This is a genomic window from Rhodococcus huquni (assembly GCF_055231055.1).
Map to the genome: position 1 here is coordinate 230,205 of NZ_JBUYWE010000005.1, position 57,152 is coordinate 287,356.

Below are 57,152 nucleotides of genomic sequence, written 5' to 3' on the forward strand. Positions count from 1 at the left end.
TGTCCTGGGCGACCACGCGGTTCGCGGATCGCGCGGCCCACCGGGTCGTGGCGGAACTCAAGGACCAGGTGCTCGTCACCGCGACTCGTCTGCCACCGCGCGAACTCGATCCGCGCCGTGACGAGGTCGCGACGGTGCTCACGCGTGGCATCGACGGACTGATCCCGTATCTCACCGGCTACCTGCCGGCCCTGATCCTGGTCGGGACGCTCACACCCGCGACGCTCGCCGTCATCTGGTGGCAGGACACGACCTCGGCGCTGATCGCGGTGGTCACGCTGCCCCTCATCCCGATCTTCATGATCCTCATCGGGCTGCTCACCAAGGGGAAATCGCGGCGCACTCTCGAAGCCATGACCGCCTTGTCGGCCCAGCTCCTGGACCTGGTGGCGGGACTGCCGACGTTGCGCGCTCTGGGTCGTGAGCAGGGCCCGGCCGCTCGAATCAGGCAATTGGGCGACGCGCATCGGCGCAGCACCATGTCCGCCCTGAAGGTCGCCTTCCTGTCCTCGATGGTGTTGGAGCTGCTGGCCACGCTGAGCGTTGCACTGATTGCGGTCAGCATCGGACTGCGTCTCGTGTTCGGGGAGATGGCGCTCGAGGCAGGCATCGTCGCGCTCGTGCTGGCGCCCGAGGTGTACCTGCCACTGCGCATGGTCGGCACCAGGTTTCACGCGGCCGAAGACGGATTGGAAGCAGCGGATCGGGCCTTCGCGGTGATCGAGGCCGGCGAGGAGCCCCGTATCGCGGGCAGCGGCACCGTGTCCGCTCCCGCGGCTCCGGGACGGATCGAGCTGACCGGTGTCGGCGTGCGCTCGCGCAGTGGGTGTGCCCCGCAAGGGTTGGACGCGATCTTCGAGGCGGGGTGCATCACCGCTCTGACCGGTCCGAACGGTTCGGGAAAGACCACGGCGCTGCACCTCGTTCTTGCGCTCTCGCGGCCCGACCGGGGGAGTGTGACGGTCGACGGCCTGCAACTGGAGAACATGAAGCGGGAGGAATGGTGGTCGCGAATCGCGTGGCTGCCGCAACACCCGGTCCTGCTGCCCGGAACGGTCGAAGAGAACCTGCATCTGACCGGCGAGGTCCACGACCTCGAGGAGGCCGCGGCCGCAACCGGTTTCGATACCGTGCTCGCCGAACTTCCCGAAGGAGTGCGAACCGTGGTCGGCGCCGGCGGGACCGGACTGTCTCTCGGCCAGCGACAACGTCTCGCGCTGACGCGTGTGCTCGCAACGCCCCGCCCGATCGTGCTGCTCGACGAACCCACGGCCCACCTGGACGATGCGACCGAAGAGACGGTGCTGAGTTCGATTCGCGCTCTTGCCGATCGGGGGCACGTGGTGGTGCTGGTGGCGCACCGGCCCAGCGTTCTCGCAGTCGCCGACACGGTGGTGGAGGTGCATGCACGTGAGGAATGACCCGCTGCTCAGGGCGATCCGCCTGCTCGAACTGCAACCGCGCCGGGTGCTGACGTCCGTGGCCGCCGGTGTTGCCACCCTCGGTAGTGCTCTTGCGCTCGCGGTGCTGTCCGCGTGGCTCATCACACGAGCCTGGCAGATGCCACCGGTCCTCGATCTGACGGTGGCCGTCGTCGCCGTTCGCGCACTGGGTATCTCACGGGGCGTGTTCCGATACCTCGAGCGGTTGTCCACGCACGACACGGCGCTGCGCGGCACCACGTCTGCGCGCACCCGTATCTACCGACTGCTCGCCGACGGGGACCCGGCAGTGTCCTCCGGCCTTCGGCGCGGAGACCTGCTGGCCCGCACCGGCGCAGACGTGGATGCACTGGGAGACGTCGTCGTTCGGGCGCTGATTCCGATGGCAGTAGCCGGAGTGCTGTCGGTCGCCGCGGTAGGAGTTCTCGCCGTGATCTCGCCGGCCGCGGCTCTCGTCCTCGCGGTCGCGCTCGTGGTGTCGGGTGTCGTCGCCCCGGTTCTGTCGGCTCGCGCCGCACGATTGGCGGAGCGCGAGAGTGCGCAGGCCCGTGCCCTTTTCAGCGAGGCTGCGGTCACCGCCCTCGACTGTGCAGCAGAACTTCGGGTGGCGGGCCGACTGGAGACGGCGACCGAACGGGCCCGCGCAGCCGAGGCTCGTGCGGTGGCCGCGTTGGATCGGGCAGCGCCGCGGCATGCCTTCGCATCCGCTGCCACTCCGTTGGCAATCGGTGCAAGTGTGATCGGATCACTCCTGATCGGCCTGGAGTTGTATGCGCCGGGAAGCATGAGCCCGATGGCGCTCGGGATTCTGGTGTTGATGCCGTTGTCGGCGTTCGAGGCGACCGGCGCATTGCCCGAAGCCGCAATCGCGCTGAGCAGGGCGCGAATTGCCGCTCGTCGTGTGCTGGCCGTCGTGGATGCTGCGGAGACGGGCACACCCGAGGGTGCCCAGAAGTGGGACGGTTCGGGAGTGGTGCGTGCGCACGACCTCCAATGCGGATGGCCCGGTGGCAAGGTGACGGAACCGCTCGACCTCGACTTGGCTCCCGGTCGGCGGGTGGTAGTCGTCGGCCCGAGCGGCGCGGGAAAGACGACGATGCTGATGACTCTCGCCGGACTGTTGCCGCCGATCGCAGGAAGTGTCGCCGCCGGCGGTACCGCCCTCGACGAGTGCCGTCCGGAGGACGTGCGTCGCGGTATCGGATTCTTTGCAGAGGACGCTCATCTCTTCGAGACATCGGTCCTCGAGAACCTGCGGGTGGTACGCGGCGACGTGACAGAAGACGAGGCGAAGGCGGCGCTGTCTGCAGTGGGGGCGGGGGAGTGGCTGCGTTCGCTGCCACACGGGGTCGACACGTTCCTCGAGGGTGGAGCGCGCGCGGTGTCCGGCGGGCAACGTCGGCGACTTCTGCTCGCTCGGGCCCTGTTGTCGACTGCTCCCGTGCTGTTGCTGGACGAACCGACGGAGCATCTCGACTCGGCGGCTGGTGAATCGATGCTGCACGGGCTCTTGGATCGCGCGAGCGGGTTGATCGCTGCGGACCGGACCGTTGTGGTCGTCACCCATCAACTTCCCGCAGATACGTATGCTGACCAGGTTATACGCCTGGATTTCGCCGAGAGAAATAATCCGTTGCCGACTTCCTGACTGCGGCGTACCTTTTGGGTACACGAGGAAGGAGGTGGTCTGAAGTTGAAGAACATACGGACACGTGAGGTGGCTGCCCGCTAGCCGCTACCGCTGACGGAATTCACTGACCGCGCGAGCGGCTGGCGAATCCCAGGCAGCTACCCGGCCCTCGAGTCCCCGGTCTTGTCCAGACCGGATCCGGTGTCACACCGGAGGACTCGGGGGCCGTTTGCGTGCCAGGTAGGTGGATTCAGCCGATGTAGCGGGAAAGCCGTGCGGACAGGCGCGGCTGGAGGTCACCGTCTGCCACGATGCGCTCCTCGACGTACGCGAGGTCGCCACCTTCGACGATGCCGTAGAGGCGCTTGGCGCCACCCATCAGTGCTCCGGAAGTGGAGCGAATGACGACGTCGGTCGCGAGTTCCCACGACGACTGGGTGAGCGCCTTTCCGTAGTACAGCTCGACCACACCGGAACTGTGTGTGAGAAGCAGTTCGACGACCTCTTCGTCGGTGCTGCCGGGGATGCCGTCGCCGCTCATCCGCCAGAAGCCGGACTCACGGAGATCGGGGCGAACGTACGCGCCATCCGCGTCGATGACCCAACTCTGTGATTCCCAGGTCAGGTACGCCCCGCCATTGTGAGACACCACAATCTGCTGACCGAAGCGGTAATCGTCGCCGGTCACGGGGTCGTGTCCTTCGCCTTCGCCGCGCCAGACGCCGACGAGAGGGAGGACCGCGAGAAGTTCTTGGTTCAGATCCGGGCCCAGGCGAAGATTCGCCGTGTCCTCGGGGAGGGGGATATCCGGTAGCAGGGGGATGTTGCGGCCCGCAGTCGACTTGGAACGCTCGACCGCGTCCGCCACAGCGGCATCGCCGCTGCCACGCCGGATTTCGGGCCGATCGTCTGTGCGATCAGGACCCTCGTCGGACGGGTTGCTCACGATTCGTCTGTGACCAGTCGGTACAGGACGTACACCGAGAACCACAGGATCAGCAGCGTTGCGAGACCTAGGAGAACCTCGAAGAAAATGACCACGAAGCCCATCATAAACCGTGGTCTTCACATAGACGAAACGGGTCCTTTTTCGTACCTTCGCTTGTACCGTTCTCATCTGTACTTTTCTTTGTATTGCCCCTATCTCTCTCCGGCGGAGGTTTCATGCAGTTCGCTCGTACCAACATTGCGCGAATGGCGAGGGGGGTGGTCGCAGTGGGGGCTGTGATCCTGACCCTCCCGGGGCTCGCCCACGCGCAAGCACCCGAAACCGGTTCCGCGTCGGGGTCGTCGGGCTCGGGTTCATCCGACTCGGGCTCGTCCTCGGGCTCCGATACGGACGCGCCGGATGCCAGCAAGGTTCATCCCGACAACTACGGTGCCGGATGCCCGGACATCATGGTCGTGGCAATCTCCGGCGCCACCGATTCCGAAGTCGACAATCCGCCGCTCGACGAATCGGACCGACAGGCCTGGTCGAATTGGGTTGGCAACGTGACTGTTCCGACGGGCGAGCGCCTTGCGGACGATCCCGGAACTGTCGGTTGGGCATACGTTCCGTACCCGTCCACGTACGGCGTCGGCTTTCTCGAAGAAGTGCCCACCTACCAGGACTCCGTCGCAGCGGGTGTGGTGGCGATGAACAAGATCCTGGACGAGAAGAAGGCCCAGTGTGGCGACGCCACCGACTTCGTTCTCGTCGGCTACAGCGTGGGTGGGGAGGTCACGGAGCGAGTGGTGCGAGACATCGGCCACCGTGACTCGACGGCGACCGTGACTGCGGACGACATCGCGGGTGTGGCATTGATCGGCGACCCGTATCGGCCCGCCGGAACTCCGTCCATGGGTGAACCCGGCCCCTCGGGCGGAGGATTCATGTCTTCCGGCCCCGCGGACTACGGGAAACTGGCCGACAAGATCACCTACGCCTGCAGGCCCTACGACATCGCATGTGACGCACCCAAGGAAATTGCCGTGCTCGAGTTGGCGCTCGGCGTCATGGGGCAGATGCACCTCACGCTCGTCGATCCGGGGCAGACGGTTCGCGACTTCCGAAACGTTGTGTCCGACATGGCCACCCGTGCCATCGTCCACATCGTGCGCCACGACGACTGGTTCGCATCGGACGAGTCGTTCCTGGACGTTCTCCGCAAGGTCGCCGACAAGACGTACGACCCGGACGGGCCGGATCTGGACACTCGCTACACGCGGGAGCAGAAGACCGCGATGCTCGATTGGGCGATGGGTCCAGGGTCGGACGTCGTGAAGAAGAAGCTGAGCGCCGAAGGTGCGGGATTCGTGGAAGACAACCGGGACTTCTTCGAGCTCCTCACGAAGCCGTACATCTTCCTCGGGTTCATTCAGCACATGGCGTACTGGAACAACAATCCGAACGATCCCTGGTATTGGGAGAGCGAGAAGATCGTCGACTGGATCGCCTCGCTGGCGGAGCAGGAAGGCGCCGTCCCGCCGGCTTCCTGACAGACACGAACCCGCCCCCTGTGCATGCACAGGGGGCGGGTTCGTGTTCGGGAGTGAGTTACTCCTGGCCGACGGTGACGTCGACGTTGTGCACGCCCGCGCCGGTCGGGTTCACCGTGGCGGTGCCGTTGCCGGAGCTCGACAGTGCGCGAATCTTCCAGTTGCCGGGAGCAGCGAAGAAGCGGAAGTCGCCGGTGCCGGACGCAACGACCTCGGCCGTGAACTCGTCCGAACCGTCGAGGAGACGAACGAACGCTCCACCGATGGGCTGGCCGTCAGCGGCGAGGACGCGGCCGGTGATGACCGTTTCCTTCTCGACGTCGACTCCTGCGGGCAGGGTCTGGGTCTGAACAGGTGCTCCACACATGGTCAGTTGACCTCCAGTTCGATCGGGGCGCCGACGAGTGAGCCGTACTCGACCCAGCTGCCGTCGTAGTTCTTGACGTTGGACTTGCCGAGGATCTCCTGCAGGACGAACCAGGTGTGGCTCGAACGCTCACCGATGCGGCAGTACGCGATGGTCTCCTTCGAGTCGTCGAAGCCCTTTTCTGCGTACAGCTTCTCGAGGTCGTCGTCCGCCTTGAAGGTGCCGTCCTCGTTGGCCGTCGTGCTCCACGGGATGTTGATGGCGCTGGGGACGTGGCCGCGCTGCTGTGCCTGCTCCTGCGGGAGGTGGGCCGGTGCGAGGATCTTGCCGGAGAACTCGTCGGGCGAACGGACGTCCACGAGGTTCTTGTTGCCGATGGCGTCGATGACCTCGTCGCGGAATGCGCGGATGGAGACGTCGGGGGCCTCGGCCTTGTACTGGGTGGTCTCGCGGGTCACGGTGTCCTTGGACAGCGGACGTCCGTCGAGCTCCCACTTCTTGCGGCCACCGTCGATCAGCTTGATGTCCTTGTGGCCGTAGAGCTTGAAGTACCAGTAGGCGTAGGCGGCGAACCAGTTGTTGTTGCCGCCGTAGAGGACGACGGTGTCGTCGTTGGCAACGCCCTTGGCGGAGAGGAGGTCGGAGAACTGCTGCTGGTTCAGGAAGTCACGACGGACTCCGTCCTGCAGGTCCTTGCGCCAGTCGAGGCGGATTGCACCCTCGATGTGACCACCGTCGTATGCGCTGGTGTCCTCGTCCACCTCGACGAAAACCGTCTTGGGGGTGTTGAGGTTCTGCTCAGCCCAGTCGGCGGAGACTAGGACGTCGGAGCGAGCCATGGTGTTCCTTTCGATGTTGCTTGCTGTGTGCGAGCGGAGATGTTGTACGAGCGGGGATTGACGGTGGATCGGTGATTACCCGGCCGCTTGTTCGGGGATCCTCCTGAACGTCGCGACGAGCGGGTAGACGCGGCAGCCGAGGCAGATACCGAATGCTGCGTTGAGTAGTGCTGCGAACAGGGCGAACCCCGTTGCGATTGCGCCGACGAGCCCGGCTCCCGAAAGGAAACCGATCGCGCCGATCGCTGCGAAAACGAAGCCGACGAGCTGGGCGAACGCGAGAGGTGCGGTCGGTTCCTTCTCGGTCGTGGGTCCGATTCGCGGTGCGACGAACGTGGCGAACAGGCTGCCGTACGGGCTGCGCCGCGGCCCCCGAACGGCACCGAGTGCGAACACCACTGCCTGCGCCGCTACCAGAATTCCGGCGACGACCAGGGAGAATGTGGAGATGGCAAGGGTGATCACGAGAACAGCGGTGGTCACCCAGGCCGCGAATCGTGGGCCGCGAACGTCGACCTGATTCGAGGGTTGTGGTGTGGACATTTCACGTGCTCCTGAAGGTGCGATAACTGACTGTCTGGACCTTCGACGAACGACGTCGTCGAACGGTGGTCGATCACATGAGCGCAGCGCCGGACTGGCGGCTCTGGATCAGCAGCAGATACAGCAACATGCCCCGAGGCGGCACAGGTCTACTGCGCGGCGACGGGTGAGCAGAAGCTCGTGGCTGGTGTGCACGGCGTCGAGTTTACCTGGTTCTTCAGGATTTGGAATCCGGCCCCCATGTCAGGGGCGCGAGCGCATCTTCGAGATCGGCGGCCTTGGGTACGCCCGACACTCGGAATCGCTCGGCGCGAGTGCGGTCGAGAACGAACGTGGTGGGCAACGACATCACGCCGAGTTCTCTGGCGAGAGCGGGGTACTCGTCGATGTCGAGTTCCACTTCGATCGGTGGGATCGGTGAATCGGACATCCGTGCAGTGACCTGACCGGCCACCCGCCGCACAGCCGCGCAGGGCCCGCACCAGTCCGCCGAGAAGTGCAGAAGGACGGGTTTGCCGGCGCCGATACCCGCCGCTTCCAGTAGTTCGATCCGTGCGCCGGTCGAGGATGCGGTGTCTTCGGTCGCCCGCACCTTGCCCTCGCGAGCACGAAGTGCGAGTCCGACGGCAACGGCCGCGCCGATCGCGACGAGCAGCGCCGCGATGGCGGTCATGACTTCCGTAGTTCTCGTAGGTCCACGACGACGTCCTCACCGACACCTTCGACGACGATCTGCGAGCCCTCGGCGTACACCTGAGTCGGCAGGATGCCGAACGGAATCTCGGTGGTGTCGATGGTGCGGGTGAAGAGCCCGAGGACCGTCGGCGCGAGGTCCGGGGGAATCGTGAAGTCGGCGTTGCCTTCGGGCCCGAAGTAGAAGTCGCTCGCGACGATCTGCACGCGGGAGCCGTCGAGCACCAGGTCGGCCTGCACGCTCACGGCCGTCTCGACGGGACCGATCGGAACGGTGCCCGTGAGGACGACCCCGCCGGAGGTCGGAGTGCCGGAGCCGCCCGAGCCGCCCGTGCCGTCCGACTTGTCCGCCGGTGGGGCGGACACCTGCAGGTCGGGGATACCCAGGAACTGACCGAGGACGGTGGCGTCGATCATCATGCGGCCCTCGAGGTGGTCGACGGGAACGGTCTGGACCGCGCCGTCGATGACGTCGGAGGCGGGTGCGTGTGCGCCCTGCAGATCGGCCTCGATGGTCACCTCACCGACGAGGTCGCTCTCCACCCCTTGCGCGCGGAACTCGATGTTGTCGTACTTGCCGGCCCAGGCCTGCGTCAGGAACGGGAATCCGTGGATGGTCACCGCCGGGTCCGCATCGAGTTGGCCACCCTCGCGCATCTCTCGCGAGAGGCGGTATTCCGCGTACGCGGCAGAGCCGAAGTCGACGACCACGGCCAGCCCGAGGACGAGGACGATTCCGATGATGAGTTTGCGCACGGGACCATTGTGACGGAAGTCCACGCGGCGTCGGCGATCGACCGTGTGGACTGTGATGCGCAGGTGACACGAGGTGGCGCGCTATTCTGTGGCAGACCAATGAGTGTTGGCGACCCAGATGGGAGGCAGTGTGGAGCTGCTGCTTCTGACGTCCGATCCGAACACGGAAGCGGTTCTGCCTGCGCTCTCGCTGTTGCCGCACACGGTCCGACCTGCACCGACCGAGGTTGCATCCCTTCTCGAAGCCAGTTCTGCGGACGTCGCTCTGGTGGACGCTCGCACCGATCTTGCTGCTGCGCGTGGCCTCTGCCGACTGTTGGGAAGTACCGGTTCTGCGGTTCCGGTTGTGGCGGTGCTCACAGAAGGCGGCCTTGTCGCCGTCAACGCGGACTGGGGTCTCGACGACATTCTTCTGCCGGGCACCGGTCCTGCCGAAGTCGACGCTCGGCTGCGGCTCCTGGTGGCGCGCAGCGGTGGCGCCGTGAGTGCCGAGGCCTCTGGAAAGATCACCCTCGGTGAACTCGTGATCGACGAGGGCACCTACACGGCGCGGCTACGTGGTCGGCCACTCGACCTCACGTACAAGGAATTCGAGCTGCTCAAGTACCTGGCGCAGCATGCCGGCCGGGTCTTCACCAGAGCGCAACTGCTCCAAGAGGTGTGGGGATACGACTTCTTCGGAGGCACCCGAACCGTCGATGTCCACGTCCGTCGTTTGCGGGCGAAGCTCGGTAGTGAGCACGAGTCGATGATCGGCACGGTCCGTAACGTCGGATACAAGGCGGTGCGGCCCCCTCGGAGCAAGTCCGGTGCGGCCGCCCCGCCCGGTGAGAGTCAGGACGAGATCGAGAGTTAGGGCGGTTCGACGTGGTGTGGACGGACAGGATCGACGAGGGCCGGATCGCTCGGGTACGTGAGGTGGTGGCCCGGGCCACCGAGGTGGACGGCACCGCCCCGGTCTCGGAAGACGCGATCAGAGGACTCACCGTCGTCTCGGAGATCGCGCACCGAGTCGAGCTCGACGACGCGGGCGACGTCGTCGGTTACGCGCAGAAGCGCCCTGGTCACGGTGATCACCCGGACATGGCAGAGGTGGTGGTGGCGCCCGAGAGTCGCGGTCGGGGCATGGGCACCGACCTGGTGGCGGACGCGCTCGCCCACGGCGGCGCAGGCACCCAGGTGTGGGCTCACGGTGATCTGCCCGCCGCGCAATCGGTGGCCCGCAGGTTGGGTCTCGTCGGTGCCCGTGAACTGCTGCAACTCCGCCGCCCGCTCGCGAGTCCGGAGCTCCCCGAAGTATCTGTCCCCGAGGGGATTTCGATCCGCACCTACGGCGGTCCCGGTGACGACGCGGAGATCCTTCGGGTCAACGCGGCGGCGTTCTCCTGGCACCCCGAGCAGGGCGCGATGTCCGCCGCCGACTTCGAGGAGAGTCGAGGCGAGGCGTGGTTCGATCCGGCCGGTCTGTTCCTCGCGTTCGCCGACGACGACCCGGCGACGCTGCTCGGATTCCACTGGACGAAGGTGCACGCAGCAGAAGCCGGTTCGGACGCGATCGGCGAGGTGTATGTGGTGGGAATCTCACCCGAGGCGCAGGGGCGTGGACTCGGGCGAGTGTTGACGCTCGCCGGCCTCCACCACCTACGAGATCTGCAGCTCAGGGCGGTGCTGCTGTATGTCGAGGGTGACAACGTGGCCGCCCTGCGTACCTACGAACGGCTCGAATTCGAGCGATTCCACGTGGACCTCGCCTACACGTACCCCGAAATCTGACATTTCGCCCAGGCTGTTCACTTTCCGTTCACCGAACATGGGGTAGCCGGACATGCGTCGCCCCTAGGTTTCTCCGTGGGCAGCGCCGCGCTGCCTGGTGCAGGGTTCAATGATCCGCGCCTCATGTCGCCTCCCGATCGAGGGCGTGGCGGTAGCGATTTCCGGAGGAAACCAGGTGAATCTCAAGCGCAGTGGAGCCTTGTTCGGCGCAGTGGCTCTCGGTGCCATGACGTTGGCGGCATGTGGAAGCGACAACAACACCGCGTCCAGCGGGGTCGACACGTCGTCCTCCAACGCAACGTGTGAGGGCAAGGAGAACCTCTCCGCGGCCGGCTCGTCTGCCCAGAAGAACGCCATGGACGAGTTCGTCTCCACCTACATCGCGGTCTGCCAGGAGAAGGGCAAGACGGTCAACGTCGCCTACAACCCCAGCGGCTCGGGCGACGGACGCACCCAGTTCATCGCCAACCAGATCGACTTCGCAGGCTCCGACTCCGCCATCAAGGAAGAGCAGGCCGAGCAGGCGAAGGCTCGTTGCGTCGGCGGCGAAGCCTGGAACCTGCCCCTCGTCTTCGGCCCGGTTGCGCTCGCCTACAACCTCGAGGGTGTCGACGACCTGGTTCTGAACGGTGAGGTCACGGCGAAGATCTTCAACGGCGGCATCAAGAAGTGGAACGACCCGGCCATCGCAGCCCTGAACGAGGGCGTCGAGCTTCCGGACCAGGACATCACCACGATCGTGCGTTCGGATTCTTCGGGAACCACCGACAACTTCCAGCAGTACCTCGAGGCTTCCTCGAACGGTGCATGGACTTCCGGTGCAGGCTCGGACTTCACCGGTGGCACCGGTGAGGGAGCCAAGGGTTCCGCCGGTGTCGCACAGGCCGTGGGCACCGCACCCGGCGCGATCACCTACGTCGAGTCCTCCTACGCGAAGCAGAACGAGCTTTCGATGGCGCAGATCGACACGGGAGCGGGACCGGTCGCACTGACCGACGAGACCGCGGCGAAGGCCATCGAGGGCGCAGCCTTCACCGGTGAGGGCGTCGGCGACCTGACACTCGATCTCGCCTCGATCTTCGGAACCAAGGACGCCGGCTCCTACCCGCTGGTGCTCGCCACCTACGAGGTCGTCTGCTCTAACGGCTACGACGCCGACACCTCGGCGGCTGTGAAGTCGTTCCTGACCAGTGCAGCGAACGAGGGTCAGACCAACCTGGCAGAGCAGGGCTACGTGCCGCTGCCCGAGTCCTTCAAGCAGAAGCTCACCGAGTCGATCAACGCGATCGCCTGATTGATTTTCCTTTGCTCGGACCGCCCGTGACTTTATATTCAGACGAGGAGATTGCGAACTCACATGAGTGACGCGCCGACCCAGTCATCACCTCGCGCCTCCGGCTCTGCTGACGACAACAGCAGGGCCGGGGTGGGCGGTCCGAGCAGTACTTCGGAGGCCACTTTGGGATCCAAGAAACTAGCCCCCGACGTCGACGGACCGAAATCGGGAAAGACGGTCACCAGGCCTGGCGACCGGATCTTCCGGTCGCTGTCCACCGGCTCCGCCGTGTTCATCTCGATCCTGATCGCGGCGATCGGATTCTTCCTCGTCTGGCGCGCCATTCCGGCTCTGAGCCGGAACGAGGTCAGCTTCCTCACGAGTCGTGAATGGATAACCCAGGACATCAACGCGATGGCGTTCGGTGTCCTGGACCTCTTGCAGGTCACCGTGCTGGTGTCGCTGTTCGCGCTCGTCCTTGCGATGCCGGTCTCATTGGGTATCGCGATCTTCCTCACCGAGTACTCGCCTTCGTGGCTCAAGCGGCCTCTCGCCTACGTGATCGACCTGCTCGCTGCGGTGCCGTCGATCGTCTACGGCTTGTGGGGTCTGCTGGTGTTCGCCCCCGCGATCAGGCCGTTCGCAGTGTGGCTCAACGAGAATCTCGGATGGTTCCCCCTCTTCGCGAGCGGCAGCGGATCGATTCTCGGCGGCGGCACGATCTTCACAGCGGGCATCGTCCTCGGCGTCATGATCCTGCCCGTGATCACCGCGGTCACCCGCGAGGTCTTCGTTCAGACCCCGACTGCACAGATCGAGGCTGCCCTCGCTCTCGGCGCCACCCGCTGGGAGGTCGTGCGGACCACGATCATTCCGTTCGGTAAGTCCGGCTACATCAGCGGTTCGATGCTGGGTCTGGGTCGCGCTCTGGGCGAGACGATGGCCCTGTACCTCATTCTGCGCACCACCAGTCAGGCCTTCGGGTGGTCGCTCTTCGACGGCGGCGCCACCATCGCATCGAAGATCGCGCTGGGATACGCCGAGTTCAACAACGACATCCAGGCCGGCGCCTACATCGCTGCGGGCCTCGTGCTCTTCGTGCTGACGTTCGTGGTCAACGCCGCGGCGCGGGCCGTGATCGCCGGAAAGAAGGACTGACATGACCGCGACCTTGGACAAGCCGGTCAAGGCACCCACATTCAAGGGTGTCGGTACGCGCCGGCGTATGACCGATCTGGCCGCCACGATTCTGGTGTCGGTCGCGGTGCTCATCGCCCTGATTCCGCTGGTGTGGGTGCTGGTCACTGCCATCGTGAAGGGCTTCCCCGCGCTGACCAGTTCCACCTGGTTCACGCATTCGCTCAGCGGACTGTCGGCCTCGACAGAAGGCGGCGGTATCTATCACGCGCTCATCGGCACCCTGATCCAGGGAATCGTATGCGCGGTCGTCTCGATTCCGCTCGGCATCTTCGTCGCCATCTACCTGGTGGAGTACGCCGACCGGAAGTCGCGGCTCGCGAAGACGACCACCTTCATGGTCGACATTCTCAGCGGTGTGCCCTCGATCGTGGCCGCACTGTTCATCTACGCGCTGTGGGTCGCCACTTTCGGCATGCCGAAGTCGGGATTCGCCGTAGCGCTTGCACTCGTGCTTCTGATGGTGCCGGTCGTGGTGCGCAGCACCGAAGAGATGCTCCGGATCGTTCCGCAGGATCTTCGGGAAGCGTCCTACGCGCTCGGCGTGCCCAAGTGGCTCACGATCGCACGGATCGTGCTGCCGACCGCAGCACCCGGCATCATCACCGGCATCATGCTTGCGCTCGCCCGAGTGATGGGTGAGACCGCTCCGCTGCTGATCCTGGTCGGCTACGCACCGTTCATCAACTTCAACCTGTTCGGCGGCGAGATGGGCACCCTCCCGGGCGTCATGGTCGCCGAGATGAACAACCCCACCGATGCCGGCACCAATCGGATCTGGGGAGCCGCGCTCACCTTGATCCTTCTCATCGCGATCCTCAACATCGCAGCCAAGGTCATCGGACACTTCTCGCAGGTGCGTAGCAAGTGATCCGCACACACGATTCATTCCGTACACAACCAGTAGGGAGCCGGTAATGGCCAAACGTCTGGATCTCAAGGACGTCAACATCTACTACGGCAAGTTCCACGCCGTCGCCGATGTCGGGCTGTCCGTTCCCCCGCGGAACGTCACCGCTTTCATCGGCCCATCGGGCTGCGGAAAGTCGACCGTCCTGCGCTCGCTCAACCGCATGCACGAGGTCACGCCGGGTGCCCGGGTCGAGGGTTCGATCATGTTGGACGGCGAGGACATCTACGATTCGGGCGTCGACCCGGTGGGTGTGCGCAAGACCATCGGCATGGTGTTCCAGCGGCCCAACCCGTTCCCGACCATGTCGATCAAGGACAACGTCGTCGCCGGCCTCAAGCTCCAGGGTGAGCGGAGCAAGAAGGCGCTCGACGAGGTCGCCGAGCGGTCTCTGCGCGGCGCCAACCTGTGGAACGAGGTCAAGGACCGTCTCGACAAGCCCGGCGGCGGGCTCTCCGGTGGCCAGCAGCAGCGTCTGTGCATCGCGCGTGCCATCGCGGTCTCCCCGGACGTGCTCCTGATGGACGAGCCCTGCTCGGCTCTCGACCCGATCTCGACTCTCGCGATCGAAGATCTGATCACCGAGCTGAAGAAGGAATTCACGATCGTCATCGTCACGCACAATATGCAGCAGGCTGCACGCGTGAGCGACCAGACGGCATTCTTCAACCTCGAGGCCACCGGCAAGCCCGGTCGACTCGTGGAGATCGACGACACCGAGAAGATCTTCTCCAACCCGGGTCAGAAGGCGACAGAGGACTACATCTCGGGCCGCTTCGGATAGGCCCGAAACAAAAGTGTGGCCCCGCCCGGTTTCTCGGGCGGGGCCACACTTTTCGGTCGGTGTGGACGCGTGCAGATCTACTCGGGGTAGACCGTGAGATTGTCGGCGCGCTGGGCAGTCACCGTGCCGTCCTCGTTGGGAAGTTCACCGGTGACGAGGAAGATGACCCGGCGGCCCACCTCCACGGCATGGTCGGCGAAGCGCTCGTAGAACCGGCCGAGAAGCGTGATGTCGACAGCGGCAGCAACTCCGTGCTTCCACTCCTTGTCCATCAGGACACTGAAGAGGTGACGGTGGAGGTCGTCCATCGCCTCGTCGTCCTCGCGCAGGCGGGCCGCCCGCTCGGGATCGCGAGTCTCGAGGACCTCCCTGGCTGCGCCGCCGATGGAGACGGCGATACGTCCCATCTCGGCGAAGTAGCCGTTCACCTCTTCGGGCAGCACGTGATTGGGATGTCGCCGACGGGCGATCTTCGCCACGTGGAGCGCGAGCGCGCCCATGCGGTCGATGTCGGCGACCATCTGGATACCGCTGACCACGGAACGCAGATCGCCTGCGACCGGTGCCTGGAGCGCGAGAAGTGCGAAGGCCTTCTCTTCGCACACCGCGCTCAGTTCGGTGATCTTGTCGTGCTCGCCGATCACCTGCTCGGCGAGGGGTAGGTCGGCTTGGAGCAGCGATTGGGTGGCTCGCTCCATGGCGACACCCGCCAGTCCTGCCATCTCACCGAGGATGTCTGCCAACTCGGTCATCTTGTCGTTGTAAGCCACGCGCATGAGGTCACAGCCTACTTTGGTCGGACGACCAAGTCACGATCATTGGGTGAACGCACGGTGAATGCGCCTGCCGCGCGACCGGCCGTTCTTCCTGCTCAGTCGCAGGAAGCGTCACCGGCATTCACCACGGCGAGGTCCTCCGGGATCTCGGCGACCTCGGCCTTGCCCACCCGGTCCGGGGTCGCGTCCAGTTCGGTCCCGGGATCTGCCGGGTACGACACGGTGCCGCTGAAGTCCGCGCCGAGCACGACCTCGACGGTTCCGCCGAGTCCCTGGGCCGATTCGAGGATCGCACCGGGGATCGACGAGGCCACGGTCGCAGCTTCGGCCTCCGAACCCGGCGAGAAGCGGACGACGGAGGACGCGCTCGTCTCCGTGTAGTTGCCGACGCTGACGATCTGGTAGCCGTTCAGGCCCAGACTGTCGGCCGTGTTGGCGGCTACTCCCGACACCCCCGAAGCATTCGACACCTGAACGGACACGGTCGAGGGGTCGACGGCTGCGACGGTCTTCGGCTCCGGAGGCTTCTTTTCTGCGGGTTTGTCGTCACCGGTCGGTGTCACGGGTGCGGAACGTTCTTCACCGGGCAATGGTTCGTCGTCGATGACGGCCTGGAAGAGCGCCTTGATGTCCTCCGAGCGGGGAATCTCGTTGCCCCATTCGGTGGTCCCCGCCGTGGGCACGGTCAGGAACGTGACAGCGCCGGCATCCACGTTCTGCAGGGACCGGCCCAGCGTGAGGAGTGACTTCGTGTCGATGTTCTCCACGAACGTGTCGCGGGTGAACGCATTGATGAAGCCGTTGAGCTTGCTCGGATTGAGGAGCACCTTGTTGGACAACGCGCCTCTGAGCAGAGCGGAGAGAAAGCGCTGCTGGCGATTGATGCGACCGTAGTCGCCATTGCCCTCCGACTCGACGTGTCGGGCACGGACGTAGTTGAGGGCAGTGCGGCCGTCCAAGCGCTGGGGGCCGGTGTTCGGGAGGATCGGTCCGAGAACATAGTCCTCGAGTGGCTGGGTGTTGCAGACGTTCACGCCGCCGATCTCGTCGACCATCGCTTCGAATCCGGCGAAGTCCATGCCGACGAAGTGGCCGATCTTCAGGCCCGACACCTTCTGAATTGTCTTCACCAGGCATTTCGGCCCACCGAGTGCATAGGTCGCGTTCAGCTTGTCGCCGTCCGCCGCCGGATACGTCTCGTCGGTGTACGCGCCGGCCGCGTTGTCCCAGGCCTGGCAGACCGGCCGCTCCACATCGAGATCGCGGGGAAAGGACACCGCTACGACACGGCTGCGGTCGGCGGGAATGTTGACGAGCATGACGGTGTCGGCACGTGAACCCTCCGCATCCTCGACGGTGCCGGCGCCCAGGTCGCCACTCGCACCGGCACGGGTGTCGGTGCCCACGATGAGATAGGTCTCGTCGCCGAGCTGGCCACCCGCATCGACGATGTCGGACGACTCGGTGTCGAGCGCCGCGATCTGCTCGAACTTTCCCTCGGTGGTGCGCAGATATCCCCACACGACACCGGTTCCCAGCAGGGCCAGCACTGCGACGAACGCAACGGTGCTTCGGCCGGCGATGCGAAGACGGTGGCGGCGACGCTTTCGGTTGATGGCCAGACGAGTGAGTCCCGGGCTTCCGACCACCTGCGGAATGGCCACGGTCTCGGAGTTGTCGGCCGCCCAATCCAACTCGGCTGCCCTGTCCGACTCGGCGGGGGAGTCTGCCGGGGCTTCGGGCGCGGATGAATCGCTCGGTGGTTCGGAGTGCGGCGCAGGCTGCTGCTCGTCGACTGCAGGAATGACTTCGGTGCGGTCCTCGTCGTCCACCTTCTTGACGAGATCTGCGACGGACAGGGACTCGGTGGGGCCCTGGGGAGCGCGGCGCCCCTGTCGGCCACTGTCGCTTCTCGCAGGGCCACTGTCGCGTCTGACGGGACCACTGTCGCGATTCGCGGCGGGCTGTTCTGGAGGTTCCGGCTTCTTGGGCGGTTGCACTCGCCGTCGTCTGCCCGTGGTCTGGGCTTCGCGGTAGTTGCTGTCGGCCAAAGGGCGTTCCCACGGTGCGCGACTTTCAGGCACATTCATACCTGAATCGTGATCGTCACCCACCTGTTCAACCCGACCTCTCCGCCGACTCCGGAATCCTCCGCCACCTGACGGATTTCAGTCATAGTACTGATGGAACCTGAGTGTTCCGCACCTGATCGGGGGCGCGTCGGGTCTTTCCAGGTCAGCCGCCGGAGTGCATCAGATCTGCGCCGGCCGGGACGAGGACGTCTTCGGGGTCGTCGAGCCAGCCCTCGGGCAGGGCGACGGTTCCCGGCGATCCCTGTCGGCCGCGGGGTCCTTCCGCATCCTTCGGGAAGGGCACGGTCGGGTCGAGTTGGGCAAGGAGATCGTCCAATTCGGTGAGTTTTCCCACGAGAGCCATTGCGACCCGAATCTCCGAACCTGCGGGGAATCCGCGCAGGTACCAGGACACGTGCTTGCGGAGTTCGCGCAAGCCTTTGTCCTCGCCGTGGTGCGCAGCCAGGAGCTCGGCGTGCCTGCGGATGATGGCCGCCACTTCACCCAAGGTGGGCGGAACCGGCTGTTCCGTGCCGTTCAGGGCAGCACTGAGCTCGGCGAACAACCACGGACGCCCGAGACAACCACGACCGACGACGACGCCGTCGCAGCCCGTCTCCTTCATCATGCGAGCCGCGTCCTCGGCGGCGAAGATGTCACCGTTACCGAGGACCGGCACGTCCGTGACGTGTTCCTTCAGACGCGCGATCTCGTTCCAGTCCGCGGTACCCGAATACCGCTGTGCGGCGGTACGTGCGTGCAGCGCGACAGCGGCGGCGCCTTCTGCGGCAGCGATGCGCCCGGCATCGAGATGGGTGTGGTGCTCGGCGTCGATCCCCACCCGGAACTTGACGGTGACCGGGATGTCGGTGCCCTCCGTGGCCGCCACGGCCGCGGCGACGATCCGGCCGAAAAGGTTGCGCTTGTAAGGCAGGGCAGCGCCCCCGCCCTTGCGGGTGACCTTCGGGACCGGGCAGCCGAAGTTCATGTCGATGTGGTCGGCCATGTTCTCGTCGACGATCATCTTCGCCGCGGCATACGTCGTGTCCGGATCGACGGTGTACAGCTGCAGTGAACGGGGCGTCTCGGTCGGTCCGAACGTCGTCATGTGCAGCGTCGCGGGCTGCCGCTCGACCAGTGCCCGAGCCGTCACCATCTCGCACACGTACAGGCCGGACGTGCTGCCTGCACGTTCGATCTCCAGCTCACGGCACAACGTGCGGAAGGCGACGTTGGTGATGCCGGCCATCGGCGCGAGGACCACGGGGCTCTGCAGCTCGAGCGAGCCGATACGAAGGGGTGACATGACTACCTCTGAACAAACGATCTCGGGAACGACATCGGGGGTTTCGCGACCAGCACTCTGGTGACTATCGGAAACGCAACTGTGCCCGGCACCGAATTCGGCACCGGGCACAGGATAGCTGTTTCGGCAGGATGCCTGCCGTCCGTCAGGACGCCAGCTGCTCGCGCTTCTTGGCCTCGCGGGCCAGCATGCGGTCGCGCTGCTCCTCGAACTTGGTGGCCTGGCGCTCGAGGTCGTCGAGGAATGCGGCCAGCTTCTCGCGGGTGTTCTCGCCACGAGCGGTGAAGTCGTCACGCTCGAAGATGCGCCACTTGCGGAGCACCGGCTGGACGACCTCTTCGAGGTGCTGACGCAGGTCGTAGATGCCGTGCTTGGCCATGAGCACACCGTTGCGGCGGAAGTTCGGCATTCCGGCGCCCGGCATCTGGAAGTTGGTGACGATATCGGTCACGGCCTCGATGGTCTGGTCCGGCGCCAGGTCGATCGCAGCTCCGCACAGGTTGCGGTAGAACATCATGTGCAGGTTCTCGTCCGCGGCGATGCGCTGCAGCATCTTGTCGGCGATCGGTTCCGCGCAGGCCTTGCCGGTGTTGCGGTGGCTCACACGGGTGGCAAGTTCCTGGAAGGTCACGTAGGCGACCGAATGCAGGAGCCCGGTCTCGGCGCCGGCGGGGGAGGCGAAGCCGTTGGTCATGTGTTCCATACGGAACTGCTCGAGCTGGACGGGATCGACCGCGCGGGTGACGACCAGGTAGTCGCGCATGACGATGCCGTGACGGTTCTCTTCGGCGGTCCAACGACCGACCCAGGTGCCCCAAGCGCCGTCACGCGAGAAGTTCTCGGCGATCTCACGGTGGTACGAGGGGAGGTTGTCCTCCGTGAGGAGGTTGGTGATCATGGCAGCCTTGGCGACCTCGCCCAGCTGAGACTGCTCGGGATCCCAGTCGACGCCGCCCATGGCTGCGAAGTTCCGGCCGTCGTCCCACGGCACGTAGTCGTGGGGGTGCCATTCCTTGGCCATCTTCAGGTGGCGGTTGACGTTCTCCTCGGCAACCGGCTGCAGTTCCTGCAGCAGCTCGAGTTGGGTCAGATCCCTCGCCATGTGTTGCCTCCAAGTAGAGCGAATTCGACTTCGGCCTGCCTACGGTACCGTAGGTTCGATGATAATCGCCTGCGGCGAGCATCCCGGAGCCCTCGGGCTACCGGCGCGTAGATGGGCCTCCGGTGTCTTTCGTCGCGGTGCGACGGACCGTTACAAATTGTACCCGTGAGCCGTTCGTTCGCAGTGATGCAGCACCCCACCTTCGCTCGAAGATGATCTCGGTCACAAGTCCTGTCGATCGGCTGGGCACGAAAGTCCTGCGCAACCGCCATGTTTCGACGGCTGCGGCGATTCGTCGCAGTATCCGAGTCCTTCGGATTCGTCCGCCGACGTGGGACGGTTGTTAGCGGAGGAAAGAAATGGCCGATGGGATCGTGAGAGTTCAGTCGGAACGCTCCGGATTGTCGGATGTGCGTCCGACTCCGCATGCTCGTGGCAGCAGGGGATACCGGACGATCACCCTTGCGCTGTTCGCTGCGGGCCTCGCGACCTTCATCTCGATGTACTCCGCGCAGGCACTTCTGCCCGCCCTCTCCGAAGACTTGAACGTCTCACCCGCGACCTCGGCCCTGACGGTCTCGGTCACCACCGGACTTCTCGCCCTTGCGATCGTTCCGGCGAGCGTGCTCTCCGAACGTTACGGACGCACGCGAGTAATGGTGATCTCGGCGCTCGTCGCCTGCATCATCGGCGTACTGCTGCCGCTGAGCACCGATATCGGAGTCCTGCTCGTCGGCCGGGCGATCCAGGGTTTGGCGCTCGCCGGAGTCCCGGCAGTCGCCATGGCATACCTCGCCGAGGAAGTGCGCCGCGAAGATCTGGGCGCGGCGATGGGCCGGTACGTGGCGGGAACGACGATCGGTGGGCTCGTCGGCCGCATCGTGCCTTCGGCGGTTCTCGACGTCAGCACGTGGCGATGGGCGATGGAAGTCGCGGCGGTGGTCGCCTTGCTTTTCGCCGTGGCGATGGTGCGCACACTGCCGACGTCTCAGTTCTTCGAGCCGCAGCGCGTCCACCCGCGGGTGGTGGCAGGAAATCTGGCGCAGCATCTCCGCGAGCCCCGACTGCGTTCGCTGTTCGCCCTCGGCTTCATCCTGATGGGCGGGTTCGTCTCGGTCTACAACTTCATGGGATTCCGCCTGATCGACGATCCCTTCGACCTCCCCGAGAGCCTTGCCGGTCTGATCTTCCTGCTCTATCTGGCGGGCACGTACTCGTCGGCAGCGGCGGGCGCGTTCGCCGACAGGGTCGGCCGCCGCGCGGTTCTTCTCGGTTCGGTCCTGATCACTATCCTCGGACTCGCCTTGACCCTGCCCGACTGGTTGCCGACGGTGCTCGTGGGAATGGCGCTGTTCACCGGCGGGTTCTTCGCGGCGCATTCGGTGGCCAGCGGTTGGGTGGGCAAGGTCGCGACCGACCACCGCGCCGAAGCGTCGTCCCTCTACCTGCTCGCGTACTACCTGGGTTCGTCCTTCGCCGGAGCCGCCGCGGGCGTCGCGTACGGAATCGGAGCCTGGCCGGCGACGGTCGGTTTCGTCGGAGTGCTGATGACGGTTGCACTGTTTCTCTCCGTGCGTATGTTCCGGCGGGGAGCCGAGTAGCGAAACTCCGAGTTGGCCGAGAATGCGCACGAAGGCGTCGATTCCGAAGAACAATGGAGTCGGCCGCGTGGCCGGACCGAGGCGTCCTGCACGTGGGCACTGCGCAATCGCCGACGGACGGAGACGAGTCATGACCACCGGGAACACTGCTGGTTCCGCGACCGGGAAGACCGGAATGCCATCGTGGGCGAAGAAGGCAATCGGCATCACGATTCTCGTGGTCGTGCTGGTCATCGCCTATTTCATTCTCGCCGCCTATCTGCCGCGAGCCTGGGCCCAGAACATCGGTTCGCTTGCAGGCGGAAGCTTCGGGAAGGGCATTCTCTGGGGACTCGTGCTCGGCGTCCTGTGCTCGTTCGTGCCGCTCCTACTGTTCCAAGGTGCCTGGATGACCTTCCGGCGCCGCCGGTTCAAGCCCGTCCAGATCGGACTGGTCGTTCTCGGTGTGATCGTGATGATCCCGAATCTGCTGACCCTGAGCGTCGTCATGGGCGGCAACAACGCAGCACACGCCGGTGAAAGAATCCTCGACGTCGATGCACCCGGATTCAGAGGCGCGACGTTGACCGGTGTCGTCATCGGGGTGCTGTTGTTCTTCGTGGTCGCGGCGGTCGGGTTCAAGTACAGCCGCCGCAGCGCTGAGGTAGCGAAGATGAAGGGGGAGCTGGCCGAGCAGGAGGCGGCCGTGCACCCCGAAAAGTAGTACCTCACATTCCTCCCGGGACGAGCGTCTACAGGGTGATGAAGACGAAACCACCGTTCGACGTGATCGTCGAGAAGCACGGATCCACGGTTCTGCGTGTGTGCCGCGCGGTGCTCGGTGGTGTGGCGGACGCAGAGGACGCCTGGTCGGAGACCTTCCTGGCCGCCCTTCGCGCTTACCCCGAACTCGCAGACGACGCGAATGTGGAGGCGTGGCTCGTGACGATCGCGCACCGCAAGGCGATCGATGTCGTCCGCAGTGCGAACCGTCGGGCGGTACCCGTCGAGAGTGTCCCGGACCGGGATCCGGCGGTTCGGGGCGTCGATGCAGACGACGCCCACGAGGTGTGGAGTGCTGTGGCCGGCCTGCCGAACAAACAGCGACTGGCCGTGGCCTACCACTACTTCGGCGGAATGCCGTACCGAGAGATAGCGGACGTCGTCGGGGGCACGGCGGCCGCCGCGCGCAGAGCAGCTGCCGACGGCATCGCGTCGCTACGCATCACATTGGCCGATCCGTTGCCGGAAGGAGTGAACATATGAACGACGACGCCGAACAGATCCTCGCGAGTCGGCTGATCGAGAAGACCAGCACATCACCGGACGTTCTCGCGCAATTGCGACGCACGCTCGCTGCCGAGGCGTCGGCGGCCGGTCTCCTCGATGTCGGCTACACCACCATCGACACTCCGGTGGGCCCGTTGTTGTTGGCCTCGACGCAGCGAGGACTCGTCCGGGTCGCCTTCGCTAGAGAAGGCCACGACCACATACTGGAAGTGTTGTCGGAGAGGATAGGTTCGCGAATCCTCTGGGCGCCCGCCCGTCTCGACGCGGCAGCCCGCGAGATCGACCAGTACTTCGCGGGAAATCGAACAGAGTTCGATATGCCCCTGGACTTCTCGTTGTCGACCGGGTTCAGGCGACTCGTGCAAGAGCATCTGCCCAACATCGGATTCGGCAGCACCGAGAGCTATTCGGAGGTCGCACGCGAGGTGGGCAATCCGAAGGCGGTGCGCGCAGTCGGAACTGCCTGCGCCACGAACCCGTTGCCTGTCGTGGTGCCGTGCCACCGGGTGCTCCGGGCCGACGGCAGTCTCGGCGGCTACGCCGGTGGGCAGGAGGCGAAGGCCACCCTTCTCGCGTTGGAACGCGCGGCGTGAGCGCTCTCTTCACGGGCGAGTCGATCCCGAGACCGCGGAGAGAGCTGGCACCGGGCGCTGTGCACCTGCCCGGGCACGTGGATTCGTACCGGCAACGGTGGCTCGTCGATCGATTTCACGAGTGGCGTCAGGGCCCGGTCCCTTTGCATTCCGCGAAGGTGCGTGGACACGAGATGTCCGTGCGAACGGTGTGCCTCGGCTGGCATTGGCGGCCGTACGAGTATTCGCGGACGGCGCTCGACGTGAACGGTCGACGGGTGCTCGACTTCCCGGCGTGGATGGTGCGGCTGGGGCGCAGTGCCCTCGCTGCCGCAGCCAGTGAATACCTACCTGGCCCGGACGAGTACGAACCGGATACCGCGCTGATCAACTACTACGACGCAGACGCACGGATGGGGATGCATCAGGACCGCGACGAGCGCTCGCTTGCTCCGGTGGTATCCGTGTCCATAGGTGACACGTGCCGGTTCCGATTCGGCAACACGGAGAACCGGAATCGGCCGTACGAGGACATCGAGTTGATGTCCGGCGACGTTTTCGTGTTCGGCGGCCCGTCGCGTCTCGCCTACCACGGGGTTCCGAAAGTACTGTCGGACACGGCACCGGAAGAGTGCGGGCTCGCGACCGGAAGGATCAACATCACCATGCGCGTCACCGGATTCGAGAAGGAGACGACGAATGTCGGACCTCGTCGTCGGTGACGACGGGCTGGCAAGACCCGCATGGGCTGCCGTCGACCCGCTGTTGCGGGAGTACTACGACACCGAGTGGGGAATGCCGGTCTCCGACGAACAGGGGCTGTACGAGCGCATCTGTCTCGAGGGATTCCAAGCCGGCCTGTCGTGGGCGACCATCCTGCGCAAGCGGCCTGCCTTCCGTGCAGCTTTCGCGGATTTCGAGCCCGATGTGGTGGCGCAGTACACGGACGAGGATGTCGATCGGCTGATGACGGACGCCGCAATAGTGCGGAACGGCATGAAGATTCGGGCGACGATTGCCAACGCGGCCGCGACGGTCCGTATGCGCGACGAAGGCGGTCTCGTGGACTTCGTGTGGTCTTTTCGGCCGCAGCGGACTCCGGAACCGAAACTGATGTCGGAGGTACCGACGACATCGGCGGAGTCGGTGGCGTTGTCGAAAGCCCTCCGCAAGAAGGGGTTCGCATTCGTCGGTCCCACGACGATGTTCGCCCTGATGGAAGCCGTGGGGATCGTCGACACACATCTGCTGAGCAGCCACCGTCGTGGTAGTTCCGGTGTATGGAAGTGAGTGACCGGTCGTATTACACGAGAAAGGCGGTTGATCTCGTACGAGATCAACCGCCTTTACGGTGCCCCCAGCAGGGCTCGAACCTGCGACCTGCGGATTAAAAGTCCGTAGCTCTACCAACTGAGCTATAGGGGCGCGGTGCCAGAGTCTAGCGGTGCCGAAGTCTAATGGTGGCGATGGCCGCTGCGACACACGACCCCGACCGCCGTTGCCGCCCCGGATACGAGTTCGCTCGGGTGCGCACCCCCTGCAGCGCACCCGAGCACCCGAACTATACCACTCGGTGTGTTTTGGTTACCGTCCGGTAGCTGGGGTGATACGTCGCACAGCGCCATTGCAGCGCGGTCGTCCCGCTAAGGTTGTGTCGAGGTCCACTCTCGGCCTGTCGGGGCACAGGAGCGGTAACTTTTCGGAGAGGTGTTCAACTCGAATGGCACGTCAACAGGAGCGTGCGCGGCGCACACGTGCTGCGCTCGTCGAGTCTGCGGCGCTGGAGTTCGCGCGCCGTGGTTATTCGGCGGCATCCGTCAACACGATCCTGGAAGGCTCGCACACCACGAAGGGTGCGATGTACTTCCACTTCCAATCCAAGGAAGAGCTGGCCCGTGCGGTGTTGCAGGCCGGCGTCGATCAGTTCACGGAGCTGACGGCTCGATGGTCCGACCGCGTGGACCTGGACCCTTTTGCGGTTCTCCATGCGCTGCTGCGCGACCTGGCGCGGATGTTCGACGAGAGCGTGATCGCTCAGGCCGAGTTCCGTCTCATCATCGAGCCGGAGTTCTATTCCGAGGTGCAGTCGGGAGGGTCTCAGGTGTGGGGCCGGACCGCGTACGACTTGGCGTTGCGCGCGGCCGACTCGGGGTTGCTGAGGGAAGGCGCGGACCCGGGGCGATTCACCCGAGTCTTGGCGGCGGCGCTGGCGGGCCAGCGCTACATGACCGATCTGACCGCCCTCGACGGTGGTCTCGAGGAGCGGTTCCTCGAGGCTTTGGGCGTGGTGCTGGATGCGATGGCTGCACCCGAGTGGCTGGCGAAGTTGGAAGCGGAGGGGTGGCCCGAGGTTGTGCCGAATCCACCCCGCGAATCGGAAGAAACGTAGCGCGAACAGCGGATTTGGGATTTTCACGATCCGTGTCCTAAGCTATCCAAGCTCCCAACGGAACGCCGTTGAGGTACTGGTTCGGAGAAATCCGACGGGCCCCCTTCGTCTAGCGGCCTAGGACGCCGCCCTTTCAAGGCGGTAGCGCGGGTTCGAATCCCGTAGGGGGTACGTTTGACCGACATCAAACGTGCAGTATGGTTGCAGAGGTATCTGTAACTAGGAGTAACAGATAGTCTTGCAGAACAAGCAAGGCCCTGTGGCGCAGTTGGTTAGCGCGCCGCCCTGTCACGGCGGAGGTCGCGGGTTCGAGTCCCGTCAGGGTCGCAAGTAGCATCGGATCGGCAATGATGTCGGTCCGAAGCGCTTCGATAGGCATTCGGTTCGGGTGCCGTCCGGCCAGGTAGCTCAGTTGGTACGAGCGTCCGCCTGAAAAGCGGAAGGTCGCCGGTTCGATCCCGGCCCTGGCCACAATCTTTCAAAAGTTCCGCCCCGAGCGATCGAAATCGCTCGGGGCGGAACTTTTTCTGTTCGGCCCACCGAGTCGTGTCACCCGCCGAGGTTGCGGAAGACCAAGCTCACAGTCAGACCGAGATGGCTGATGACGTCTTCGGTGCTCTGTCGGCCGGCCACCCACGACACCAGACTCGACATCCACACATCGCCCACCACGTGGGCGGCGTTGAGCTGATCCTCGGAGGCGTTCTCCACGCCGATCGCTTTCGCGAACATGGCGTTGATCACGTCCACGAAGGCATCGAGTTCGGCTGCCGCGGAGGCGTCGGCGAACATGAAGGCTCGCACCAATGCCTCGTACCGTTTCGGATCACGTTCGAGAACTGCCGTGTTCTTGCGAAGCACGAACATGATGCGTTCGGAAGGCGTGTCGCCCGGAATGGTGGCGTGTGCGAACCGGTGCTGCATGTCGTCGAACACGACCAGCATCGCGACGACGAGGATGTGGTTCTTGGACGGGAAGTAGCGGTACACCGTGCCGAGGGCGACCTCCGCACGCTCGGCGACCGTCCGCATCTGGACGGCCTCGTAACCACCCTCCGACGCCAACTCCATCGACGCGTCGATGATCCGTTGGTACCGCTCGCGCTGTGTTGCCCGGCGTCCGCCGCTGGTGTCGCGGAGGACGGCGAGGGCGCTGCTCCGCGGTGTCGTGCGTTCGGCGGCCATCGTGTGTAGAACACCCCTTGTTCGAAAAGTAACCAGTCGTTCCTGCCGGACAGCTTAGCGTCAGCGCTTTCCCCACAGCTGTTCCATGTCCGGGCCTTCCTCGGCGTCGGTGGACCCGCGGAACCGAAAGGCGAACACGATCCAGCCGATGATCGCGACGAAGATGAAGCTCACCAACCGGTACACGACCACGGCGGAGAGGGCTTGAGCACCTGTCAGGCCGCTGGCGGTGAGCGCGGGAACCAGGACGGCGTCCATCACGCCCAGACCTGCAGGCAGCAGCGGAATAGCCGAACCGGCCGCGTTACCAGCCGCGTAGGCCACGGCGAGCCCGGCAAAGCCCGGGTGGCCACCGATCGCGTAGCAGGCGAATGCGAGACACGATGCGTCGGCGATCCAGTTGAGCAGGGACCAGCCGAAGGCGCGGCCCGTGTCCCTCCGGTCCATCCGGACCGCACCGATCTGCGCGACGATGTGTTTCCAACGGCGGACACCGGTGAGCCCGGGCTTCTTGCGGACACGATTGACCACATGAAGCGCCGTGATCCCGATGCCCTCCAACCAGTCCGGTCTGGATGCGGAATATTGCGCCAGGACGAGGAACACGAAGAGTCCACCGACGGTGAACACCAGGGAGAAGGGGTTGGTGCGCGCTCCGACCATGAGCGCCCCTGCGAGGCCCACGAGCGCCAGTCCGATCCCTTGGAGGGCGCCCGCCATCACGAGTTGCCACGTGGCAACCACCGGGCTCGCGCCCCAGATGCGGGTCTGCCGATAGGTGAACGTGGTCGCCAGAACGGGCCCGCCGGGGAGCGTGACACTCATCGAGTTGGCGGCGTAGGCGACCGAGAGTGATTGCCGCTGGCGGACATGGACGCCTGCCACACCGAGGAGACAGCGCTGCACCCGAGCGAAGCTCGACATCGAGGCCAGCGTGGCGAGGACTGCGGCCGCAACCCACAGCCATCGGATGTCGCCGAGGCTGCGGACACTCTGCGACAGATCCGGCCAGATCAGAACGACCTCGACTGTGAGGACCACGACGAGCACGCCGCCGAGCACCCACCGAAGGTAGCGGCGCTTCGGTGGCGCTGCGGGCTCGTCGCGTTCCGATTCGCTCATGTCACACCGTGAAACCACCGTCGACGTTCAACTTCTGACCGGTGACGAAGGCAGCTCGTTCACCGGCAAGGAAGCACACGGCCTCGGCGACATCCGCTGCCGTTCCGAATCGGCCGAGCGGAATGTTGCTCATGGCCGCGTCGAGTGCGCGCTGATCGAGCTCAGCTGACGAGATGAGCCGTTGCGCCATGCCGTCGGTGAGCATTCCCGGCCCCACGGCGTTGAATCGCACCCCGAATCGGCCCTCTTCTGCGGCGAATCCCCGGACCAGTTGGTCTATCGCGCCCTTGGTGCCGGGTGACAGACCGTCACGCACCGGGAAACGGTCGGTGGCGGCAGTCGTCACCGCGACAACGGATCCTGAGGCCTCGCGCAGCGCCGCCAGCGATGCCTGGACGACCGTGAAGAACGCCACCGCCTCCTGTTCGAGGTGCCGTGCGTAGTCCGCCGGGCTGATGCGAGACAGATGCTTCATAGGTACGTGCGGGCCCGCCGCGTGTACGAGTGTGGTCAGGGCGCTGAACTGTTCGATCGTCTGTCGCACCACGTTTCGAACGCGCGCCTCGTCCACGAGGTCGGTGGAGAACGAAGTGGCACGTACCCCGAGAAGTTCGAGTTCGCCGACCAGGTCCGCGGCGACGTCGGCATTGGTGCGATAGGTGATCGCGACGTCGTATCCGAGGTGTGCCAGTTGTCGTGCGATCGCCGACCCGATGCCGCCCGTTCCGCCGGTGACGAGGGCTGCGTGGTGGGTATCGGGCGCCGCGGCGTGTGACATCACAACTCCAAGCGTGTCGGGTCAGCCCTAACCTAACAACTGCTTGGTGTTCTTGCCCGGCGTTCGCGGCCACCAATTGGCAGGGCCCATGAGCTTCACCAGCGCCGGCACGAGCAACATCCGCACCAGCGTGGCATCGATCAGAAGTGCTGTGATCATCCCGATCCCGATGAATCGCATGGGGGTCAGCTCCGACAGCGTGAAGGCCCCGGTCACCAGGATCAGCAATGTCGCTGCGGCCGTGACGACCCGACCGGTGCGGGTGGCGCCGGTCATGACGGCTTCCGCGGTATCGGCCCCCTCGGCTCTGGCTTCGACCATTCGCGAGAGCAGGAACACCTCGTAGTCGGTCGAGAGCCCGAACACGACCGAGATCACCAGCACGACCATCCCGGCTGCCAAGGGCCCGGGCGTGATCCCGAGCTGCTGTGCCAGGAAACCGTTGTGGAAGATCAGGGTCAGCACGCCGAAGGTGGCGGCGAGGCTGAGAAACGCCATGACGACGGCCTTGATCGGCAGCACGAGAGATCCGAACGCCACGAACATGAGAATCAAGGTGGCGGCGGCCATCACGGCGAGCATCAGTGGCATCGACCGGACGATCGTGTCGACTCCGTCGGAGGTCGACGCGGTGGTGCCGCCCAGTTGCCACTCGGTCCCGGGGTGGTCGATGGCGCGGATGTCGTCGACCACCCGCATCGCGTCCTGTGACCGATCCGGGGCGGACATCTGAACTCGCAGCCCGACGAACTCGTCCGTTGCCGCGCCGAGCGGAGCGACGCCGGTGACGTCCTCGACTGCTTTCAGCTCGCGCACAGCATCGTTCACCGCTGCATTGCCGGGAGCTCCGCCGGCGGCGTCCTTCACGACCACCAGGACACCACTGTTCGCGGCGGGAAACTCGTCGGCCAGACGCTCCGCAGTTGCGCGAGCCTTGCTGTCCGCAGGCAGGGCGGTGTGGTCGATGTCCCCGAGCTTGATGGCCGTCAACGGCGCCGCAAGCAGCAGGAGAAGTGCTCCGATCACGACCGCGACCATCCCGGGTCGGCGCAGTACCGCTGCGGTCGTCGCGCCCCAGAAGCGTCGTGCCCGCGCCTCTCCGCGCTCGAATGCATCGGCCCGCCAGGTCCACTTGCCGATACGAGTACCCAGGAGGGCGAGGGCAGCAGGTAGCACGGTCAACGACATGAGGGCGGCCATCGCGACCGCCGACATCGCACCGAAGCCGAGCGACTTCAGCATGGGCTGGGGGAACACCAGAGTGCCGGCGAACGCACACACCAGCAGCAGCGCGGAGAAACCGATGGTGCGGCCTGCAGTGGCCATCGTGCGAATCAGCGCGTCCTCAGCGGTCCGCCCGCCGGTGATCTCCTCGCGGAACCGGCTGACGACGAAGAGCCCGTAGTCGATCGCGAGGCCCAGCGCCAGGAGTGATGCCACATTGACCGCGAACACGTTGACCTCGAACCACTCCGAGATCACCCGCAGTGAAGCCAGCGAGCCGAGCACTGCCAGCACGCCCACGGCGACCGGCAGCGAAGCGGCAACGATGCCACCGAACACCAGGACAAGCACGATGAGGGTGATGGGAAGTGACAGCGATTCGGCGAAGATCAGATCCTTCTCCGACTGCGAATTGATGTCGTCGGCCAGAGCACTGAACCCGGTCAGTTCGGTGTCGACACCGGCGACCTTCAAGTCTTCGCCGACCTTCTCGAATCCGCGCAGACGCTGATTCTCGTCACCGTCGAGGTACACGAGTGCCAGAGCTTGCCTTCCGTCCGCGGTGGCGAGCTGACTCTTGGCTGTCGGCGAGTTCCAGTAACTGACCACCGGTTCGGCCAGCAGGTCGGAATCGAGGCCATCGAGCCGATTCTGGACGTCGGGACCGATATCTTCGAGGGTTTTGCCTTCGGGCGCCGTATAGAGCGCGACCACGTCCGGCGTCTGTCGCCCGTAGTGCTCCTCGATCAGCTTCTCGGTGGCCACAGCTTCGCTGCCGGGGTCGGCGTACCCACCCGCGCTGAGTCGGTCCATGACGGTGGCGCCGAAGGCGCCGGACAGCAGCACGATCACGACGGCAGTCAACAGAACGGCCAGCCGGTGTCGGAGAACGAAACGGCCCCACGTCGTCACGATCGCACCTGCTGCTCGTCCGTCGCGGCGGGCTCGGCCAGGCCGGCGATCTCCGGATAGACGGGAGAGAACACCCCGAGAGCGGTCGCACGCTCGAAGTTCGGATTCTCGCGGTGTGTTTCGAGGGTCCGGACGCGATCGAGTCCGTAGTACCCGGAGGCACCTTCCGTCCTCGTCGGCAACTGCAGATTCCCCGCGACGACAGCATCGAGGTTGCGCTCGAACAGGGTGTGGCACGACTTGATTCCGGACATCATCACTTCCTGGAATCGGTCGGCGGGGTCGACCTCGAAACGCTCCACGTCCACTACTCGCCCCGTGTCGATACCGGCGTCGACCTCGTGCAGGGTTGCGCCATAGAATGTTTCGCCTGCGAGAAGCGCGTAGATGATCGCGATCTCCGGCCGTCCACGAAACGCCGGGAGCAGCCCGTTGTGAATGTTGTAGATCCGGAGGTCGGAATCGACGAGTGGCGGCTTCAGGATCGTCGAATTGTTGACGGACCACACGACGTTGTCGGTGCAGGCCGCGCGGATCGTGTCGTACTCGCCGTTGACGTCGTCGGAGGCAAGTACCCGAAAGGGGTGGGGGCCGCCCGGAATCTGCTCACCGGCGGGAACGCAGACCAGATCGACGGTGTGCTCGCGTTGCAGCGCCACCCGTACGGCACGCCACAGCAGAGAACCGCTGCCGACGAATATCATTCGCGTGCACCGGTTTGCGCACTCACGGCAGCATCGTGAACTCGTGCCAACGTCATATGGTGAATCAACCCTTCCAGCTGGGCCACGAATCGTGCCTCACCTTCGCGGCCGACGATCTCGCGGGACACTCGAGCCAGCATCTCCACGGAGGCGAGCGAGTCGCCACCGAGCGCGAAGAAGTCCGACGCCGGCTCGAGCGAGGACGCGTCGACGGGCAGTGCCTTCGACCAGATCTGCGCAACGGCCTCGAACGTCGGCGAGTTCGCTTCTCGTGCAGGCGCAGGGGAGGGCTCTGCGGTGTGAGCATCTTCGAGCGACGAGACGTCGAGTTTGCCGTTCGACGTGAGCGGAAGGACGTCGACGAACGACAGCGTCGCCGGAATCATGTAGGCGGGTAGACGGGCCGCGAGATGGCCGCGAACCGTCTCTTCGGGTCGTTCGCCGAGGGGGCCGTCGGCGACGACGTACGCCGCGAGAACGTTTCCGCCCTCGGGCCGACGCACGGCGGCGACCGCAGCGTGCTCCACACCGGCCAACTCCTCGATGGCTGCCCGTACCTCACCTGGCTCGACTCGGTTGCCGCGAATCTTCACCTGGTGGTCGACGCGACCGACGAATTCGAGCTCACCGTCGGGGAGTCGACGCGCCAGATCACCGGTTCGATAGAACCGTTCTCCGACGGCAGGCGCCACGAAGCGTTCTGCGGTCAAGTCCGGTCGGTTCAGGTAGCCCCGAGCAACCTGAGGCCCGCCGAAGAGAAGCTCGCCGACCTGACCATCGGCGACGGGTTGCCCGGACTGGTCGTGAATTCTCACGGGGGTGCCGATGGCCGGGTGGCCGATCGGTACCGACATCGCTTCGCTGTCCACTTCTTCGCCGATGACATGGGTGGTGCAGACGATGCTGACCTCGGTGGGCCCGTAGCTGTTGAGCAGTCTCGTCGTGGGGCCGAAGAAGCTGCGCGCGCGTGCGGCCAGGTCGGGAACGAGCAGTTCGCCGCCGATGATCACGGTCCGGGGCGCGGGCACGTCGATGTCGAGTCGCACGATCACTTCGAGGAGACTCGGGGTGAGCAGGAACGTGTTGGCACCCGAATCGCACAGCATCTCGCGCAGTGACACATGCGAGACGTCACCGGGAACGAGGACGATCGTGCCGCCGCTGAGCAGCGGACTCAGGAACGCCGCGCACGCCATGTCGGCGGCAGGCGTGTGATAGTGCGCGAACCGGGTCTCGGGGCCGAGGCCGAACCAGTCGGCCGCGGAGACGACGTAGTTCACCACGCCGGCGTGGGTGACGACGACGCCCTTGGGACGTCCGGTCGAACCCGATGTGTAGGTGACGAATGCGGCGTCGGACGGCGCTACTTCGTACTCGCCGCTGGGCGCAGCGGGGGCGATGTCGTCGAGGTCGAGGGAGAGGATGTTGGGCACGTCAGCGTAGGCGGTCTCGACCAACGCGAGCGCAGCGCCGGAGTCCTGCAACGTCTCTCGAAGACGTGCACGCGGGTGTTTCGGATCGAGAGGTAGGAAGGCGGCACCGACACGCATCACTCCGAGCTGACCGGCGATACCTGCGAACGTGCGGCCGGCGATCACGGCCACGATCGAGCCGCCGCCGATGCCCCGTGCGGTCAGCTGCGCGGCCACGCCCGCGGCGCGTGAGTCGAGTTCGGCATACGTGAAGTTGCCCTCGGGAGAACTCACGGCGAGAGCATCCGGGTCCTCGGCGAGCCTCGCGGCGAAGAGGCCGACGGCTGTGCCGTCGCCCCGATCGATCGCCTCGCGCGAAAGCTCGGGTTCGGTCGACTCGGTCTCGAGGGCCGCAACGACCTGATCGAGGAGTCCATCGAGTCGCGACTCGATGCCGAGCCCTGTCCGGCAGGACACGGTGACCTCTGTTCGGCCACCGGCCTCCAGGACGACGAACGACAGCGGAACCATTCCGGTGTGGACCGGAAGGGCGCGGACGTTCTCCGGAGTGAATCCAGGAGCGGCGAAGTCGTCGAGATCGATCGTGCCGGCGTGCGAGACGATGGCCGACACGAGGTTCAGATCACGCCGGGCGCCGAGCGAATGGACGCCGCGCAGCACTCCCCGGGTGACTGCCGGTGGGAATTTCCCGAGTCCGCCGTTGTCCATCTCGTTCAGTTCACGCTTCTCCACGAGTCCCATCAGGATCTGGGCGTTGACCTGGGACCAGTCCTGCCCGGGGCGCACCGTCGGAAAGAGTGGCAGAGCGAGGTTCGCGGTAGAACGGACCTCCGGGTCGTGGCGGCGCAGGTCCACTGGCACCATCAGTCGTACCGGGGCTCCGGCTGCGTCCGCGAGGACCGCTCCGATTCTGGCAACGGCCGCTCCCGGGATCGCCTGCACGGTGCGGTGCCGCCACCCGAACTTCGCCTCGCCCCGGATCGGCGCTCCGCCGCCGATCGGGGAGGGGAAGGTCGGCATGAGTCGCGTGGGTTTGCCCGGTCGCCCGAGACGCTCGACGAGATCGTGATCCGTGGTCGGGTCGGGTGCGCCCACCGGCTCTTCACCGCGCAGGGCGCGGAAGACGTCGGAGGCCCACATGGTCAGACCCTTGGCATCCATCACGCCGTGGAATGCGCGAAACACCACGGCGCCACGCTTGCCGCGGACCAGAACCACCTCGGTGGTGGCGTCGGCTCGCGCTCCGAGCGGACGACCGAAGAGGTCGTTCGAATCGAGGTCGTCCAGATCGAGATCGGCGCCGTTGGTCACCTCGATGTGTGGGACGCGCCCGGTGTCGATCCAGTTGTTGCCGGAGCGGACGAGCCGCGCGCCGGGACAGGCAGCAGAAGCCCGCGTGAGGGCCGCGGTGAGTGCCTCGAGCCCGACGCAGCCGGCACCTTCGACGATCAACTGGATCGCGAACGGAGCCGCCAATTGCCGACCCGACAGGTACAGACGCTCGGTCGGAGAGATCGGTCTGCGGAATCCGGATGTGGTGGATGTCGTCATGGTTACCTCGGGGGAAGGGATTGTTGCACTGCCGTCGCGGAGCTACTTCAAATCTCGGGTCAGCTCGGCCACTCCGCCCTGGGCCTGCACCCAGGTCTTGAATTCGGCGAGCCCCGCGCTGCGTTCGACGACGGGTTCGTATCCGAAATCCCGTCTTGCCGCGCTGGTGTCGAAGGTGGAGGAACGAGTGAGAAGGGCGAGAACATAGCGGGAGAGCGGAGGTGAGCGGCGCTTCGCCAGGAACGGAATCTTCCAGAGCGCCTCGATGACCGTCACCGCGGCGGAGACCACTCGCGGATTCGGTGTTCGTGTGGGTGGCTCGATCCCGAATTCTCGGGCCGTCTCCGCCATGAACGGCCAGACGTCGGTCACCTCGTCGTCAGCGATGAAATAGGCTTTGCCGCCCACGTTTTCGGATTGCGCAGCTTTGACGGCGGCATCGACGATGTTGTCGACATGGCACAACGACGCCAGTACCGGGCGCCCGCCGGAGAGATTCGGAAGAGCGCCGCTGTGGGCGCGACCGAGGAGCGTGACGATCGGTCCCGAACGGTCGCCGGGACCCCAGATGGCGCGAGGTCGCAACGCGCAGGTCACGAACCCTGGCGCATCGGCCCGCAGCACCATCCGTTCTGCCATCGCCTTCGTTTCCGAATACAGGTTCAGATAGCGCTTCGGATACGGCACGGACTCGTCGATGTCGATCTGGTCGCCGCCGTCGTATTCCATCAGCGCGCTCGGACTCGACACGAACACGAATCGGCCGACGCCGTTCGCTCGCGCGGACGTGAGCAAATGCTCGGTGGCCTCGACGTTCTCGGTGACGAACTGCGCACGTACTCCGCGTTCTTCGACCCGCGCAGCACTGTGGAACACCACGTCGATGCCCTGCGTGGCTGCCTCGAGTGAGTCCTTGTCGGCGAGATCTCCATAGACGAGGTGCAGCCGTGACAGGTCGCCCAGGTCCTGCAAGTTGCTGCTACGCCGCACGAGAGCCGAGACCTCGTTCGCGTCGTCTTCGGCAAGCCGGCGCGCAAGCCTTCCGCCCAGGAATCCGGAAGCGCCGGTGACCAGAACCTTCATCGGGTCTCCTCGTGTAGGTCGGGTTGTGTCTTCCACCAGGTGAGGCCGAACACCAACGTCAGCAGAGCAGTGCGGATTCGTGAATGGCCGAGTCGATCACCCTGACGGACGGCCGCCGGGATCTGCACGGTGTGCACGACGACACTCAGAAACGCGTCGATCCACCACAGGGCCCGGAGTACCGGATTGCGCAGCGGACGGTGACGCGCGGCGCGGAAGGCGCCGTACAGGAGGAAGGCCCATCCGAGTATCGGGATGCTACGAAGTACCACCGTGTTCGTCACCGCGAGTCCCCGGATCGTTTCGCGGCCCAGGCGGCCAACTTCTCACGCCCGATCTTCGCGTTGTGGCGGATGTCGACGGGGAACGACGGGTGAAACAGAAACGTCTCGATGGGTGCCGTGAGTGCGAACTGCGAGGCTCGCTCCCGAAGAGCGGCCGCCACAGCGGGCTGATCTGCGCCCGACCGGACTTCGATACAGAGCACAGGTCGCTGTGCACCCCGTTCCCCGATCCCGACAAGGGCCGTGCGAGCGACGCCGTCCACAGCGTTGAAGATCTGCTCGACCTGCACAGAGAACATCGGGCCCGAGGCGGTTTCCAGTCGCTGACTCTTACGCCCGCAGAACCAGATTCGTCCGTCTTCGTCGATCCATCCGAGGTCGCCGGTACGGTGCCAGACCCGGCCCCCGTCCTGAATCTTGCCGGTGCGGTTCGCCTCTTCCGGCCAGTAGTAGCGGGTGCTGACGTTCGGTCCGGTGACCACGATCTCGCCGACATTGTCGATCCCGGCGCCGAGCTCTTCGACATCGGCCCACGTCGGGATGGGTTCGTCGGTGATGGTGATGACCCGGGCGTCGACCCCCGGCGCCGGCCGTCCGATGCACGTCCCGGATCCCGAGCGCGACTTGTCCGTGAGTCCACCGAAGAGTTCCCGGGATTCGATCGAGGACATCGGAATCGCCTCGGTGGAGCCGTACCCGGCGTGTACTTCCGCGGTGTCCGACAGCACCTCACGCAGACCGCCGATCACGTGATCGGGAACAGGTGCTCCGCCCGAGAAGACGGCCTGGACGGACGGCATCACCACGTTGTTTGCGCGGGCGTAGGTGAGAAGCGGCCCGAGTACGGCGGGGGAGCCGAACATGGTGTGCACGCCGAATCGATTGATGGCATCGACCACGTGCGCGGGGTCGGTGGAGCCGACCTTGCTCGGGATCAACGGCGGCAGGACCACGCGCGAGCCGAGGAACAGATCGAGCACGCCGAACATGGGCAAGGTGACCAGCGAGGCCTCGGGTGTGAGACGGGCGCTGAGCGCTTCCACCTGGTCGATCATTGCGGCCAGGTTCCCGTGCGACATCTCCACGGCCTTCGCCGGCCCCGTCGACCCGGTGGTGAAGGCGATCATGAGGAGGTCGCCGTCGTCGGCTGTCACATCCGGTAGTGGACTTCCGTCCGGAGTTCGGCTCAAGGCCGAGAGTTTGTGCCCTCCCCAGAACCAGCGACGGCCCACCGTGACTTTGGTGCCCACACCGCGGAAGGTCCGACGGAACAAGGCTCGAACCGCGTGCGCCTGCGGAACGCCGATGAAGGCGCCAGGCGAGGTGGCGGCCAGGCACCGCAGCATCGGGCGCAGACCCATGCCGGGGTCGATGATGACGGGTACCGCACCGAGCTTGAACAGCCCGAAGAGGATTGCGTAGAGCTCGGGCCCAGGAGTGACGAGCACGATCGTACGGGTGCCTGTGGTGACGCCGTCCGCCGAGAGCTGTTGTGCGAGAGCGTCGGACCAGCGGTCGAGCTCGGCGAACGTCACGTCCGAATAGACGGGGACGTCTTCGGGGTCGCTTGCCGTGGCGTGGGTGACTGCTGCTCGATCGGGATTCTGTGCTGCGAATCGGCGGAATCGATCCATCGAGCCGCAGTAGGTCGGCGCACTCATGTGTTCGCTTCGGGGATGCGGTAGACGACGGCAGCAGCGCTCGGTCCCGCACCCGCTGTGACGAACAGGATGTTTCGGTACCCGCTCAGGAGCCCCTTCTCGTTCGCCTCGTGATAGGCCAGGGTTGTTGTGGCGGTGTGGGGGTCACGATCGAACTCGCCGAGGAGGTCCGTCTCGGCGACCGCGATGCCGAGTTCGGCAGCCAGTTTGTCCGGGAAGTCGGCGGTCGGCGTCGATGCGATCAAAAGCGTTGCAGCGGGATCGACGTTCGTTTCGGCGAGCGCGGTTCGTGCCGTCGACGCGGCGATCTCGAGCAGGCGGACATCGAAGCCGTCCTCGCGCTCGACCGTCACGAGGTTCCGCCCATTCGACCCGATCGCGTCTCCGTCGACGTATCCGCGGATCGCGACATCGCCGTCGCCGAGTTCGGTGTGTACGCGGCCGAATCCGTCCTCGGTGTCCGTGAAGGTGAGCAGCAGCGCTGCGCCGGTGGTGCCGTACGGGAAGTCAGCGGGCGCATCGGCGCCCGTCATCGACGGATGGGTGTCGCCCGCCACGATCATGACGTGTGCGGTGCTGCCCGTCGAAAGCAGCGAGGACGCGACATGTACGGCGTCGAGAACGCCGCACGCCCCGTTCATGAGGTCGAACGAGAAGGACAGTGGATCTTCTGCCGCGTACTCCAGTCCGATCTCGGCTTCTTTCTGGATCAGAGCGGCGAGCGCCGGCTCCATGGTGTTCGAGTCCCGGTAGACACACGTGTTGATCAGCACGCCGACCTGCGACGTGGTGATGCCCGCCGAAGCAATCGCGGACTGCGCAGCGCGAGCGGCGTGCGTGACGATGCTGGCGGTGTCCGTGTCGCTACTGGCACCGGTGGATGTGATGACGACGCCCATGTCAGGCCTCCAGAGACGAGATCGTGGCGGACAGGTACCCGGTGACGATTCCGGAGGCCGCGGGAACCATCAGGATCTTCGACCCCGCCGGAATGTTCTTCTGCTTCAGCTGATCGTGGAGCACGACGAAATGCGAGGTGCTCGAAGTGTTTCCGTACTTCTCCACGACGTTGAGGGCCTCGGGCATGGGTGTCCCGAACTCACGCTCGGCGAGATTGTTCATGTAGGTGACGGCGGATGCGCCGAACTGGTGATGAATGATGTAGTCGAAGTCCTCGTCCGCGAACGTGCGGCCGTGCGAGTCGAGGAATCGACCCTGGCTGTTCGTCCACAGTTTGAAGCGGTTCTCGTTGTGCATCCGACGGTTGTCGGTGTACAGCGCGATTCCCTGGGTACGGTCACTCGGCATTCCGAGGCAGGCATCGGCGTACTCCGAAGCCGTGAGCAGATCGATGTACTCGATGCAGTCGTTCTCGTCCTCCGCGCGGTCGAGAATCACCGCGGCCCCCGAGTCGCCCACCGACAAGGACGCGAACTGCAGGTCGTACTTCTCCGAGATCTCCTCGACGGCGGTGTCGGCGATGGGTGTGATCGCTTCGCCGCTGACGACCATGCCGTTGCGGACTGCTCCGGACCGAATCATGCGGTCGAGAATGTATGTCCCGGTGAGCATCCCGGCGCAGGCGTTGGATATGTCGAAATGTATCGCGTGCTTGGCGCCGATGTTCTTGGCGATCATGGCGGCGAACGACGGTTCGAAGTAGCACTTCATTCCACCCTTGAACCGGGTGATCGACGTGGAGATGACCACGTCGAGTTCGCTCGCGTCGTAGCGGGAGTGCGAAAGACAATCCTGGACCGAATTGAGTGCGAGAAGGAAGGAGTCCTCGTAATTGTCGGGACTCGTGTCGTGCACTCGGCGCTCGGTGACGCCGGTGATGGCCTCCAGGTCGAAGGTCGGCGGCGTGGCCAGGCGGGCGATCAATTCCTCGGTCGTGACCACCTTCGAAGGCAGATAGGCGCCGATGGATTCGAATCTGGATCGAGACAACGTCGCTCCTTGTTTCAAGTGAACAGGTCGAGTCGAGTGACGTGAATCGAACCCCCGAGACACGGCAATCTACGACGAGCCGTGGCTAGTCGTGGTGCGGATCACCATGTACGAAGTCGCGTGAAAAGTACAGACGAAAAGGCTGTGCGCTGCGCTTATGTGGGATTACTCACAAGTAAGTTCGCGTAGATCACGGGCGGCAGATGATGACCGGGCAGGGTGCATGGTGCAGCAGATTCTGACTCGTCGATCCCATCAGTGCGCCGACGATCGGACCGCGGCCGTGGCTGCCCACGACTATCGCCTGGGCCCCCTTGGCCTGCCGTATCAGAACCTCTGCAGCGCTGCCCTGTTCGGTCACGTGTGAGACCGACACGTCCGGGAACCGGTCGGACATGCCGGCCAATCCCTCGGACAGCAACGCCGACTCCTCCTGCTCGACTGCTTTCCAGTCGACCAGGATGCCGGTACCTCCCGCGCCGAGCGCAGACGATCCGCGCCACGCGTGCACGGCAATCAGCGGGGCGCCGGTCAGATCCGCGAGTTCGAAAGCCTGGACGACGGCGTTGTCACTGACGGAACTACCGTCCACGCCCACCACGACCGGCCGCTCGTCGGGCAGGGCGGACTCGGTGGCTCCGCGCCAGACGGCCACCGGGCACGTCGCCCGATTCGCGACATGGAGAGCTGTCGAGCCGACGAACAACGACCGCACCGCGCCCGCGCCGGTGGCGCCCAGGACCAACATGCGTGCGTCGTCGCCCTCCTCGAGCAGGTGTGTCCCTGCGGATTCCGGGCCGATGCTGTATTCGATGTCGAGGTCGGGAAACTCGGACCGGAGGAGCGCGGTCGCCCTGTCGATGATCGCCTCGCCGTCTTCGCGGAGTTGGCTCAGGAACTGCGATTGCATCAACACCGCGGCGGGACTGAGCAGTGCACCACTCTGTGGCAGGGCATGGGCGAGCAGCAGTGTGGCCTTCATACGATGCGCGATCGACGCCGCCCAACGTGCTGCGTCCAGGGAAGTGTCGGATCCATCGACTCCTGCGACGACCACGTTCGGGTCGGGTGGCGTTGTCATGGTGGCAGGTCCTTTCGGTCGACTGCGGAGCTCTCGTCCCACTCTCCGCTATTCGGTGAGTTCTCGCGTGGCCTTCCGTGCTTTCTTCCAGGCGCGAAGGATGTCTTGATTCCCGGCATCGCTGGCAGCGATTTCGTAGGAGTACATCAAGCCCAGCCCGAATCCGGTGCTCGCAGACTGATCGGTCTCCGCCGCCATCGCCAGCAGATGGCCGCGCGCGACCATGGAGTCCTGGTGGTCGCCGAGTAGGTCCTGCAACTCCTTGTACCGCTGCAACGCGCGGGTCGTGCGCCGTGTCCGTACGGGTTCGAGTACCTCGACGGCGTAGCGCAGTCGCTTCACGCCCTTGCGGGTGTGGTGCAGAAGCTCCCCCCGGCGCGCGGGGTCGTCTTCCTTCGAGGCCGCTCGGAGCCGATGCCCTACCTTTTTCCCAAGATGATGCAGGGCCGCGAATGCGTGCTCACGTGCCGCCTTGCGTCCCGTTCCGGGGACTTCGGCAGCCACGCGTCCGAGCGCGGCGAGCTTGTCGAACAGGTCGAGGTAGCGAGCGGAGGACATCGTTTCGGTAGCCGCCTGCCGAGCCTCGCTTGCCAGCTCGTCGAAATATCGCTTCGCCAGATCGGCCACCGCTGCGCGGTCGGGAACATCGCGTGTCGACTCGGCCAGGTCGGCGATCCGTTCGCGTTGGACTTCGACGTCCCGGGTTTCGCCGAGTCGGGTTCCGACCCAACGCAGATCCTCGATCGTCGTGGCGACGAGGTCGGCGTCGTCGATCGTGTCCCCGTGGACCTGTAGCGCGCTGCGCAGGCGCCTCGCGGCAACTCGCAGATCGTGTACTGCATCGGGCAGATGCCGGCGCAGCGCGATGTCCGTCGATTGCAGTGCTCGGGTGTGCGTGGCGAGATACACGGACAGGGCCGCTCGAGGATCTTTCGACAGATGCGTCGTCGTCGGGCCGGAGTCGGATGACTCACCGACCGCGCGTCGTAGCTTCGACGGATATGTCGATCGGGTCATCCCGGCGGCGAGGAGCCTCGACTCCACTGCGTCCATCAACGCCCGGTCGCCGGAAATCTGCTCGACTTCGATCTCTCGCCACACGTGGTCGTCCCGGTCGCTCTCCGGGACGGCAGCGACGACCAGATCTGCCACCACCTCCACGAGTACTCGACCTGCGGCGTCGTGAAGACGGTGTCGCTCGCGGTCCGTGCTGATGAGCGCGAGGGGAGAGAGTGCGGCTCTGCCGGTGACAGCGGTGAGGAGTTCGGTGAGTGCCGCCGGGATCTGTTCCGGGCCCTCGGATTCCGGTAGATGCAGCTCCGTACGAGTGTCGGTGCCTGCCGGAAGCTTCAGGTGCCACCCCGCGTCGTCTCCGCCTTCTCTGCGGCGCAGGGTGATCGAGGCATCGAGGAGGCGATGGTCATCGGTGTCGTAGTAGAGCGCCGAGAGTGAGAACGAGTCGACTGCCGGTTCTCCGGTGACTCCGGGCAGACCGGACAGTGACGGGAAACGGCATTGCGCGGTGGTGTCGTACTTGCGCTCGACTTCTCGGAAGGCTTGCGGGCGGCCCGTCCTCTGACTCGTCCGGCTCATGCCGTCATTGTCCCGATTCCGAACGGAAAGCGAAAGGGCCACAATGTGCTGCCGTGGGATGCGCTCGGATCAGACCGGCCAGGAGAGGGCTCGTTCGCTCGTGAAGGTTCTCGGGCGACCGGTGATCGGATCCTGGAACTCGAGGGACCGCGCCAGTAGAAGGAGCGGGTGCGAGTAGTCGTCGACCGGAACGTCGTAGAAGTCGGGGTAGAAATTGTCGCCCGTTATCGGAATACCGAGGGAACTCAGGTGGACTCGCAGTTGGTGTGTCTTACCCGTGGTGGGAGTCAGTCGATAGCGGGCATGGTCACCGCGTCGTTCGACGATCTCCACCCGTGTCTCGCTGTTGGGCTCGCCTTCGGTCTCGTAGGCCTGCAACCGTCCTCGTTCTTTCACGATCCGGCTGCGCGCTGTGACGGGCAAGTCCAGTTCCTGTCGGTACGGGGCGATCGCCTCGTAGGTCTTCGTCACGCGCCGTTCTGCGAAAAGCGTTTGATACGCGCTGCGCACCTCCGGGCGAAGTGTGAAGACCAGGACGCCGGCGGTGAGTCGGTCCAGACGGTGCGCGGGGGAGATGTGCGACGAGCCCAGGTCGCGCCGTAAGCGCACCAAGGCAGATTCGACCACGTGGGCTCCCCGCGGTGTGGTGGCGAGGAAGTGCGGCTTGTCGACGACGAGTAGGTCGTCGTCGCGGTGCAGCACGCGCAACTCGAAAGGGACCCGAGTCTCCTGCGGCAGATCGCGGTACAGGTACACGAAGGTGTGCCGAACGAACGGTGTGGTCTCGGTTATCGGGGTTCCGGACTCGTCGACCACCTCCTGCGCGGAGACCTTCTCTCGAATTCTCTTCGCGTCGTGCGGGAACCTGTCGACCAGGTAGGAGAGAACCGTTGCCCAGTCGGTCGAGTTGGGCAACCGCAGGCGCGTGGGATCGAGCCCGTCGCGGAGGGGAAGCGGTGCCGAAGCCACGTCGATACGGTAGTCCACCAGTCGGGGGTGGCGGATCGACCGGGATTTTCGGTCACGGAACCGATACGGTTTTCAGTTGCAGGTCGGCGACCGATTGCAGACCATAGGGACGAGACGGACGGCTCGACGCCGGCAACACACACGATCGTGCGTCGAACGGAACCGCCACGCTGCGCACCGAGCGCACCCGCTTCTCGTCCATGCACGCGGTGGACGCACCGAGGTCCGACAACGGTGAGTGGATCGACACCCGTTACGCACCGACCGCGGCCGCGCATCGGTCTATTCTTCCTGGTCAGTTCGCTGTATCGGTCCTGAACACGGCACCGGACGATGCCGCGGCGGCCCCGCGTCCGCTTCGGAAAGTTGCCTGCGCTCCGCAGCGAGGCGCGCCACCTGCCGTTCTGCCCGATGCGTACCGCCGGTGGATTGCGGCCTGTGCGCCTCGACTGCGCATCCTGGCGGGCGAGTTTCGTCGATCGCCCGTCGACGGGGACGAATTCGTGGTCAGCTGGAATATCGACCGAACTGGAGTTGCATAACGATTCGGCGGACTGGACAGGAGTTTGTTGCATCCAAGTAATACTGTGCAGCAGTAACGATGTTCGTCGGGGTGGAAGCGGAGGCAGAAATGGGCAAGGTCCTAGGTATGTCGGTGCGACGCCGCCTACGAATAATCGCGCACGTGATGATCGCCGTCGTGGTGCTACCGCTGGCGTTCGTTCTCGTGGGTGGTGGCACCGCATCGGCTCACCCCTACGACCGCCTTCGTGAGCACTGGGTTGCCGCGCCTGGTGGCGTCGGACAGATCAAGGTGCGGATCTGGCTCGCCAACAACGGCAGCAACAAGGCCGTCTACCTGCTCGACGGCCTGCGTGCGACCGACGACGTCAGCGGCTGGGAGCACGAGACCAACGCCGCATGGCTGTCGGATCACGGCGTCAACGTCGTGGAGCCCGTCGGTGGCCAGTCCAGCTTCTACGCCGATTGGTATGCGCCCAACAACTTCACCAATCAGCCCTACACGTACAAGTGGGAGTCGTTCCTCACTCAGAACCTCCCCGACTTCCTGGCGAACGTCTACGGGATCAGTCGGAACCAGAACGCCGTGGTGGGTCTGTCGATGGGCGGCAATGCCGCGCTGACCCTCGCCGCATATCACCGTGACCAGTTCGCGTTCGCAGGAGCGATGTCCGGCTACCTGAACCTGTCCGCCCCGGGAATGCGTGAGGCGATCCGGGTGGCGATGCTCGATGCCGGCCGCTTCAACTCCGACGCCATGTGGGGACCGCCCTGGGATCCGGCGTGGCTGCGTCACGATCCCTTCGTGTTGGCACCCAATCTGCGCGGGCTACCGATGTGGATCTCGGCCGGAAGCGGTCTTCCCGGTCCGCACGACAACCCACAGAGCGCGATCGACGTGTTCAACACCGGTACCGGCATGGGACTCGAAGCGCTGGCGCTCGCACAGAATCGCGCATTCGAAGTGCGGTTGGCGACCCTCGGCATCCCTGCTCACTTCGACTTCCCGGCAGTCGGTACCCACAAGTGGGCCTACTGGCAGGACCAGCTGTGGGCGATGCTCCCGATGATGAAGGGCTCGATCGGCGCCTGATCCTTCCCACATAGGTGCCGACGTCCGTAGGCTTTCGGCATGACCAAGTGGACTGCACGGGACATCGAGGACCAGCAGGGGCGAACCTTCGTCGTGACGGGGGCCAACAGCGGCCTCGGCGAGGTCGAGGCACGCGCCTTGGGAGCTTCCGGAGCACACGTCGTGCTCGCCTGCCGCAATGTGGACAAAGGTCGGGTGGTGGCATCTGCGATCGGACCGAACGCAGAGGTCCGTGAACTGGATCTCGCGAATCTGGCTTCGGTGCGGGAGTTCGCCGCAGGCATCGATTCGGTGGATGTGCTCGTCAACAATGCCGGCGTCATGGCGCTTCCGTTTCGCCGTACCGTCGACGGATTCGAGATGCAGTTCGGTACCAACCACCTCGGACACTTCGCCCTGACCGGGCTGCTGCTGGGCAAGGTCACCGATCGGGTGGCGACGATGTCGAGTGCGCTCCATCAAATGGGGGCGATCGATCCGAAGGATCCGAACTACGAACACCGCAAGTACCACCGGTGGCCGGCCTACGGGCAGTCGAAACTCGCCAATCTCTTGTTCACCTACGAGTTGCAGCGGCGATTGGCGGCTGCTCGATCGAGTCTTCGGGCAGTGGCGGCGCACCCCGGTTACGCATCCACGAACCTGCAAGGGCGCACCGAGTCGATTCAGGATCAGCTCATGAAGCTCGGTGGTGGACTTCTCGCGCAGTCGGCCGAAATGGGCGCGTTGCCGATGCTGTACGCCGCGACGCACCCGAAGGCGGTCGGCGGCGCCTACTACGGGCCGGACGGTCTCTTCGAGCAGCGGGGCTACCCCAAGCAGGTGAGCTCCAACGCCAAGTCCCGAGACGAGTCGATGGCTTCGACCCTGTGGGACCTGTCGGAGGAGCTCACCGGAGTTACCTACCAGTTCGCTTGAGCGAGAAAGTGGCTCAGTCGTCGGTGACTTCGAGGTCGACGTCGATGTTGCCCCGCGTCGCGTTGGAGTACGGGCACACCTGGTGAGCCTTCTCCGTGAGTGCGACGGCCTCGTCGTGGGACAGATGCGGAAGTGACACCTCGAGGGTGACGGTCAGTCCGAAGCCGCCACCGCTGATGGAACCGATACCGACGCGGGCACCCACCGAAGAATCGCTGACGTCCGTCTTGTCCTGGCGAGCGACCGCCTGCAGGGCGGAATGGAAGCACGCGGCGTAGCCGGCGGCAAATAATTGCTCGGGGTTGGCACCCTCGCCGCTACCGCCCATCTCGGTGGGCATCGCAAGATCGAGGTCGATCCTGCCGTCGCTGGTGCGGGTGTGGCCGTTACGGCCTTCTCCGGTCGAGAGGGCTTCGGCGGTGTAGAGAACGTGCATGGTGGTTGTCTCTTTCCGTTGGGGCGGTGGCGATCAGTGGGTGGTACATCAGTGCGGGGCGCGCAGCGATGTGGTGAGGCGATTCAATACGTCACGCAGAGCAGACAATTCGATCGTGGTCAGCCCGGTGGCGTCGGCAATTGCGGCCGGAATGTCCGTGGCGTGCTCACGAAGTTCCGACCCGGCTTTCGTGAGATGGATGTGGACACGACGTTCGTCGTCGACGCGACGTCTGCGTTCGATCAGCTCGAGAGATTCGAGTCTCTTGAGCAGCGGCGACAGGGTGCCGCTGTCGAGGGCAAGACGGTCGCCGATTTCCCGGACCCCGATGCCGTCCTGCTCCCAGAGAACGAGTAGGACGAGGTACTGCGGATAGGTGAGCCCGAGGCGATCGAGCATCGTCCGGTAGGTGGCCGTGGTGGCCCGCGACGCCGAGTAGAGAGCGAAGCACACCTGCCGGTCGAGTTCGAGGTCGTTGCTCACGAGTATCAAGGTAGCGCACAATTCAATTGTGCACAATGAAAAGTTCGCGCGGCGTGGCTGTGATCTGCGGAGTACCGTCGAGGAAGTGACTATTCGCCTTGGATACCAAATGCCGAACTTCAGTTACTCCAACTCTGTCGCGGACCTTTTTCCGACGGTGATCGCGCAGGCGCGTGAAGCCGAATCCGCCGGTTTCGACACGGCTTTCGTGATGGACCACTTCTATCAGCTCCCCGGCCTCGGTGCTCCGGAAGAGCCGATGCTCGAGGCCTACACGGCCCTCGGTGCACTCGCTACGGCGACCGAGAAGATCCAGCTGTCCGCGCTGGTCACCGGAAACACGTACCGCAATCCTCCGATGCTGGCCAAGACGGTGTCCACGCTGGACGTCGCAAGCGGCGGCCGAGCGATTCTCGGTATCGGCGCCGGGTGGTACGAGCTCGAACATCAGCAGTTCGGATACGAATTCGGCACTTTCACCGACCGTTTCGAACGGCTCGACGAGGCGCTGCAGATCATTGCGCCGATGCTGCACGGGGAGCGGCCGACGTTCGACGGCAAGTGGTATCACGTCGAGAACGCAATCAACGAACCCCGTATTCGCGACGATCTGCCGATCATGCTCGGTGGTGGCGGTGAGAAGAAGACGTTCGCCCTCGCCGCACGCTTCGCCGATCACCTCAACATCATCTGCAACTCCAGTGAGCTGACCCGAAAGCTGGATGCACTCGACGCTCGGTGTTCCGAGGCGAACCGCGATCGATCCACCCTCGAGACCAGCTACCTGGCCTTCGTCATCATCGACGAGGACGGTGATCGGGCACGGCAACTGCAGCACGACTACCTCCTTCGTCAGGGCGTCGATTTGTCAGCCGTCTCCGAGGAGGAGCGAACCGCCGCAACCGAACGCCAGTTCTGCGGTGCGCCCGACGAAGTGGCCGAACAGTTGCAGTCGCGAGTGCTGGACAAGGGAATCGACGGCATCGTCCTGAACCTCGTCGTCAACGGACACGAGCCGGGAATCGTCGAATTGGCCGGCCGTACGGTCAAGCCCCTGGTTGCGTAGCCCCTGTGGTGCATACTGTCTGGAAGTGACACGGGGTGCCGTCCGTTCGGGCGGCTGAGAGCACACCCGTCGAACCTGATCTGGTTGATACCAGCGAAGGGATGTCGCGGTGGTGCGTCGTCGTACGCGTGTCACTTCTGCGGTCTCGTTTCGCTGACCGAACAGAAGGGCAGAGATGCAGATCGATGCACAGACAGTCGTGGTGACCGGTGCCGGACGAGGGCTGGGTTCGGCCGTGGCCCGCGCTTTCGCGCGCGAAGGCGCCAAGGTGGTGGTCAACTACCGCCGCAGCCAGGATGCGGCCGAGGCCTTGGCTACGGAACTGGGAGATCGTGCCGTGTCGATTCGGGCAGATGTCACGGAGCCCGAGCAGGTGGCCGAGATGTTCCGTTCGGCCGAGCAGCATTTCGGCGGTCCGGTCACGACCGTGGTCAACAATGCGCTGGTCGACTTCTCGTTCGACGGGGACGCGCGGGCGAAGGCGGACACCATCGGGTGGGAAGCGTTCGACACGCAACTACGGGGAAGCGTGAAGTCCACCCTGAACACCACACAGGCGGCGCTCGCGGGGATGCGCGCCGCCGGGTTCGGCCGCATCGTGAACGTGGGCACCAATCTCTTCCAGAATCCGGTGGTGCCGTACCACGACTACACCGCAGGAAAGGCGGCTGCGTTGTCGCTCACCCGCACGCTGGCAGCTGACCTGGGACCGGACAACATCACGGTCAACATGGTCTCGGGTGGATTGCTGCGCACGACCGACGCGAGTGCGGCGACACCGGAGGAGGTCTTCGACCTCATCGCCGCCGGCACACCGTTGCAGCGGGTGACGACGCCGGAAGAGTTCGCGGACGCGGTGCTGTTCTTCGCCTCGCCGTGGGCGCGATCGGTCACGGGCCAGAACCTCGTCGTCGACGGCGGCTTGGTGAAGGACTGACATGCCGAGGCAACTGCACTTCAATGCGTTTCTGTTCGGATGCGGCCATCACGGCGCAGCGTGGCGGCACCCGGAATCGGAGGTGGAACGCCTGACGGACATCGCCTACTACGAGGAGCTGGCGCGCACCGCCGAACGTGGTTGCCTGGACGCGGTGTTCTTCGCCGACGGACACTCCGTTCGCGATCCGGCAGGTGGGGGAATGTGGTTCCTCGAACCGATCACGGCGCTGTCGGCGATGGCGCGTGCGACCGACAGGGTCGGCCTGGTGACCACGGTGTCCAGCACGTTCTACACGCCGTTTCACGCAGCCCGTATGTTGGCCTCCCTCGACCACATCAGTGGGGGCCGGGTGGGGTGGAACGTCGTGACGTCTATGTTCGACGCCGAGGCGCGCAATCATGGACTCGAGACGATGCCGGCCCACGACGAGCGCTACGAGCGGGCCGAAGAGTTCGTCGATGTTGCTCTGGCGCTGTGGGATTCGTGGGATTCCGACGCCGTGGTGTTGGATCGTGGTGGACTCTTCGCCGATCCGGACAAGGTTCATCGCGTCGACCATCGGGGGAAGAACTTTCTGGTCGACGGGCCGCTCAACGTCCCGCCCTCACCGCAGGGGTCACCTGTGCTGTTCCAGGCCGGCTCTTCTGAGCAGGGCCGGGCGCTGGCTGCCAAGCGCGCCGAGGGCATCTACGCGGTGGCATACGACATGGCGTCGGCCCGTGCGTACTACTCCGATGTGAAGGCCCGCGTTCGGCGGGAGGGGCGCGACGCCGAGGCCGTGACGATCATGCCGGGACTCGTGACCTACGTCGGATCCACGATGGAAGAGGCGCGCCGCAAGAAGGCGGAACTGGATGCCCTGCTGCCGGTGGAGCAGTCTCTGCGGCAGCTTTCGACATTCGTTCAGCAGGACTGTTCCGAGTGGGAGCTCGATGCACCCGTGCCGACCTTGCCGCCGCTGTCGGAATTCACCGGCCCGCACGGTCGATACGACACCATCCTGCGGATCATCGAGAAGGACTCGCCGACGGTTCGGGAACTGCTCGGCACCCTCGCTGCCGGCGGCGGGCACGCCACGATGATCGGCACACCCGAGTCTATCGCCGACGACATCGAGGAGTGGTTCCGCAGCGGCGGCGCCGACGGATTCAACCTGATGCCACCGCTGTATCCACATGGACTCGACGATTTCGTCGACCAGGTGATACCGGTGCTCCAGCAGCGCGGATTGTTCCGCCGTTCCTACGAGACGGCCACCCTGCGGGAGCATCTGAGCACCTAGGCCGACCGCCTGACACAAAGAACACAACCTCCACTACGTCCGTAAGAGTGACTTCGCAGCGGTGCCTCGCTGACGCTGTGTGTAACCGCGGTCACATTCGTGGTTCACGACCGGTCGGACGAGGAGTTGTAAATGTTGGTGGTGCTCGGCTTTCTGATGGTCGCCGTGTTCATGTATCTGATCATGGCGAAGCGGGCCACGCCCGTCGTCGGCTTGATCGCCGTCCCGGTTGCTTTCGGCATCGCTGCCGGCGCGGGCCTCGGAATCGGCGACATGATCACCGATGGCATGAAGGCGCTCGCGCCGACAGCGGCTCTGTTGTTCTTCGCGATCATCTTCTTCGGGATCATGATCGATGTCGGGCTGTTCGACCCGCTCGTGAAGTTGATTCTGCGAATCGTGCGCGACGACCCGATGCGACTGGTCGTGGGCACCGCGGTGCTGGCGATGGTGGTGTCGCTGGACGGTGACGGATCCACCACCTTCATCATCGTCACCTCCGCGCTGCTGCCTCTCTACCTGAAGCTGGGTGTGAGCCCGGTCGTGCTCACCGTGGTGGCAGGGCTATCGAACGGGGCCATGAACATCATCCCCTGGGGTGGACCCACCGTGCGTGCTGCTGCGGCGCTGGATATTTCGCCCTCGGACGTGTTCGTCCCGATGGTGCCGTCCCTTGTCGTCGGTCTCGTTGTCGTGATGCTCTTCTCCGTGCACCTCGGCATCGTCGAGCGTCGTCGGGTGGGGAAGTTGGTTCTGAGCTCGCAGCCGCTGCTGGCAAGGGCGGGCGGCGGCGGAAGTCGTGTCGGTGGTTCCTCCGGTGGCGGCGGTACGGGTGAGCCGCCCAAGCCCGCGAGCGGCGGCGACAGCGATTTCGTGAACGGTCTGGATCCCGACCGCTCGACGTTGCGTCCGAAACTCCTGTGGTTCAACGGCGCACTCACCGCCGTGCTGCTGATCGTGCTCGTCATGGACGTGCTGCCCATCCCGGTCCTGTTCATGGTTGCCGCGTCGATTGCGCTCGTCGCCAACTTCCCGAGGGTTCAGGAGCAGCAGGAAGCCATCACTCGGCATTCTTCGAGCATCGTCTCGGTGGTCGCAATGGTGTTCGCCGCCGCGGTTCTCACCGGCGTCTTCCAGGGCACCGGCATGGTCGAGGCGATGGCGCAGTGGCTGCTCGAAGTCATCCCGCCCTCGATGGGCCCGCATCTCGCGGTGATCGTCGGCGTCCTGAGCCTGCCGTTCACCTTCTTCATGAGCAACGACGCCTTCTACTTCGGGATCATGCCGGTGCTCGCGGAGACGGCCTCGACGTACGGCATCGGGCCGGCGGAGATGGCCCGCGCCTCGATCACGGGGCAGACGTTCCACATGCAGAGCCCGTTGGTTCCGGCAATCCTGCTTCTGGTCACTCTCGCCGGTGTCTCGCTCGCGGACCATCACCGGAAGGTGCTGTGGCGCGCGGCTCTGGTGTCGCTGTCGATGCTGGTCACCGGCGTCCTGGTGGGGCAGATTCCCTTCTGACCAATCGCAGCCGTGGGGAGGCACTGCGCGCGCATACTGGGATGAACGGTCCCGAGCTGCCAGGTGGTGCGCAGTGCCCAGTCCCGAGGTGTTGGTTGTCGGATCCGGTCCGGTGGGTCTCACCGCCGCGATCGAATTGCGCAGGCACGGTGTCTCCTGCCGGATCGTGGACGCTCTCGACGAGCCGCCGCAGTACGCGAAAGCTGTGGGAATCCAGCCGCGAACGCTCGAAGTGTTCGAAGGCATGGGTGTTCTCGGGCGGATCCTCGATGCGGTCGTGCCGATCCGCGGCCAGATCGTCTACGTGAACGGATCCGAGGTGGCCCGTTTCGAGCTCGAATTGCCCGCGGAGATTCCGTTCGGATTCGTCGGACTGCCCCAGTACGAGACCGAGCGGATACTCACCGAACATCTGGCCGCACTCGGAACACACGTCGAACGGGGAGTGCGGCTGACGTCGTTCACCGAGGAAGACGACGCCGTCGCCGTCACTCTCGACGGGCCCGAGGGTACGGAATCCACTCGTACGCAGTACCTCCTGGGCTGCGACGGCGCGCACAGTGTCGTTCGCAAGGGGCTGGGACTCACGTTCGAGGGTGCGGCGTTCGCCGAGCAGTACATGCTCGGTGACGTGGTGGTCGACTGGAACCAGCCGCGCGGCTACGGCATTCGGTCGATGCACGTCAGCGACGGGGAGACGGACGATCTCCTGGTGTGTATCCCGTTACCCGGCCGGGGCAGATATCGAATGTCGATGCTGGTTCCCGACGATCTCGCCACCCAAGGTTCTGATTCCGCCGACGGGGTGGAACACGGATTCGAGGGCGGGCGTGCGCCGGAACTGCACCACATTCAAGCGGCGCTCGATCGGTTGTCACCCGAACCGACGACGGCGTCGAACCTTCGCTGGTCCTCCGTGTTCAAGATCAGCCACCGGATCGTCGATTCCTATGGTCTGGGCCGAGTGTTCGTGGCGGGCGACGCGGCGCACATTCACCCTCCGACGGGTGCGCAAGGCATGAACACGGGTATCCAGGACGCGCACAATCTCGCGTGGAAGATCGCGTTGACCCTCGCCGGTGACGGATCGCGTTCACTCCTCGGCACTTATGACGCCGAGCGTCGTCCGGTGGGTGAAGAGGTGGTCGGCCGAACTGTTCGTAGTGCGCGCGAGGGCATAGGCGCGGGGGAGTCCGACCCTCGCCAGATAATGCTGCGTGAGGCGCAACTGCTCATCGACTACTCGCAGAGCCCGATCGTGGGGGGAGAAGCGCATTCGGTCGGCCCTGGATCACGCGCTCCGGACGTCCGTGGTCTCACACGGGAGGGCGTCGCGTTTCCGTTGCGGTTGTTCTCGTTGCTGGACCGGGTCGGTCATACGCTCCTCCTGTATGCAGGTGCGCTCGACGGGCAGGCGATCGAGCGCCTCGAGAAGGTCGCCGCGACTGCTCGGGACCTCGCGCACGGGCGTCTTTCCGCGTGCTTGGTCGTGGCGCCCGAGGTGGGTACGGCGAGCACGATCCTCCCTGTGATACGAGACACAGCAGGTGAGTTCGCTGCCGGTTACGGGGTCACCGAAGCGTCGATGTACGTGGTGCGACCGGACGGCTACCTGGGCTTTCGCGGCGATGAACCCGATTCGGCCGCACTGTCGGAATACCTGAGCGCCACCTTTCGCTGAGTGAAGTACGACCGTATTCGGCCGTATCGAGCAGATTTCTCGCCTCCCGGGAATTGATCGCTACCCTGGCACGTTAGTTGAGTCAGTAACGCTCAACCTTCAGGAGGAGGCGTCGGAATGCCAGCATTCTTCGGGCCCGAGGGTCCCGGTCGTATCGACATCAGTCGGCTCATGAGCCGAGCAACCCAGGAAGTCATGGGGGCAGCAGCACGTTTTGCGGCCGGCCGCGGCGACTCCGACCTCGATGCTCTGCACGTATTGCGCGTGATGGCGGAACAGGAGCCCGTCCAGTCGCTCATGGAGCGTGCGGGTGCCGACACGTCGGCCGTTGCCGACGCAGTCGAGCTTCGTCTCCCGCAGGGGCGCGATTCGTCCGGGTCGGCAGCGTCCACGCTGGGCGGGTTCGCAGCACCCACACTGAGCAGCGCGCTCAAGACCGCTCTGCTCGAAGCGCATCAGCTCGCTCGGGCGCTGGGGTCCACGTACATCGACCCCGAACACCTGTTCCTGGCCTTGGCCGCCGACGGTGATCATGCCGCCGGCCGCCTTCTCGCCTCGCTGGGAATCACGGCCGAGCGCTTGCAGACGGCTGTGCAAGGTGGATCGGTGGACGACGCGCCGGAGTCGAGCACACCGAATCTCGACAAGTACGGATTCGATCTCACCGAGCGCGCCCGCGAAGGCGGCGTGGACCCGGTGATCGGCCGCGGCGACGAGATCGAGCAGACCATCGAGATCCTGTCCCGGCGCACCAAGAACAACCCTGTTCTGGTCGGTGAGGCGGGCGTCGGCAAGACCGCCGTCGTAGAGGGCCTTGCTCAGCGCATCGTGGACGCAAATGTTCCGGATCGGCTGATCGGCAAGCGAGTCGTCCAACTCGACTTGTCCAGCATGGTTGCGGGTGCTCGGTACCGCGGTGACTTCGAGGAGCGTCTCAACTCCGTGATCGACGAGATCACCGAGCATGCAGGCGAGACCATCGTGTTCATCGACGAGATTCACACCATTGCCGGCGCAGGCGGCGGGGCCGAGGGCGCGATGGATGCGGGAAACATCCTGAAGCCCAAGCTGGCTCGCGGCGAATTGCACGTCGTCGGTGCGACGACTCTCGACGAGTACCGCAAGCACATAGAGAAGGATGCGGCCCTCGAGCGGCGGTTCCAGCCGGTCACGGTGGACGAGCCGAGCATCGAAGACGCCGTCTCCATCCTGAACGGCTTGCGTGACCGCTACGCCGAACACCACGGCATTCGGTACACGGACGAGTCCATCACCGCAGCAGTCGAATTGTCGGCGCGGTACATCGGTGACCGCTTTCTCCCCGACAAGGCGATCGACCTCATCGACCAGGCGGGTGCGCGCATGGCGCTGCGTACTCCGAGCGTCGACAAGGAGGAACTGCGCAAGCGGGTCGTGGAACTCGAGGCCGAGAAGGAGAAGGCAGTCGCGGACGAGGACTACGAGCGTGCCTCGGGTCTTCGGGACGAGGTCAATACCGTCTCCGCCCGGATCGACGGCGCTCCGGACGAAGCTGTCGACGCCCCCGAGGTCACGGCAGAACACATCGCCGAGGTGGTGTCCCGAGCAACCGGCATCCCCGCCAGTCGGATGACGCAGGCAGAGAAGGAACGTCTGCGCCGTTTGGAAGAGGAGCTGCACAAGCGGGTGGTCGGACAGGACGATGCGGTGCGCGCCATCGCGCGTGCAGTGCGTCGTAGCCGGACCGGCATGAGTGATCCGGATCGTCCGGTGGGCAGCTTCTTGTTCCTCGGACCGACCGGTGTCGGCAAGACGGAGCTGGCAAAGGCATTGGCTGCAAGCCTCTTCGGTGACGAGAGCAAGATGCTCCGACTCGACATGAGCGAGTTCGGTGAGCGCCACACGGTGAGCCGTCTCGTCGGTGCCCCTCCCGGATACGTCGGCTACGGCGAGGCCGGGCAGCTCACCGAACAGGTGCGGCGCAACCCGTACTCCGTGATCCTTCTCGACGAGATCGAGAAGGCGCACCCGGACGTGTTCAACACCCTGCTGCAGGTTCTCGACGACGGACGTCTCACCGACGGTCAGGGTCGGACGGTGGACTTCAAGAACGCCGTGCTGATCATGACCAGCAACCTCGGGTCGGACATCATCTCGAGCAAGGCGGGCGGCCTCGGCTTCGTCACCGGAAATGCGGAGGCGGCGGAGAAGCCGCTGCGTGATCGGGTGATGGCACGTCTGCGTGAGGCGATGCGTCCGGAGTTCCTGAACCGTATCGACGAGATCGTGATCTTCCGCAAGCTGGACGATCAGCAGCTTCATCGAATCACCGATCTGCTGCTGGAGGACAGCCGAAAGCGGCTCGAGTCCAAGGGTATCGAGATCGAGTTCAGCAACGAGGCGGTCGACTGGATAGCGGAACACGGGCATCAGCCCGAGTTCGGTGCCCGTCCGCTGCGGCGCTCCATCCAGCGCGCCGTCGACGACCGGATCGCCGATCTGATTCTCGACGATGTGTTGGTCGAGGGCGGGCGCGTCAGCGTCGGTGTGGCGGACGACGAGCTCGATCTCGCCGTCGGATAGGGCCTTCGGCCCAGTGAATGGTCAGCGAGTCCCGCTCGTTTCCGAATCAGGGACTCGCTGACCACTCACAGGCGGCGGAGCCGCTTACAGCTCGGCGCGGACCAACTTTGCCGCGTCGACCAGGTTGCGCAGTGACGCCTCGACTTCGGCAGACCCTCGCGTCTTCAGGCCGCAGTCTGGGTTGACCCACAGCCGTTCCACCGGAACGGCCTTCAGTGCTTCACGCAGCGACGCTGCGATCTCGTCCACGCTCGGCACCCGCGGAGAGTGGATGTCGTACACGCCGGGGCCGACCCCGAGATCGAAGCCCACGGCATTGAGATCGTCGAGCACCTCCATGTGCGAACGGGCGGCCTCGATCGATGTCACGTCCGCGTCCAGCTTGGCGATGGCGTCGATGACCTCGCCGAACTCCGAGTAGCACAGGTGCGTGTGGATCTGCGTCTCGTCGGCCACGCCGGACGTTGCGAGGCGGAACGATCCCACCGACCAGTCCAGGTACGCGGGTTGGTGCGCCGCACGTAGTGGGAGCAGTTCGCGCAGTGCGGGTTCGTCCACCTGGACGATCTTGACGCCCGCTTCCTGAAGATCCACCGTTTCCTCGCGGATGGCGAGAGCGACCTGATCGGCGGAGTCCGCCAGCGGTTGATCGTCACGCACGAAGGACCACGCCAGAATGGTCACCGGCCCGGTGAGCATTCCCTTGACAGGACGATCGGTGAGGCTCTGCGCGTACGTGATCCACGAGGTGGTCATGGCGCTCGGTCGGCGCACATCGCCGTAGAGGATCGGCGGACGGACACAGCGGCTTCCGTACGACTGGACCCAGCCGTTCGCCGTTGCGAAGAACCCGTCCAACTGCTCGGCGAAGTACTGAACCATGTCGTTGCGCTCTGGCTCGCCGTGTACCAGGACGTCGATGTCCAGCTTCTCCTGCAATGCAACGACGTCGGCGATCTCCGCGCGCATCCGCGACAAGTACTCGGCCTGGTCGATCTCGCCCTTGCGCAGGGCGGCGCGCGCCACCCTGATCTTGGTCGTCTGCGGGTAGGACCCGATCGTCGTGGTCGGGAGAAGGGGCAGGTTCAACGCGGCCTGAGCTTCACGTCGCTGGGCAGCCGGACTGCGACCCGCATCGGATTCGACGATGTCTGCCAGACGGCTCCGCAGGTCGGCGTCGTGCAGACGCGGATCGCTGTTTCGTGTCGAGGCGGCAGCCCGCGCCAGCGCGAACTCGTCCTCGACGCTCTCCCGGCCCTTCGTGAGCGCGGTGCCGAGGGCAACCACCTCGCGTACCTTCTCAGTGCCGAACGCCAACCACGAGCGCAGCGCCTTGTCGA

At 65.0% G+C, this 57,152-nt stretch carries 51 protein-coding genes, 4 tRNA genes and 1 riboswitch (2 of these 56 cut by a window edge); of the genes, 27 read left to right on the forward strand and 28 right to left on the reverse strand.

Going from position 1 to position 57,152, the window contains the following annotated elements; all coding sequences use genetic code 11:
- Together cydD and cydC are read left to right on the forward strand one after the other, a co-directional pair.
- A protein-coding gene (gene cydD / locus ACZI8R_RS12265) for a thiol reductant ABC exporter subunit CydD (RefSeq protein ID WP_463379894.1) crosses the window boundary here: on the forward strand, positions 1-1,421 show its 3' portion. The gene continues 280 nt to the left of window position 1, outside the view; only the last 1,421 of its 1,701 coding nucleotides appear in the window; its start codon lies beyond the left edge, outside the window; its stop codon occupies positions 1,419-1,421.
- A complete protein-coding gene (gene cydC / locus ACZI8R_RS12270) occupies positions 1,405-3,090 on the forward strand; it encodes a thiol reductant ABC exporter subunit CydC (RefSeq protein ID WP_463379895.1) in 1,686 nt (561 codons plus the stop codon). Before cydD ends, cydC begins: the two co-directional genes overlap by 17 nt.
- A gap of 232 nt (positions 3,091-3,322) precedes the next feature.
- Here the strand turns inward: cydC and ACZI8R_RS12275 are convergent, their stop codons facing one another.
- The gene (locus ACZI8R_RS12275; RefSeq protein WP_463379974.1) at positions 3,323-3,967 is read right to left on the reverse strand and encodes a heme-binding beta-barrel domain-containing protein; all 645 of its coding nucleotides are present in this window, start codon (positions 3,965-3,967) and stop codon (positions 3,323-3,325) included.
- Between the two features lie 269 nt (positions 3,968-4,236).
- Between ACZI8R_RS12275 and ACZI8R_RS12280 the strand changes: the two genes are divergently transcribed.
- Complete coding sequence (locus ACZI8R_RS12280; protein WP_463379896.1) at positions 4,237-5,553, forward strand: cutinase family protein; 1,317 nt, start codon at positions 4,237-4,239, stop codon at positions 5,551-5,553.
- Positions 5,554-5,611: 58 nt separating this feature from the next.
- Here ACZI8R_RS12280 and ACZI8R_RS12285 read toward each other — a convergent pair whose 3' ends face one another.
- The 5 genes from ACZI8R_RS12285 to ACZI8R_RS12305 all read right to left on the reverse strand — a co-directional run bounded on the left by ACZI8R_RS12285 (position 5,612) and on the right by ACZI8R_RS12305 (position 8,751).
- Positions 5,612-5,920: a DUF1416 domain-containing protein gene (locus tag ACZI8R_RS12285; RefSeq protein ID WP_463379897.1), complete on the reverse strand. Its 309-nt coding sequence runs from the start codon at positions 5,918-5,920 to the stop codon at positions 5,612-5,614.
- A gap of 2 nt (positions 5,921-5,922) precedes the next feature.
- Positions 5,923-6,759 (reverse strand): sulfurtransferase, encoded by an 837-nt coding sequence (locus ACZI8R_RS12290; protein WP_463379898.1) that lies wholly within the window; start codon positions 6,757-6,759, stop codon positions 5,923-5,925.
- Between the two features lie 75 nt (positions 6,760-6,834).
- Positions 6,835-7,302, reverse strand: coding sequence for a DUF4395 domain-containing protein (locus ACZI8R_RS12295; RefSeq protein ID WP_463379899.1), 468 nt, complete (start codon positions 7,300-7,302; stop codon positions 6,835-6,837).
- Between the two features lie 217 nt (positions 7,303-7,519).
- Positions 7,520-7,975, reverse strand: coding sequence for a thioredoxin family protein (locus tag ACZI8R_RS12300; RefSeq protein WP_463379900.1), 456 nt, complete (start codon positions 7,973-7,975; stop codon positions 7,520-7,522).
- Complete coding sequence (locus ACZI8R_RS12305) at positions 7,972-8,751, reverse strand: LmeA family phospholipid-binding protein (protein WP_463379901.1); 780 nt, start codon at positions 8,749-8,751, stop codon at positions 7,972-7,974. Before ACZI8R_RS12305 ends, ACZI8R_RS12300 begins: the two co-directional genes overlap by 4 nt.
- 130 nt (positions 8,752-8,881) lie before the next feature.
- Between ACZI8R_RS12305 and ACZI8R_RS12310 the strand changes: the two genes are divergently transcribed.
- From ACZI8R_RS12310 to pstB, 6 genes are all read left to right on the forward strand, one after another.
- Entirely contained in the window at positions 8,882-9,607 is a 726-nt protein-coding gene (locus tag ACZI8R_RS12310) for a winged helix-turn-helix transcriptional regulator (RefSeq protein WP_463379902.1), read from the forward strand.
- 11 nt (positions 9,608-9,618) lie between these two features.
- Positions 9,619-10,524: a mycothiol synthase gene (mshD, locus tag ACZI8R_RS12315; protein WP_463379903.1), complete on the forward strand. Its 906-nt coding sequence runs from the start codon at positions 9,619-9,621 to the stop codon at positions 10,522-10,524.
- Between the two features lie 175 nt (positions 10,525-10,699).
- Complete coding sequence (gene pstS / locus ACZI8R_RS12320) at positions 10,700-11,818, forward strand: phosphate ABC transporter substrate-binding protein PstS (RefSeq protein ID WP_463379904.1); 1,119 nt, start codon at positions 10,700-10,702, stop codon at positions 11,816-11,818.
- Positions 11,819-11,881: 63 nt separating this feature from the next.
- On the forward strand, positions 11,882-12,958 hold the full coding sequence (pstC, locus tag ACZI8R_RS12325) for a phosphate ABC transporter permease subunit PstC (RefSeq protein ID WP_463379905.1): 1,077 nt from the start codon (positions 11,882-11,884) through the stop codon (positions 12,956-12,958).
- A gap of 1 nt (position 12,959) precedes the next feature.
- On the forward strand, positions 12,960-13,868 hold the full coding sequence (gene pstA / locus ACZI8R_RS12330; protein WP_463379906.1) for a phosphate ABC transporter permease PstA: 909 nt from the start codon (positions 12,960-12,962) through the stop codon (positions 13,866-13,868).
- A gap of 46 nt (positions 13,869-13,914) precedes the next feature.
- Positions 13,915-14,691, forward strand: a complete 777-nt coding sequence (pstB, locus tag ACZI8R_RS12335; protein ID WP_463379907.1) for a phosphate ABC transporter ATP-binding protein PstB — start codon at positions 13,915-13,917, stop codon at positions 14,689-14,691.
- Positions 14,692-14,768: 77 nt separating this feature from the next.
- On the opposite strand, the gene phoU is transcribed toward pstB, so the two are convergent.
- The 4 genes from phoU to ACZI8R_RS12355 all read right to left on the reverse strand — a co-directional run bounded on the left by phoU (position 14,769) and on the right by ACZI8R_RS12355 (position 19,947).
- The gene (phoU, locus tag ACZI8R_RS12340; protein ID WP_463379908.1) at positions 14,769-15,467 is read right to left on the reverse strand and encodes a phosphate signaling complex protein PhoU; all 699 of its coding nucleotides are present in this window, start codon (positions 15,465-15,467) and stop codon (positions 14,769-14,771) included.
- A 95-nt stretch (positions 15,468-15,562) separates the two neighbouring features.
- Entirely contained in the window at positions 15,563-17,557 is a 1,995-nt protein-coding gene (locus tag ACZI8R_RS12345; RefSeq protein WP_463379909.1) for an LCP family protein, read from the reverse strand.
- Positions 17,558-17,702: 145 nt separating this feature from the next.
- The gene (dusB, locus tag ACZI8R_RS12350) at positions 17,703-18,845 is read right to left on the reverse strand and encodes a tRNA dihydrouridine synthase DusB (RefSeq protein ID WP_463379910.1); all 1,143 of its coding nucleotides are present in this window, start codon (positions 18,843-18,845) and stop codon (positions 17,703-17,705) included.
- Positions 18,846-18,990: 145 nt separating this feature from the next.
- Positions 18,991-19,947, reverse strand: a complete 957-nt coding sequence (locus ACZI8R_RS12355) for an acyl-ACP desaturase (RefSeq protein WP_463379911.1) — start codon at positions 19,945-19,947, stop codon at positions 18,991-18,993.
- A 359-nt stretch (positions 19,948-20,306) separates the two neighbouring features.
- On the opposite strand from ACZI8R_RS12355, the gene ACZI8R_RS12360 reads away from it, so the two are divergent.
- The 6 genes from ACZI8R_RS12360 to ACZI8R_RS12385 all read left to right on the forward strand — a co-directional run bounded on the left by ACZI8R_RS12360 (position 20,307) and on the right by ACZI8R_RS12385 (position 24,679).
- Positions 20,307-21,548 carry an MFS transporter gene (locus tag ACZI8R_RS12360; RefSeq protein ID WP_463379912.1) on the forward strand — a complete coding sequence of 414 codons (1,242 nt, stop codon included), beginning with the start codon at positions 20,307-20,309 and terminating at the stop codon, positions 21,546-21,548.
- Between the two features lie 130 nt (positions 21,549-21,678).
- The gene (locus ACZI8R_RS12365; protein ID WP_463379913.1) at positions 21,679-22,251 is read left to right on the forward strand and encodes a hypothetical protein; all 573 of its coding nucleotides are present in this window, start codon (positions 21,679-21,681) and stop codon (positions 22,249-22,251) included.
- Between the two features lie 38 nt (positions 22,252-22,289).
- The gene (locus tag ACZI8R_RS12370; protein WP_463379914.1) at positions 22,290-22,793 is read left to right on the forward strand and encodes an RNA polymerase sigma factor; all 504 of its coding nucleotides are present in this window, start codon (positions 22,290-22,292) and stop codon (positions 22,791-22,793) included.
- On the forward strand, positions 22,790-23,410 hold the full coding sequence (locus tag ACZI8R_RS12375; RefSeq protein WP_463379915.1) for a methylated-DNA--[protein]-cysteine S-methyltransferase: 621 nt from the start codon (positions 22,790-22,792) through the stop codon (positions 23,408-23,410). Before ACZI8R_RS12370 ends, ACZI8R_RS12375 begins: the two co-directional genes overlap by 4 nt.
- A complete protein-coding gene (locus ACZI8R_RS12380) occupies positions 23,407-24,111 on the forward strand; it encodes an alpha-ketoglutarate-dependent dioxygenase AlkB family protein (protein WP_463379916.1) in 705 nt (234 codons plus the stop codon). Before ACZI8R_RS12375 ends, ACZI8R_RS12380 begins: the two co-directional genes overlap by 4 nt.
- Positions 24,089-24,679 carry a DNA-3-methyladenine glycosylase I gene (locus ACZI8R_RS12385; RefSeq protein ID WP_463379917.1) on the forward strand — a complete coding sequence of 197 codons (591 nt, stop codon included), beginning with the start codon at positions 24,089-24,091 and terminating at the stop codon, positions 24,677-24,679. Before ACZI8R_RS12380 ends, ACZI8R_RS12385 begins: the two co-directional genes overlap by 23 nt.
- Before the next feature lie 62 nt (positions 24,680-24,741).
- Here ACZI8R_RS12385 and ACZI8R_RS12390 read toward each other — a convergent pair.
- A tRNA-Lys gene (locus ACZI8R_RS12390) sits at positions 24,742-24,814 on the reverse strand.
- A gap of 295 nt (positions 24,815-25,109) precedes the next feature.
- Here ACZI8R_RS12390 and ACZI8R_RS12395 point away from each other — a divergent pair.
- From ACZI8R_RS12395 to ACZI8R_RS12410, 4 genes are all read left to right on the forward strand, one after another.
- Entirely contained in the window at positions 25,110-25,778 is a 669-nt protein-coding gene (locus ACZI8R_RS12395; protein ID WP_463379918.1) for a TetR family transcriptional regulator, read from the forward strand.
- Between the two features lie 98 nt (positions 25,779-25,876).
- A tRNA-Glu gene (locus tag ACZI8R_RS12400) sits at positions 25,877-25,949 on the forward strand.
- An 82-nt stretch (positions 25,950-26,031) separates the two neighbouring features.
- Positions 26,032-26,105, forward strand: a tRNA-Asp gene (locus tag ACZI8R_RS12405).
- Positions 26,106-26,175: 70 nt separating this feature from the next.
- Positions 26,176-26,249 (forward strand) — tRNA-Phe (locus ACZI8R_RS12410).
- Positions 26,250-26,327: 78 nt separating this feature from the next.
- Here ACZI8R_RS12410 and ACZI8R_RS12415 read toward each other — a convergent pair.
- The 14 genes from ACZI8R_RS12415 to ACZI8R_RS12480 form a co-directional block, all read right to left on the reverse strand.
- A complete protein-coding gene (locus tag ACZI8R_RS12415) occupies positions 26,328-26,963 on the reverse strand; it encodes a TetR family transcriptional regulator (RefSeq protein ID WP_463379919.1) in 636 nt (211 codons plus the stop codon).
- A gap of 60 nt (positions 26,964-27,023) precedes the next feature.
- Complete coding sequence (locus tag ACZI8R_RS12420; RefSeq protein WP_463379920.1) at positions 27,024-28,085, reverse strand: lysylphosphatidylglycerol synthase transmembrane domain-containing protein; 1,062 nt, start codon at positions 28,083-28,085, stop codon at positions 27,024-27,026.
- Between the two features lies 1 nt (position 28,086).
- The gene (locus ACZI8R_RS12425; protein WP_463379921.1) at positions 28,087-28,863 is read right to left on the reverse strand and encodes an SDR family NAD(P)-dependent oxidoreductase; all 777 of its coding nucleotides are present in this window, start codon (positions 28,861-28,863) and stop codon (positions 28,087-28,089) included.
- Positions 28,864-28,890: 27 nt separating this feature from the next.
- A complete protein-coding gene (locus ACZI8R_RS12430) occupies positions 28,891-30,999 on the reverse strand; it encodes an MMPL family transporter (protein ID WP_463379922.1) in 2,109 nt (702 codons plus the stop codon).
- A complete protein-coding gene (locus ACZI8R_RS12435) occupies positions 30,996-31,703 on the reverse strand; it encodes a formyltransferase family protein (protein WP_463379923.1) in 708 nt (235 codons plus the stop codon). The genes ACZI8R_RS12430 and ACZI8R_RS12435 overlap by 4 nt, the downstream gene beginning before the upstream one ends.
- On the reverse strand, positions 31,700-34,687 hold the full coding sequence (locus ACZI8R_RS12440; RefSeq protein ID WP_463379924.1) for a non-ribosomal peptide synthetase: 2,988 nt from the start codon (positions 34,685-34,687) through the stop codon (positions 31,700-31,702). Before ACZI8R_RS12440 ends, ACZI8R_RS12435 begins: the two co-directional genes overlap by 4 nt.
- Positions 34,688-34,729: 42 nt before the next feature.
- Positions 34,730-35,770, reverse strand: coding sequence for an NAD-dependent epimerase/dehydratase family protein (locus ACZI8R_RS12445; protein WP_463379925.1), 1,041 nt, complete (start codon positions 35,768-35,770; stop codon positions 34,730-34,732).
- Complete coding sequence (locus ACZI8R_RS12450; RefSeq protein WP_463379926.1) at positions 35,767-36,054, reverse strand: hypothetical protein; 288 nt, start codon at positions 36,052-36,054, stop codon at positions 35,767-35,769. The genes ACZI8R_RS12445 and ACZI8R_RS12450 overlap by 4 nt, the downstream gene beginning before the upstream one ends.
- On the reverse strand, positions 36,051-37,715 hold the full coding sequence (locus tag ACZI8R_RS12455; protein WP_463379927.1) for a fatty acid CoA ligase family protein: 1,665 nt from the start codon (positions 37,713-37,715) through the stop codon (positions 36,051-36,053). Before ACZI8R_RS12455 ends, ACZI8R_RS12450 begins: the two co-directional genes overlap by 4 nt.
- Positions 37,712-38,614: a beta-ketoacyl-[acyl-carrier-protein] synthase family protein gene (locus tag ACZI8R_RS12460; protein ID WP_463379928.1), complete on the reverse strand. Its 903-nt coding sequence runs from the start codon at positions 38,612-38,614 to the stop codon at positions 37,712-37,714. The genes ACZI8R_RS12455 and ACZI8R_RS12460 overlap by 4 nt, the downstream gene beginning before the upstream one ends.
- 1 nt (position 38,615) lies before the next feature.
- On the reverse strand, positions 38,616-39,665 hold the full coding sequence (locus tag ACZI8R_RS12465; protein WP_463379929.1) for a 3-oxoacyl-ACP synthase III family protein: 1,050 nt from the start codon (positions 39,663-39,665) through the stop codon (positions 38,616-38,618).
- Positions 39,666-39,855: 190 nt separating this feature from the next.
- Positions 39,856-40,746: a universal stress protein gene (locus ACZI8R_RS12470; RefSeq protein ID WP_463379930.1), complete on the reverse strand. Its 891-nt coding sequence runs from the start codon at positions 40,744-40,746 to the stop codon at positions 39,856-39,858.
- A 48-nt stretch (positions 40,747-40,794) separates the two neighbouring features.
- Positions 40,795-42,339 carry a CYTH and CHAD domain-containing protein gene (locus tag ACZI8R_RS12475; RefSeq protein WP_463379931.1) on the reverse strand — a complete coding sequence of 515 codons (1,545 nt, stop codon included), beginning with the start codon at positions 42,337-42,339 and terminating at the stop codon, positions 40,795-40,797.
- 69 nt (positions 42,340-42,408) lie between these two features.
- The gene (locus ACZI8R_RS12480; protein WP_463379932.1) at positions 42,409-43,308 is read right to left on the reverse strand and encodes a pseudouridine synthase; all 900 of its coding nucleotides are present in this window, start codon (positions 43,306-43,308) and stop codon (positions 42,409-42,411) included.
- A 649-nt stretch (positions 43,309-43,957) separates the two neighbouring features.
- Here ACZI8R_RS12480 and ACZI8R_RS12485 point away from each other — a divergent pair.
- Positions 43,958-44,923: an alpha/beta hydrolase gene (locus tag ACZI8R_RS12485; protein WP_463379975.1), complete on the forward strand. Its 966-nt coding sequence runs from the start codon at positions 43,958-43,960 to the stop codon at positions 44,921-44,923.
- Between the two features lie 39 nt (positions 44,924-44,962).
- Complete coding sequence (locus tag ACZI8R_RS12490; RefSeq protein WP_463379933.1) at positions 44,963-45,841, forward strand: oxidoreductase; 879 nt, start codon at positions 44,963-44,965, stop codon at positions 45,839-45,841.
- 13 nt (positions 45,842-45,854) lie between these two features.
- Here ACZI8R_RS12490 and ACZI8R_RS12495 read toward each other — a convergent pair whose 3' ends face one another.
- Together ACZI8R_RS12495 and ACZI8R_RS12500 are read right to left on the reverse strand one after the other, a co-directional pair.
- Positions 45,855-46,277, reverse strand: coding sequence for an organic hydroperoxide resistance protein (locus ACZI8R_RS12495; RefSeq protein WP_463379934.1), 423 nt, complete (start codon positions 46,275-46,277; stop codon positions 45,855-45,857).
- Positions 46,278-46,325: 48 nt separating this feature from the next.
- On the reverse strand, positions 46,326-46,760 hold the full coding sequence (locus tag ACZI8R_RS12500; RefSeq protein ID WP_463379935.1) for a MarR family winged helix-turn-helix transcriptional regulator: 435 nt from the start codon (positions 46,758-46,760) through the stop codon (positions 46,326-46,328).
- An 85-nt stretch (positions 46,761-46,845) separates the two neighbouring features.
- Between ACZI8R_RS12500 and ACZI8R_RS12505 the strand changes: the two genes are divergently transcribed.
- The 6 genes from ACZI8R_RS12505 to ACZI8R_RS12530 all read left to right on the forward strand — a co-directional run bounded on the left by ACZI8R_RS12505 (position 46,846) and on the right by ACZI8R_RS12530 (position 55,812).
- Positions 46,846-47,826, forward strand: coding sequence for an LLM class F420-dependent oxidoreductase (locus ACZI8R_RS12505; protein ID WP_463379936.1), 981 nt, complete (start codon positions 46,846-46,848; stop codon positions 47,824-47,826).
- 21 nt (positions 47,827-47,847) lie between these two features.
- Positions 47,848-47,945: riboswitch (TPP riboswitch) on the forward strand.
- A 56-nt stretch (positions 47,946-48,001) separates the two neighbouring features.
- Positions 48,002-48,763, forward strand: a complete 762-nt coding sequence (locus ACZI8R_RS12510) for a 3-oxoacyl-ACP reductase (protein WP_463379937.1) — start codon at positions 48,002-48,004, stop codon at positions 48,761-48,763.
- A 1-nt stretch (position 48,764) separates the two neighbouring features.
- Positions 48,765-50,048 (forward strand): LLM class flavin-dependent oxidoreductase, encoded by a 1,284-nt coding sequence (locus ACZI8R_RS12515; protein ID WP_463379938.1) that lies wholly within the window; start codon positions 48,765-48,767, stop codon positions 50,046-50,048.
- 132 nt (positions 50,049-50,180) lie between these two features.
- Entirely contained in the window at positions 50,181-51,569 is a 1,389-nt protein-coding gene (locus ACZI8R_RS12520; RefSeq protein WP_463379939.1) for a CitMHS family transporter, read from the forward strand.
- A gap of 73 nt (positions 51,570-51,642) precedes the next feature.
- Positions 51,643-53,250: an FAD-dependent monooxygenase gene (locus ACZI8R_RS12525; protein ID WP_463379940.1), complete on the forward strand. Its 1,608-nt coding sequence runs from the start codon at positions 51,643-51,645 to the stop codon at positions 53,248-53,250.
- A gap of 117 nt (positions 53,251-53,367) precedes the next feature.
- Positions 53,368-55,812, forward strand: coding sequence for an ATP-dependent Clp protease ATP-binding subunit (locus ACZI8R_RS12530; RefSeq protein ID WP_463379941.1), 2,445 nt, complete (start codon positions 53,368-53,370; stop codon positions 55,810-55,812).
- A gap of 84 nt (positions 55,813-55,896) precedes the next feature.
- On the opposite strand, the gene metE is transcribed toward ACZI8R_RS12530, so the two are convergent.
- Positions 55,897-57,152: the 3' portion of a 5-methyltetrahydropteroyltriglutamate--homocysteine S-methyltransferase gene (metE, locus tag ACZI8R_RS12535; protein ID WP_463379942.1), read on the reverse strand. 1,006 nt of this gene lie beyond the right edge of the window; the window shows 1,256 of its 2,262 coding nt (coding positions 1,007-2,262); its start codon lies beyond the right edge, outside the window; it ends in the stop codon at positions 55,897-55,899.

Excerpts from the sequence above, each read along its gene's own strand:
- cydC (WP_463379895.1), top strand. The coding sequence starts at position 1,405 with ATGCACGTGAGGAATGACCCGCTGCTCAGGGCGATCCGCCTGCTCGAA.
- ACZI8R_RS12280 (WP_463379896.1), top strand. The coding sequence starts at position 4,237 with ATGCAGTTCGCTCGTACCAACATTGCGCGAATGGCGAGGGGGGTGGTC.
- ACZI8R_RS12285 (WP_463379897.1), bottom strand. The coding sequence starts at position 5,920 with ATGTGTGGAGCACCTGTTCAGACCCAGACCCTGCCCGCAGGAGTCGAC.
- ACZI8R_RS12290 (WP_463379898.1), bottom strand. The coding sequence starts at position 6,759 with ATGGCTCGCTCCGACGTCCTAGTCTCCGCCGACTGGGCTGAGCAGAAC.
- ACZI8R_RS12295 (WP_463379899.1), bottom strand. The coding sequence starts at position 7,302 with ATGTCCACACCACAACCCTCGAATCAGGTCGACGTTCGCGGCCCACGA.
- ACZI8R_RS12300 (WP_463379900.1), bottom strand. The coding sequence starts at position 7,975 with ATGACCGCCATCGCGGCGCTGCTCGTCGCGATCGGCGCGGCCGTTGCC.
- pstC (WP_463379905.1), top strand. The coding sequence starts at position 11,882 with ATGAGTGACGCGCCGACCCAGTCATCACCTCGCGCCTCCGGCTCTGCT.
- pstA (WP_463379906.1), top strand. The coding sequence starts at position 12,960 with ATGACCGCGACCTTGGACAAGCCGGTCAAGGCACCCACATTCAAGGGT.
- pstB (WP_463379907.1), top strand. The coding sequence starts at position 13,915 with ATGGCCAAACGTCTGGATCTCAAGGACGTCAACATCTACTACGGCAAG.
- phoU (WP_463379908.1), bottom strand. The coding sequence starts at position 15,467 with ATGCGCGTGGCTTACAACGACAAGATGACCGAGTTGGCAGACATCCTC.
- ACZI8R_RS12345 (WP_463379909.1), bottom strand. The coding sequence starts at position 17,557 with ATGAATGTGCCTGAAAGTCGCGCACCGTGGGAACGCCCTTTGGCCGAC.
- dusB (WP_463379910.1), bottom strand. The coding sequence starts at position 18,845 with ATGTCACCCCTTCGTATCGGCTCGCTCGAGCTGCAGAGCCCCGTGGTC.
- ACZI8R_RS12355 (WP_463379911.1), bottom strand. The coding sequence starts at position 19,947 with ATGGCGAGGGATCTGACCCAACTCGAGCTGCTGCAGGAACTGCAGCCG.
- ACZI8R_RS12360 (WP_463379912.1), top strand. The coding sequence starts at position 20,307 with ATGGCCGATGGGATCGTGAGAGTTCAGTCGGAACGCTCCGGATTGTCG.
- ACZI8R_RS12365 (WP_463379913.1), top strand. The coding sequence starts at position 21,679 with ATGACCACCGGGAACACTGCTGGTTCCGCGACCGGGAAGACCGGAATG.
- ACZI8R_RS12370 (WP_463379914.1), top strand. The coding sequence starts at position 22,290 with ATGAAGACGAAACCACCGTTCGACGTGATCGTCGAGAAGCACGGATCC.
- ACZI8R_RS12375 (WP_463379915.1), top strand. The coding sequence starts at position 22,790 with ATGAACGACGACGCCGAACAGATCCTCGCGAGTCGGCTGATCGAGAAG.
- ACZI8R_RS12385 (WP_463379917.1), top strand. The coding sequence starts at position 24,089 with ATGTCGGACCTCGTCGTCGGTGACGACGGGCTGGCAAGACCCGCATGG.
- ACZI8R_RS12395 (WP_463379918.1), top strand. The coding sequence starts at position 25,110 with ATGGCACGTCAACAGGAGCGTGCGCGGCGCACACGTGCTGCGCTCGTC.
- ACZI8R_RS12415 (WP_463379919.1), bottom strand. The coding sequence starts at position 26,963 with ATGGCCGCCGAACGCACGACACCGCGGAGCAGCGCCCTCGCCGTCCTC.
- ACZI8R_RS12420 (WP_463379920.1), bottom strand. The coding sequence starts at position 28,085 with ATGAGCGAATCGGAACGCGACGAGCCCGCAGCGCCACCGAAGCGCCGC.
- ACZI8R_RS12425 (WP_463379921.1), bottom strand. The coding sequence starts at position 28,863 with ATGTCACACGCCGCGGCGCCCGATACCCACCACGCAGCCCTCGTCACC.
- ACZI8R_RS12435 (WP_463379923.1), bottom strand. The coding sequence starts at position 31,703 with ATGATATTCGTCGGCAGCGGTTCTCTGCTGTGGCGTGCCGTACGGGTG.
- ACZI8R_RS12440 (WP_463379924.1), bottom strand. The coding sequence starts at position 34,687 with ATGACGACATCCACCACATCCGGATTCCGCAGACCGATCTCTCCGACC.
- ACZI8R_RS12445 (WP_463379925.1), bottom strand. The coding sequence starts at position 35,770 with ATGAAGGTTCTGGTCACCGGCGCTTCCGGATTCCTGGGCGGAAGGCTT.
- ACZI8R_RS12455 (WP_463379927.1), bottom strand. The coding sequence starts at position 37,715 with ATGAGTGCGCCGACCTACTGCGGCTCGATGGATCGATTCCGCCGATTC.
- ACZI8R_RS12460 (WP_463379928.1), bottom strand. The coding sequence starts at position 38,614 with ATGGGCGTCGTCATCACATCCACCGGTGCCAGTAGCGACACGGACACC.
- ACZI8R_RS12470 (WP_463379930.1), bottom strand. The coding sequence starts at position 40,746 with ATGACAACGCCACCCGACCCGAACGTGGTCGTCGCAGGAGTCGATGGA.
- ACZI8R_RS12475 (WP_463379931.1), bottom strand. The coding sequence starts at position 42,339 with ATGAGCCGGACGAGTCAGAGGACGGGCCGCCCGCAAGCCTTCCGAGAA.
- ACZI8R_RS12485 (WP_463379975.1), top strand. The coding sequence starts at position 43,958 with ATGTCGGTGCGACGCCGCCTACGAATAATCGCGCACGTGATGATCGCC.
- ACZI8R_RS12490 (WP_463379933.1), top strand. The coding sequence starts at position 44,963 with ATGACCAAGTGGACTGCACGGGACATCGAGGACCAGCAGGGGCGAACC.
- ACZI8R_RS12495 (WP_463379934.1), bottom strand. The coding sequence starts at position 46,277 with ATGCACGTTCTCTACACCGCCGAAGCCCTCTCGACCGGAGAAGGCCGT.
- ACZI8R_RS12510 (WP_463379937.1), top strand. The coding sequence starts at position 48,002 with ATGCAGATCGATGCACAGACAGTCGTGGTGACCGGTGCCGGACGAGGG.
- ACZI8R_RS12515 (WP_463379938.1), top strand. The coding sequence starts at position 48,765 with ATGCCGAGGCAACTGCACTTCAATGCGTTTCTGTTCGGATGCGGCCAT.
- ACZI8R_RS12520 (WP_463379939.1), top strand. The coding sequence starts at position 50,181 with ATGTTGGTGGTGCTCGGCTTTCTGATGGTCGCCGTGTTCATGTATCTG.
- ACZI8R_RS12530 (WP_463379941.1), top strand. The coding sequence starts at position 53,368 with ATGCCAGCATTCTTCGGGCCCGAGGGTCCCGGTCGTATCGACATCAGT.